The organism is Ferruginivarius sediminum, assembly GCF_003344765.1.
Lineage (GTDB): Bacteria > Pseudomonadota > Alphaproteobacteria > Kiloniellales > Rhodovibrionaceae > Ferruginivarius > Ferruginivarius sediminum.
In genome coordinates this window covers 1-55614 of the sequence record NZ_QPMH01000012.1, presented here as the reverse complement: position 1 = coordinate 55614, position 55614 = coordinate 1, and the positions used below count along the sequence as shown (strand labels likewise).

Annotated in this window: 59 protein-coding genes (1 of these 59 only partly in view); 28 read left to right on the top strand and 31 right to left on the bottom strand. The window is 64.3% G+C overall.

Going from position 1 to position 55614, the window contains the following annotated elements:
- From DRB17_RS13075 to DRB17_RS13065, 3 genes are all read right to left on the bottom strand, one after another.
- Positions 1 to 671, bottom strand: the 5' portion of a protein-coding gene (locus DRB17_RS13075; protein ID WP_114582662.1) for a transporter substrate-binding domain-containing protein. The gene continues 172 nt to the left of window position 1, outside the view; only the first 671 of its 843 coding nucleotides appear in the window; its start codon is at positions 669 to 671; its stop codon lies beyond the left edge, outside the window.
- Positions 672 to 915: 244 nt separating this feature from the next.
- On the bottom strand, positions 916 to 1335 hold the full coding sequence (locus DRB17_RS13070; RefSeq protein WP_114582661.1) for an ArsR/SmtB family transcription factor: 420 nt from the start codon (positions 1333 to 1335) through the stop codon (positions 916 to 918).
- 70 nt (positions 1336 to 1405) lie between these two features.
- Positions 1406 to 2107: a peroxiredoxin gene (locus DRB17_RS13065; protein WP_206607884.1), complete on the bottom strand. Its 702-nt coding sequence runs from the start codon at positions 2105 to 2107 to the stop codon at positions 1406 to 1408.
- A gap of 206 nt (positions 2108 to 2313) precedes the next feature.
- On the opposite strand from DRB17_RS13065, the gene DRB17_RS13060 reads away from it, so the two are divergent.
- The 6 genes from DRB17_RS13060 (at position 2314) to DRB17_RS13035 (ending at position 9099) form a co-directional block, all read left to right on the top strand.
- On the top strand, positions 2314 to 3195 hold the full coding sequence (locus tag DRB17_RS13060) for an MBL fold metallo-hydrolase (protein WP_114582660.1): 882 nt from the start codon (positions 2314 to 2316) through the stop codon (positions 3193 to 3195).
- A 132-nt stretch (positions 3196 to 3327) separates the two neighbouring features.
- Positions 3328 to 5076 carry a bifunctional protein tyrosine phosphatase family protein/NAD(P)/FAD-dependent oxidoreductase gene (locus tag DRB17_RS13055; RefSeq protein ID WP_114582659.1) on the top strand — a complete coding sequence of 583 codons (1749 nt, stop codon included), beginning with the start codon at positions 3328 to 3330 and terminating at the stop codon, positions 5074 to 5076.
- Between the two features lie 33 nt (positions 5077 to 5109).
- Positions 5110 to 6882: a SulP family inorganic anion transporter gene (locus DRB17_RS13050; protein WP_114582658.1), complete on the top strand. Its 1773-nt coding sequence runs from the start codon at positions 5110 to 5112 to the stop codon at positions 6880 to 6882.
- Positions 6883 to 7074: 192 nt separating this feature from the next.
- Positions 7075 to 7845 (top strand): exodeoxyribonuclease III, encoded by a 771-nt coding sequence (locus DRB17_RS13045; RefSeq protein WP_114582657.1) that lies wholly within the window; start codon positions 7075 to 7077, stop codon positions 7843 to 7845.
- The gene (locus DRB17_RS13040) at positions 7842 to 8267 is read left to right on the top strand and encodes a GFA family protein (protein ID WP_114582656.1); all 426 of its coding nucleotides are present in this window, start codon (positions 7842 to 7844) and stop codon (positions 8265 to 8267) included. Before DRB17_RS13045 ends, DRB17_RS13040 begins: the two co-directional genes overlap by 4 nt.
- A 109-nt stretch (positions 8268 to 8376) precedes the next feature.
- Positions 8377 to 9099 (top strand): rhomboid family intramembrane serine protease, encoded by a 723-nt coding sequence (locus DRB17_RS13035; protein ID WP_206607883.1) that lies wholly within the window; start codon positions 8377 to 8379, stop codon positions 9097 to 9099.
- 115 nt (positions 9100 to 9214) lie between these two features.
- Here the strand turns inward: DRB17_RS13035 and DRB17_RS13030 are convergent, their stop codons facing one another.
- The 4 genes from DRB17_RS13030 to ilvD form a co-directional block, all read right to left on the bottom strand.
- On the bottom strand, positions 9215 to 11311 hold the full coding sequence (locus tag DRB17_RS13030; RefSeq protein WP_114582654.1) for a methyl-accepting chemotaxis protein: 2097 nt from the start codon (positions 11309 to 11311) through the stop codon (positions 9215 to 9217).
- A 209-nt stretch (positions 11312 to 11520) separates the two neighbouring features.
- A complete protein-coding gene (locus tag DRB17_RS20860; protein WP_114582653.1) occupies positions 11521 to 12138 on the bottom strand; it encodes a TetR/AcrR family transcriptional regulator in 618 nt (205 codons plus the stop codon).
- 92 nt (positions 12139 to 12230) lie between these two features.
- Positions 12231 to 13754 carry a M81 family metallopeptidase gene (locus tag DRB17_RS13020; protein ID WP_114582652.1) on the bottom strand — a complete coding sequence of 508 codons (1524 nt, stop codon included), beginning with the start codon at positions 13752 to 13754 and terminating at the stop codon, positions 12231 to 12233.
- Positions 13755 to 13864: 110 nt separating this feature from the next.
- Positions 13865 to 15598, bottom strand: a complete 1734-nt coding sequence (gene ilvD / locus DRB17_RS13015; RefSeq protein WP_114582651.1) for a dihydroxy-acid dehydratase — start codon at positions 15596 to 15598, stop codon at positions 13865 to 13867.
- A 221-nt stretch (positions 15599 to 15819) separates the two neighbouring features.
- Here ilvD and DRB17_RS13010 point away from each other — a divergent pair, with 221 nt between their 5' ends.
- The 4 genes from DRB17_RS13010 (at position 15820) to DRB17_RS12995 (ending at position 18349) form a co-directional block, all read left to right on the top strand.
- Positions 15820 to 16599, top strand: a complete 780-nt coding sequence (locus tag DRB17_RS13010; protein WP_114582650.1) for a ferredoxin reductase domain-containing protein — start codon at positions 15820 to 15822, stop codon at positions 16597 to 16599.
- Entirely contained in the window at positions 16596 to 17288 is a 693-nt protein-coding gene (locus DRB17_RS13005) for a fumarylacetoacetate hydrolase family protein (protein WP_114582649.1), read from the top strand. The genes DRB17_RS13010 and DRB17_RS13005 overlap by 4 nt, the downstream gene beginning before the upstream one ends.
- A 172-nt stretch (positions 17289 to 17460) precedes the next feature.
- Positions 17461 to 17856, top strand: coding sequence for a hypothetical protein (locus DRB17_RS13000; protein WP_114582648.1), 396 nt, complete (start codon positions 17461 to 17463; stop codon positions 17854 to 17856).
- A gap of 19 nt (positions 17857 to 17875) precedes the next feature.
- The gene (locus tag DRB17_RS12995; protein ID WP_114582647.1) at positions 17876 to 18349 is read left to right on the top strand and encodes a DUF2231 domain-containing protein; all 474 of its coding nucleotides are present in this window, start codon (positions 17876 to 17878) and stop codon (positions 18347 to 18349) included.
- 500 nt (positions 18350 to 18849) lie between these two features.
- Here DRB17_RS12995 and hemN read toward each other — a convergent pair whose 3' ends face one another.
- From hemN to DRB17_RS12975, 4 genes are all read right to left on the bottom strand, one after another.
- Positions 18850 to 20199, bottom strand: coding sequence for an oxygen-independent coproporphyrinogen III oxidase (gene hemN / locus DRB17_RS12990; RefSeq protein ID WP_114582646.1), 1350 nt, complete (start codon positions 20197 to 20199; stop codon positions 18850 to 18852).
- A 68-nt stretch (positions 20200 to 20267) separates the two neighbouring features.
- Positions 20268 to 21161, bottom strand: coding sequence for an RNA polymerase factor sigma-32 (locus DRB17_RS12985; protein WP_114582719.1), 894 nt, complete (start codon positions 21159 to 21161; stop codon positions 20268 to 20270).
- 68 nt (positions 21162 to 21229) lie between these two features.
- Positions 21230 to 21901, bottom strand: coding sequence for a ChrR family anti-sigma-E factor (locus DRB17_RS12980; protein WP_114582645.1), 672 nt, complete (start codon positions 21899 to 21901; stop codon positions 21230 to 21232).
- Entirely contained in the window at positions 21901 to 22542 is a 642-nt protein-coding gene (locus DRB17_RS12975; protein ID WP_241503834.1) for a sigma-70 family RNA polymerase sigma factor, read from the bottom strand. Before DRB17_RS12975 ends, DRB17_RS12980 begins: the two co-directional genes overlap by 1 nt.
- Positions 22543 to 22720: 178 nt before the next feature.
- On the opposite strand from DRB17_RS12975, the gene DRB17_RS12970 reads away from it, so the two are divergent.
- From DRB17_RS12970 to DRB17_RS12955, 4 genes are read left to right on the top strand one after another with little or no spacing between them, the layout of a single operon-like run.
- On the top strand, positions 22721 to 24055 hold the full coding sequence (locus tag DRB17_RS12970) for an NAD(P)/FAD-dependent oxidoreductase (RefSeq protein ID WP_114582643.1): 1335 nt from the start codon (positions 22721 to 22723) through the stop codon (positions 24053 to 24055).
- Positions 24056 to 24065: 10 nt separating this feature from the next.
- Positions 24066 to 24842, top strand: a complete 777-nt coding sequence (locus DRB17_RS12965; RefSeq protein ID WP_114582642.1) for a DUF1365 domain-containing protein — start codon at positions 24066 to 24068, stop codon at positions 24840 to 24842.
- Positions 24843 to 24853: 11 nt separating this feature from the next.
- On the top strand, positions 24854 to 26119 hold the full coding sequence (locus tag DRB17_RS12960) for an SAM-dependent methyltransferase (protein WP_114582641.1): 1266 nt from the start codon (positions 24854 to 24856) through the stop codon (positions 26117 to 26119).
- Positions 26116 to 26649 (top strand): DUF3833 family protein, encoded by a 534-nt coding sequence (locus tag DRB17_RS12955; RefSeq protein WP_114582640.1) that lies wholly within the window; start codon positions 26116 to 26118, stop codon positions 26647 to 26649. The genes DRB17_RS12960 and DRB17_RS12955 overlap by 4 nt, the downstream gene beginning before the upstream one ends.
- Before the next feature lie 4 nt (positions 26650 to 26653).
- Here DRB17_RS12955 and DRB17_RS12950 read toward each other — a convergent pair whose 3' ends face one another.
- The 4 genes from DRB17_RS12950 to DRB17_RS12935 form a co-directional block, all read right to left on the bottom strand.
- On the bottom strand, positions 26654 to 27082 hold the full coding sequence (locus DRB17_RS12950; protein ID WP_114582639.1) for a nuclear transport factor 2 family protein: 429 nt from the start codon (positions 27080 to 27082) through the stop codon (positions 26654 to 26656).
- On the bottom strand, positions 27079 to 27852 hold the full coding sequence (locus tag DRB17_RS12945; RefSeq protein WP_114582638.1) for an SDR family NAD(P)-dependent oxidoreductase: 774 nt from the start codon (positions 27850 to 27852) through the stop codon (positions 27079 to 27081). Before DRB17_RS12945 ends, DRB17_RS12950 begins: the two co-directional genes overlap by 4 nt.
- A complete protein-coding gene (locus DRB17_RS12940) occupies positions 27846 to 29396 on the bottom strand; it encodes a cryptochrome/photolyase family protein (RefSeq protein WP_114582637.1) in 1551 nt (516 codons plus the stop codon). The genes DRB17_RS12945 and DRB17_RS12940 overlap by 7 nt, the downstream gene beginning before the upstream one ends.
- A 116-nt stretch (positions 29397 to 29512) precedes the next feature.
- Positions 29513 to 30121: a YceI family protein gene (locus DRB17_RS12935; RefSeq protein ID WP_114582636.1), complete on the bottom strand. Its 609-nt coding sequence runs from the start codon at positions 30119 to 30121 to the stop codon at positions 29513 to 29515.
- Positions 30122 to 30254: 133 nt separating this feature from the next.
- Between DRB17_RS12935 and DRB17_RS12930 the strand changes: the two genes are divergently transcribed.
- The 4 genes from DRB17_RS12930 to DRB17_RS12915 are packed head-to-tail and all read left to right on the top strand — an operon-like array spanning position 30255 to position 33572.
- Complete coding sequence (locus DRB17_RS12930) at positions 30255 to 31241, top strand: zinc-dependent alcohol dehydrogenase (protein ID WP_114582635.1); 987 nt, start codon at positions 30255 to 30257, stop codon at positions 31239 to 31241.
- Between the two features lie 3 nt (positions 31242 to 31244).
- Positions 31245 to 31658 carry a 6-pyruvoyl trahydropterin synthase family protein gene (locus DRB17_RS12925; protein ID WP_114582634.1) on the top strand — a complete coding sequence of 138 codons (414 nt, stop codon included), beginning with the start codon at positions 31245 to 31247 and terminating at the stop codon, positions 31656 to 31658.
- A gap of 4 nt (positions 31659 to 31662) precedes the next feature.
- The gene (locus DRB17_RS12920) at positions 31663 to 32712 is read left to right on the top strand and encodes a glycosyltransferase family 4 protein (RefSeq protein WP_241503833.1); all 1050 of its coding nucleotides are present in this window, start codon (positions 31663 to 31665) and stop codon (positions 32710 to 32712) included.
- Positions 32709 to 33572, top strand: coding sequence for a class I SAM-dependent methyltransferase (locus DRB17_RS12915; protein ID WP_114582632.1), 864 nt, complete (start codon positions 32709 to 32711; stop codon positions 33570 to 33572). The genes DRB17_RS12920 and DRB17_RS12915 overlap by 4 nt, the downstream gene beginning before the upstream one ends.
- Here the strand turns inward: DRB17_RS12915 and DRB17_RS12910 are convergent.
- The 4 genes from DRB17_RS12910 to DRB17_RS12895 all read right to left on the bottom strand — a co-directional run bounded on the left by DRB17_RS12910 (position 33569) and on the right by DRB17_RS12895 (position 36340).
- Complete coding sequence (locus DRB17_RS12910; RefSeq protein ID WP_241503832.1) at positions 33569 to 34231, bottom strand: RibD family protein; 663 nt, start codon at positions 34229 to 34231, stop codon at positions 33569 to 33571. The genes DRB17_RS12915 and DRB17_RS12910 overlap by 4 nt on opposite strands.
- A 128-nt stretch (positions 34232 to 34359) precedes the next feature.
- Complete coding sequence (locus tag DRB17_RS12905) at positions 34360 to 35169, bottom strand: creatininase family protein (protein WP_114582630.1); 810 nt, start codon at positions 35167 to 35169, stop codon at positions 34360 to 34362.
- On the bottom strand, positions 35166 to 35987 hold the full coding sequence (locus tag DRB17_RS12900) for a polyphosphate kinase 2 family protein (protein ID WP_161958810.1): 822 nt from the start codon (positions 35985 to 35987) through the stop codon (positions 35166 to 35168). Before DRB17_RS12900 ends, DRB17_RS12905 begins: the two co-directional genes overlap by 4 nt.
- Complete coding sequence (locus tag DRB17_RS12895) at positions 35984 to 36340, bottom strand: TraR/DksA family transcriptional regulator (protein ID WP_114582628.1); 357 nt, start codon at positions 36338 to 36340, stop codon at positions 35984 to 35986. Before DRB17_RS12895 ends, DRB17_RS12900 begins: the two co-directional genes overlap by 4 nt.
- A 151-nt stretch (positions 36341 to 36491) precedes the next feature.
- Here DRB17_RS12895 and DRB17_RS12890 point away from each other — a divergent pair, with 151 nt between their 5' ends.
- Positions 36492 to 38063, top strand: coding sequence for a peptide chain release factor 3 (locus tag DRB17_RS12890; RefSeq protein WP_114582718.1), 1572 nt, complete (start codon positions 36492 to 36494; stop codon positions 38061 to 38063).
- Positions 38064 to 38087: 24 nt separating this feature from the next.
- On the opposite strand, the gene cysE is transcribed toward DRB17_RS12890, so the two are convergent.
- From cysE to DRB17_RS12850, 8 genes are all read right to left on the bottom strand, one after another.
- Complete coding sequence (gene cysE, locus DRB17_RS12885) at positions 38088 to 38924, bottom strand: serine O-acetyltransferase (protein WP_114582627.1); 837 nt, start codon at positions 38922 to 38924, stop codon at positions 38088 to 38090.
- Positions 38925 to 38937: 13 nt separating this feature from the next.
- Positions 38938 to 39246, bottom strand: a complete 309-nt coding sequence (locus DRB17_RS12880) for an AzlD domain-containing protein (protein WP_161958809.1) — start codon at positions 39244 to 39246, stop codon at positions 38938 to 38940.
- Positions 39225 to 39857, bottom strand: a complete 633-nt coding sequence (locus DRB17_RS12875; RefSeq protein WP_161958808.1) for an AzlC family ABC transporter permease — start codon at positions 39855 to 39857, stop codon at positions 39225 to 39227. The genes DRB17_RS12880 and DRB17_RS12875 overlap by 22 nt, the downstream gene beginning before the upstream one ends.
- Positions 39858 to 39931: 74 nt before the next feature.
- Positions 39932 to 40807, bottom strand: a complete 876-nt coding sequence (locus tag DRB17_RS12870) for an aminotransferase class IV (protein ID WP_114582624.1) — start codon at positions 40805 to 40807, stop codon at positions 39932 to 39934.
- 4 nt (positions 40808 to 40811) lie between these two features.
- Positions 40812 to 41135: a cupin domain-containing protein gene (locus DRB17_RS12865; RefSeq protein ID WP_114582623.1), complete on the bottom strand. Its 324-nt coding sequence runs from the start codon at positions 41133 to 41135 to the stop codon at positions 40812 to 40814.
- Positions 41136 to 41155: 20 nt separating this feature from the next.
- The gene (locus DRB17_RS12860) at positions 41156 to 41833 is read right to left on the bottom strand and encodes a 2OG-Fe dioxygenase family protein (RefSeq protein WP_114582622.1); all 678 of its coding nucleotides are present in this window, start codon (positions 41831 to 41833) and stop codon (positions 41156 to 41158) included.
- Positions 41830 to 42525, bottom strand: coding sequence for an RraA family protein (locus DRB17_RS12855; protein WP_161958807.1), 696 nt, complete (start codon positions 42523 to 42525; stop codon positions 41830 to 41832). The genes DRB17_RS12860 and DRB17_RS12855 overlap by 4 nt, the downstream gene beginning before the upstream one ends.
- Positions 42515 to 43123, bottom strand: a complete 609-nt coding sequence (locus DRB17_RS12850; RefSeq protein WP_114582620.1) for a type 2 periplasmic-binding domain-containing protein — start codon at positions 43121 to 43123, stop codon at positions 42515 to 42517. Before DRB17_RS12850 ends, DRB17_RS12855 begins: the two co-directional genes overlap by 11 nt.
- Positions 43124 to 43449: 326 nt before the next feature.
- Between DRB17_RS12850 and DRB17_RS12845 the strand changes: the two genes are divergently transcribed.
- The 4 genes from DRB17_RS12845 (at position 43450) to minE (ending at position 46323) form a co-directional block, all read left to right on the top strand.
- Positions 43450 to 44247: a ZIP family metal transporter gene (locus DRB17_RS12845; RefSeq protein ID WP_241503831.1), complete on the top strand. Its 798-nt coding sequence runs from the start codon at positions 43450 to 43452 to the stop codon at positions 44245 to 44247.
- Between the two features lie 154 nt (positions 44248 to 44401).
- Positions 44402 to 45208, top strand: a complete 807-nt coding sequence (gene minC / locus DRB17_RS12840; protein ID WP_114582619.1) for a septum site-determining protein MinC — start codon at positions 44402 to 44404, stop codon at positions 45206 to 45208.
- 27 nt (positions 45209 to 45235) lie between these two features.
- Positions 45236 to 46051 (top strand): septum site-determining protein MinD, encoded by an 816-nt coding sequence (gene minD / locus DRB17_RS12835; RefSeq protein WP_114582618.1) that lies wholly within the window; start codon positions 45236 to 45238, stop codon positions 46049 to 46051.
- Positions 46048 to 46323: a cell division topological specificity factor MinE gene (gene minE, locus DRB17_RS12830; protein ID WP_114582617.1), complete on the top strand. Its 276-nt coding sequence runs from the start codon at positions 46048 to 46050 to the stop codon at positions 46321 to 46323. Before minD ends, minE begins: the two co-directional genes overlap by 4 nt.
- 48 nt (positions 46324 to 46371) lie before the next feature.
- Here minE and DRB17_RS12825 read toward each other — a convergent pair whose 3' ends face one another.
- A complete protein-coding gene (locus DRB17_RS12825; RefSeq protein ID WP_114582616.1) occupies positions 46372 to 46893 on the bottom strand; it encodes an OsmC family protein in 522 nt (173 codons plus the stop codon).
- 100 nt (positions 46894 to 46993) lie between these two features.
- Positions 46994 to 48391, bottom strand: coding sequence for a hypothetical protein (locus DRB17_RS19965; RefSeq protein ID WP_147274901.1), 1398 nt, complete (start codon positions 48389 to 48391; stop codon positions 46994 to 46996).
- 245 nt (positions 48392 to 48636) lie between these two features.
- On the opposite strand from DRB17_RS19965, the gene DRB17_RS12810 reads away from it, so the two are divergent.
- Genes DRB17_RS12810 through DRB17_RS12800 form a run of 3 tightly spaced genes read left to right on the top strand, consistent with a single transcriptional unit; the run spans position 48637 to position 51705 of the window.
- A complete protein-coding gene (locus DRB17_RS12810; protein ID WP_206607882.1) occupies positions 48637 to 50205 on the top strand; it encodes an ATPase domain-containing protein in 1569 nt (522 codons plus the stop codon).
- Positions 50206 to 50258: 53 nt separating this feature from the next.
- The gene (locus DRB17_RS12805) at positions 50259 to 50576 is read left to right on the top strand and encodes a response regulator transcription factor (RefSeq protein WP_147274900.1); all 318 of its coding nucleotides are present in this window, start codon (positions 50259 to 50261) and stop codon (positions 50574 to 50576) included.
- The gene (locus DRB17_RS12800) at positions 50569 to 51705 is read left to right on the top strand and encodes an HD-GYP domain-containing protein (protein ID WP_161958806.1); all 1137 of its coding nucleotides are present in this window, start codon (positions 50569 to 50571) and stop codon (positions 51703 to 51705) included. Before DRB17_RS12805 ends, DRB17_RS12800 begins: the two co-directional genes overlap by 8 nt.
- Positions 51706 to 51740: 35 nt before the next feature.
- Here the strand turns inward: DRB17_RS12800 and hemB are convergent, their stop codons facing one another.
- A complete protein-coding gene (gene hemB / locus DRB17_RS12795) occupies positions 51741 to 52817 on the bottom strand; it encodes a porphobilinogen synthase (protein ID WP_114582611.1) in 1077 nt (358 codons plus the stop codon).
- Positions 52818 to 53153: 336 nt separating this feature from the next.
- Between hemB and DRB17_RS12790 the strand changes: the two genes are divergently transcribed.
- Together DRB17_RS12790 and DRB17_RS12785 are read left to right on the top strand one after the other, a co-directional pair.
- Positions 53154 to 53957, top strand: coding sequence for a substrate-binding periplasmic protein (locus DRB17_RS12790; protein WP_161958805.1), 804 nt, complete (start codon positions 53154 to 53156; stop codon positions 53955 to 53957).
- Between the two features lie 104 nt (positions 53958 to 54061).
- Positions 54062 to 55420 carry an MmgE/PrpD family protein gene (locus DRB17_RS12785; protein ID WP_114582609.1) on the top strand — a complete coding sequence of 453 codons (1359 nt, stop codon included), beginning with the start codon at positions 54062 to 54064 and terminating at the stop codon, positions 55418 to 55420.
- A 77-nt stretch (positions 55421 to 55497) separates the two neighbouring features.
- Here the strand turns inward: DRB17_RS12785 and DRB17_RS12780 are convergent.
- Positions 55498 to 55614: PLP-dependent transferase (locus DRB17_RS12780; RefSeq protein ID WP_147274899.1), on the bottom strand; the 117-nt coding region annotated here is incomplete at its 5' end.

Below are 55614 nucleotides of genomic sequence, written 5' to 3'. Positions count from 1 at the left end.
GCGAGGCCCCACGGCGCGTCGTCGATGGTCTGGAGCGGCATGTTGTACTCCGACCACTCGGCCTCCTGCAGGCGCGAGGCCAGGAAGCTGTCGTCATAGACGAACGCGGCGCAACGGCCCTGTTGCAGGGCGTTCAAGGCCTCCGACGTACCGGTGAAGCCGACGATCTTGGCCCCGAACTCGCGCTGCGTCTTGCGATTGTAGAAAGCACCCTGAATGCCGCAGACCGGCACGCCTTCGAGGTCTTCCCACTCGTCGAACTCCGCGGACTTGCGGGCGATGATATTGGTGCCGGAGGAGTAGTAGTCCGGGTTCAGGATGTTCACCACCTTCCGCCGGTCGGGCCGGTCGGTCATCGTGGCGATCATCAGGTCGATCTTGCCCTGGTCCAGGAACTGCATGCGATTCGATGCGACGACGGGCACCAGTTCCAGTTCGACGCCCAGGGTGTCGGCGACGTCCTGCGCCAGATCGGGCTCGATTCCGACGATATCGCCGTCGGGATTGAGGAAACCATAGGGTTTGTAGTCGGCCTTCACGCCGACAACGAGCGTGCCGCGCTCCATGACCTTGTCGAGAACGTCGGCCGAGGCGCCCGTGACAGTTCCCGTGGCCAGCACGGCGGCTGTGGCCACGGCGCAACCGAAGCGCTTGAGTGCGGTGTGAATCATCCAACCCTCCCCTTTTTTAATCGGCCGCCCGCGCACCGGCGCACAACAAATGTGCGGCACGTGCGGGACGCTTACCGCCAGCTTGTCGATGGCACGTCGGGCTGGGAGACTAACCGACTATTGCGGCCGGCCCAAATACTGTATTGGGGCCAGGAAACGCCTTTGCGGGCGGAATGAATCCTTTTGCCCTCAAAGCTAGATGCGAATGATGGCGTTGTATTCTTTGGGTTGCGCCCCGCGACCGCTACGAACGTCGGCTCGCCACGGAGAAAACCGCACACTCGGTTGCGGCGATGCTCGTTGAAAGGGTGGCCGGCTTGGCAACACTCGCGACGGACGATGCCCCTGCAATGGAGTCCCGCCCCTCGCCGAACAACGCGCGCAGGGTTTCCAGCAAGCCGGGCACCCGTTCGTCGTCCAGGCGATAGTACACAAGCTTCGCCTCGCGCCGGGTCGCGACCATGCCGGCCTCGCGAAGCTGGCGAAGCTGTTGCGACAGGGCGGGCTGACGCAGGTCCAGCTCATGCTCGATCTCGCCGACCGACTTTTCGCCCTGGAGCAGGTGGAAGGCGATCATCAAGCGCGCCGGGTGGGCAAGCGCCCGCAGCACGCTGCTGGCCTCATCTACGATGGCCCTTCCGTCCGTTGCGGCCCCGCCGTCCATGCCTTCTTCCTTGCCAATTGCTGCAATCGTATATTTTGCCAATTACCTTCGGCGCACGCCCGCGGGTTCGTCAAGTCCCCTTGATCTCCCCGTTCCGCATCCGCACGGTGCGAAAATACCAGTCCCGGTTTCCTGGCGCCTCGGCAAGCCTGTCCATCTCGTCCGCGGAAACTGGTGGCGGGGCCAGGACGTCGTCGCCAAGTTGCCAATCCGCCGGAACGGACACCCCGCCCTTCTCGGCAGTCTGCAAAGCGGCGAGGCAGCGCAGCATCTCCGGAATCGATCGGCCGACAGTCATCGGGTAATAGGTAATTGCACGGACGATTCCGTGGGGGTCGATGAAGAATACGGCCCTGATGGTTGAGGTGTCCCCTGCGCGCGGATGCACCATGCCGTAGGCGCGCGCAATGCCCATCGACATATCCTCGACGATGGGAAAGCCGACACTGACTGCGAATGCTTCGCGGATGCTACGGATCCAGGCAAGATGCGAAAAAACGCTGTCGGCCGACAGGGCGAGCAGCTTGCAGCCCCGCGCCTCGAAATCGGGACGGGCACGCTCCAGTGCGACGAACTCGCTGGTGCACACCGGCGTGAAATCGGCTGGGTGAGAGAACAGGATCAGCCACTCGCCGCGGTAATCCTCCAGCGTTCGCGGCCCATGCGTCGTGCGGGCGGCAAAGTGCGGCGCAGGCTCACCTATCCGCGGCAGGCCCGGTTGCGCTTCCGGCCCGGATGCATCCCACGCATCTTGGTGCTCGCTCATGTCCATTCCCTTCTCGATCCGCCCGACACTTTGATGCAGAATCGGGATTGACTCGTTGCTAATATTCGATTTTTATAATTGCAATAATTTTAAAGCATGAATCCGCAATCGTCCAGCCCTTGCTGAAAGGCCGGCTTGCGGACCCCCGAACGCCCCGGCCCGCCTGTCGAGGCGAACCGGATACGCGAAACCACCGCGCGGAGGTTGTCATCATGAGCGCCGATGTCATCGTGAAACCCGAGGTGACCGCTTTCTTCGACGAGGCGACGAACACCGTCAGCTATGTGGTTACCGACCCGGAAACCCGGAAATGCGCCCTTGTCGACTCCGTGCTCGACTACGACCCGGCGGCCGGCCGCACGAACCGTGAGTCGGCGGATCGCATGATCGCCCATGTCCGCGAGCACGAGCTTCAGCCGGAATGGGTGCTCGAAACCCATGTTCACGCCGACCACCTTTCCGCCGCGCCCTATCTGAAGGAGCAGCTCGGCGGAAACCTGGCCATTGGCGAGCACATCAGGACCGTGCAGGAGGTCTTCGGCAAGATCTTCAACGCCGGCACCGAGTTCCAGCGCGACGGCAGCCAGTTCGACCGGCTGTTCAAGGACGGCGACACTTTCAAGTTGGGCAGCATCTCCTGCCGTGTGATGCACACCCCCGGCCACACGCCGGCGTGCCTGACCTACGTGATCGGCGACGCGGCCTTCGTTGGGGATACGCTGTTCATGCCAGATTTCGGCACCGCGCGCTGCGATTTCCCCGGCGGGGACGCGCGACAGCTCTTCCGCTCGATCCAGAAAATCTTCGCGCTGCCGGACGAGACTCGGCTGTTCATGTGCCACGACTACAAGGCCGAGGGGCGCGATGAGTACAAGTGGGAAACCACAATCGGCGAGGAAAAGCGGAATAACGTCCACGTCCACGAGGGCGTCAGCGAGGAGGACTTCGTGCGCATGCGCACCGGCCGCGATGCGACGCTGGGCATGCCGCGCCTGATCCTGCCGTCCGTGCAGGTGAACATGCGCGCGGGCAAGATGCCGCCGGCGGAGGATAACGGGACCGTCTATCTGAAGATCCCCGTCGACACGCTGTAACCAGTCTGCGGCGCCAGGACACCCGGCGCCGTCATCCCGCGTGTTTCGCACTCCGCCGGCTATGCCGGCAGGGGTCAGGCGTGCCGTGCTGTTGCGGTGCGGCGCTCAAGCATTGCCATCTGGAGAGGCTCCATGAAGGTCGCCAAACTCACTCCCTTCCTATCGGTCTCGCCACAGATCAACGAGGCCGACATGGGAATCCTGGCCGCCCAGGGTTTCCGGGCCATCGTCAATAACCGTCCCGATGGCGAATCCGACGACCAACCGGGCAGCGAGGCCTTGCGCGCGGCCGCGGAGCGGCAGGGGCTGGCGTACCGGCATATTCCGGTCGTCTCGGGCAGAGTCGGCGACGAGGACGTCGGCGCCTTCGCCGATGCCCTTGGCGAGTTGAACGGCCCGGTGCTGGCGTTCTGCCGCACGGGCACGCGCTCGACCACGCTCTGGGCGCTTTCGGAAGCCTATCACCTCGACCCCAACGCCATTCTCCGCACCACGGCCGAGGCCGGATACGATCTGGAGGCCCTGCGTTCGCGGCTGGAAACGCGGGCGCGCACGGATGCGCTGATCCGCGAAACCGTCATCACGCCGGCGGCCAGCTACGACGTCGTCATCGTCGGCGGCGGCTCCGGCGGTATCGCGGCCGCTTCGAGCCTTTTGGGCCGCCGGCCGGACGCCTCCATCGCGGTCGTGGAGCCACGGGAATCGCATTATTACCAGCCGGGATGGACGCTCGTCGGCGGCGGCGTGTTCAAGCGCGGCGACACCGAACGCCCGATGGCCTCGGCCATGCCGAAGCAGGTCAAGTGGGTGAAGGCTGCCGTCGCCAGCTTCGAGCCGGAGCGCAATCGCGTCGTCCTGGAAGATGGCGAGCACCTGGCCTACCGCACGCTCATCGTCTCGCCAGGGATCGAGTTGAACTGGCAGGGCATCGAGGGTCTGCAGGAGACGCTCGGCCGCAATGGCGTGACGTCCAACTACATGTTCGAGATGGCGCCCTACACCTGGGATCTGGTGCAGTCGATGCGCAGCGGACGGGCGATCTTTACCCAGCCGCCGATGCCTATCAAGTGCGCCGGCGCGCCGCAGAAGGCGGCCTATCTCTCGTGCTGCGACTGGGAGAAACGCAAGGTTCTGGGCGACATCGACGTGGAATTCCACACCGCCGGCGGGGTGCTGTTCGGCGTGAAGGAATTCGTGCCCGCCCTGATGACCTATGTCGAACGCTACGGCATCGACCTCAACTTCCAGAGCGACCTCGCGGCGGTCGATGGCCCGGCGCGCAAGGCGTGGTTCAAGGTCACGAAGCCGGACGGCAGCAGCGAAACCGTCGAGAAGGACTTCGACATGCTGCACGTCTGCCCGCCACAGCGCGCGCCCGCCTTCATACGCAATAGCCCGCTGGCCGACGCCAATGGCTGGGTCGAGGTCAGCCCGGAAACGCTTCAGCACAGCCGCTACAGCAATGTCTTCGGCATCGGCGACGCCAGCTCGGCTCCCAACGCGAAAACGGCGGCGGCGGTGCGAAAGCAGGCCCCGGTGGCCGCGATGAACGCGATCTCGGTGCTCGACGGCGAGGCGCCGCGCGCCATCTACGACGGCTATGGGTCCTGCCCCCTGACCGTGGAGCGCGGCAAGATCGTACTGGCGGAGTTCGGCTACGGCGGCAAGCTGTTGCCGACCTTCCCGTGGGACCCGACGAAGCCCCGGCGCATCAACTGGTTCCTGAAGGAGAAGATGCTCCCCTGGATCTACTGGGACCTGATGCTGAAGGGTCGCGAATGGCTGGCCAAGCCCGAGCTTCTGCCGCACGCCCCGGCCGCGCACGAGGCGCCGGAGGCCTGCGACTTCAGTGCCCCGAAGGCCAGGGCCAAGGCATCCTGAACCTCTGCCCCTCCCAGCCGCGTGAGCCCGTAAATGCGACTTCCCGCCCTTAGCAGCGCCGTGCCCGCCATCACCTGGCTCAGCCGGTATCGCGGGCCGGAGTTCTCCGCGGATCTGGTGGCGGCGATCATCGTCACCATCATGCTGATCCCGCAAAGCCTGGCCTACGCATTACTGGCGGGCCTGCCGCCCCAGGTCGGGCTCTACGCCAGCATCCTGCCGCTGGTGGCCTATGCCGTCTTCGGCACAAGCCGGGCGCTGGCGGTCGGGCCGGTGGCAGTGGTCTCACTGATGACGGCGGCCGCCGTCTCCAAGGTGGCCGAGCCCGGTTCGCCCGAATACCTGGGCGCGGCGATCGCCCTGGCGCTGCTCTCGGGGGGCATGCTGATCGCGATGGGCGTCGCCCGGCTCGGGTTCCTCGCGAACTTGCTGAGCCATCCCGTGGTGTCCGGATTCATCACCGCCTCGGGAATTCTGATCGCTTCCAGCCAGCTCAAGCATATCCTGGGCGTGGAGGCGCACGGGCACTCGCTGTTCTCCATCGTCGGATCCCTGGCCCGGCACATCGACGAAACCAACCTCTGGACGCTCGGAATCGGCGCGGCGGCGACAGCGTTCCTGTTCTGGGTGCGTAGCCGGCTGAAGCCGCTCCTGCTTCGGCTGGGCATTCCGGCACAACTGGCCGGGGTTCTCACCAAGGCCGGCCCGGTCGCGGCGGTAATCGTGACGACCTCGTTGGTCTCACTCCTGAACCTGGGCCAGAGCGGCGTCGATATCGTCGGCACCATTCCCCAGGGCCTGCCGCCGGTCAGCGCGCCGCCGATGGACCTCGACCTTTTCGCGACCCTGGCGCCCGCGGCGCTCCTGATCAGCGTTATCGGCTTTGTCGAATCGATGTCGGTGGCGCAGACGCTGGCCGCCAAGAAGCGCCAGCGGGTGGAGGCCAACAACGAACTGATCGGCCTTGGCGCGGCCAACCTGGCAGCCGCATTCTCCGGCGGCTATGCGGTGACCGGTGGCTTCGCCCGCTCGGTCGTGAACTTCGATGCCGGCGCGGAGACCCCGATGGCGGGCGTCTTCACAGCGGTTGGCATCGCGCTGACGGCGCTGTTCCTGACACCGCTGTTCTTCTACCTGCCGAAGGCGACCCTGGCGGCCACGATCATCGTGGCGGTGCTGTCGCTTGTGGATCTGAAAGCCCTGAAGCGCACCTTCGATTATTCCAAGAGCGACTTCGCCGCGATGGCCGCCACCATCCTTGTTGTGCTGACGGTTGGCGTCGAGGCGGGTGTGGCGGCGGGTGTCGGCCTGTCGGTGGCGTTGTACCTTTGGCGCACCAGCCGGCCTCACATGGCTGTGGTCGGCCAGGTTCCCGGGACCGAGCATTTCCGGAACATCCTGCGCCACGAGGTCACGACGAGCGATACCGTCCTGACGCTGCGTGTGGACGAAAGCCTTTACTTCGCCAGCGCCCGGTTCCTGGAAGACAATATCTACGACATGGTCGCCGAGCGGCCGGAACTGAAGCACGTCGTCCTGATGTGCCCGGCCGTGAACCTGATCGACGCCAGCGCCCTGGAAAGCCTGGAAGCCATCGTCGAGCGGCTTTCGTCCGCCGGCGTGACGTTCCATATGTCCGAGGTAAAGGGACCGGTGATGGACCGCTTGAAGCGCTCCCGCTTCCTGGACGGTCTGACCGGACAGGTGTTCCTCTCGCAGTACGAGGCGATGCGCACCCTCGATCCCGAGGCGACCGCTCGCGCCGACAGCGCCTCGCCGGCGCGGGCGCAGGCACACGCCGTATAGTAGGCACGCGTAGGGCACGGGAAGCCGAATCTCGCGTGCATTGGGTTGAACCTGTGGTGCACCTGCCTTGTCGGTCCTTATCGTGAACTCCTTTCGCGAAGGGTCTGGCTAGGTTATGGAGAGCGAGTGAGAGCTGCGGATTCGCATGCTGTTAGCACTTCATCTCACGGTCGACGAATTCAGAGGCCAGCGATGCCTAGGATCGCCACCTGGAACGTGAACTCCATCAAGCAACGCGTCGGACATCTCGTCGAGTGGGCGAAGATAGCGGAGCCCGACGTCATTCTGCTGCAGGAGTTGAAATGCACCGAGGACTCCTTTCCGCGGATGGAGGTTGAGGCTGCCGGCTATAAGTCGGTGGTTGTCGGCCAGAAGAGCTATAACGGCGTCGCCATTCTTTCCCGCCATGAGATTTCGGACGTGCGCACCACCCTGCCTGGCGACGAATCGGACGAGCGGGCGCGATATGTGGAGGCCGAAACCGCCGGCATTCGCGTGGCGTCGATCTACCTGCCGAACGGGAACCCAGTGGATGGTCCCAAATACCCCTACAAGCTGGACTGGATGGACCGCCTCCGCGCGCATGCCACCGGTCTTCTCAAGCAGGAACGGCCCGTCGTGTTCGGCGGCGACTACAACTGCGCGCCGACGGACGACGACGTCTACGACCCCGAGGGTTTCGCCGACGACGCGCTGTGCCGGCTCGACACGCGCAAGCGCTTCCGCGCTCTCACCTATCTGGGGCTGACCGAAGCATGGCGTGCCCTGCATGGCGAGAAGCACGTCTACAGCTACTGGGACTATGGCGCGGCCTTCCGCAATGACGACGGCCTGCGCATCGATCATCTTCTTCTCTCCCCGCAGGCGGCGGACCGGCTGCAAAGCTGCGAGATCGACACCACACCGCGCGGCTGGGACAGGCCCTCGGACCACACCCCCGTCGTTTGCGAGCTGACGGCATGAGCACGGCGACTCATGAAGGCGGCTGCCTTTGCGGCGGCATCCGTTACCGGATCACCGCGCCCATACACAACGTCATGCATTGCCACTGCAGGATGTGCCAGCGTGCCAGCGGCGCTGTCGCCATAAGCTGGTTCACGGTGTCACCGAAACACATGACGCTAAGCCGCGGAACGCTGAAGACGTGGCGTTCGTCCGAAACCCATGAGCGTGGCTTCTGCCCCAACTGCGGCTGCCAGATCACTTTTCGCAATGTGAGTGCGACGGATCGTATAGGTATAACCGTCGCGACACTGGACGACGCCGCGAACGTGCCTGCCCAGTATCACGTCTGGACCTCCAGCCGCCTGCCGTGGCTGCACCTAGACCCCTATCTGCCCGAATGGCCTCGCGACCGCACGTCCGACGTATCCGACGCGCCCTGACCGGCCAGGTCGCCAAGTACCGGGGTTGCACCCATATGGCGGTGACACCAAACGCGGTAGAGGACCGCCTATGCCCTTCATCCCCCTCCGCGACGATAACCCGCGGATATTGATCGAACGACCCTACGTCACGTGGACGATCATTATCGTCTGCGTGGCGCTGTTCCTGCTAGAGCTTGCCGGCGGGCGCGATTTCGCGCGCTTCGTCACCTTCAGCTTCGGTCTGATCCCGTCAGTCCTGCTAGGACTGAAGGAATTGCCGCCGGCACTCGATGCGATTCCGGCCTGGGCGACGCTGTTCACCGCCATGTTCCTGCACGGCGGGCTGATGCACCTGGTTGGCAATATGCTGTTCCTCGGCATCTTCGGCGACAACATCGAGGACTCGATGGGCCATCGCCGTTTCGTCGCGTTCTACCTGCTGTGCGGCGTCGCGGCATCGATGGCCCACGTGCTTGTCGCACCCACCGCGACCCAGCCGATGGTGGGCGCCAGCGGTGCGATCTCGGGCGTGCTGGGCGCCTACCTGATGCTGCACCCGAAGGCGTGGGTCACGATCCTCGTCTTTATTATCCCGATTACACTACCTGCGTGGCTGCTGCTCGGCTTCTGGATCGGGTTCCAGGTCTTTTCGGCACTGACGGGGAGTGGCGGCGGCGTCGCCTGGTGGGCGCACATTGGCGGCTTCGCGGCCGGGTGCATCCTTATCATCCCGTTCCGGCACAAGACCATTCCGCTGGGCGGCGGTGGTGGCAGCAGCTATCCAAAGGGAATCCGCCTGAAACGCCGCCGGCCCGGCGACACCGCCGGGGGGCCGTGGGGACGGACGTAAACATCGCCCGATTCGCTTTGGCCTTCCGGATGCCGACTGTAACGCGTGGCGAATAAGCGAGCGCCGCCCAATCATTTGGACGGCGCCCTAACGAAGCCATTGATGTGCGACGCAGTTAGCCTTGACGCACCTTATGTAGGAAGTCGCCGATTTGCTGGGACAGGTGCTCGGATTGTTGCGATAGCTCGCCAACCGCAGAGGTCACCTGGTTTGACGCGCTACCAGTTTCCTGAGCCGCCTCGCTGACCGCCTCGATGTTGCTGGTCACTTCCTGTGTGCCGGTCGCCGCATCCTGAACATTTCGGGAGATTTCGTTCGTAGCGGCATCCTGCTCTTCGACCGCCGAGGCCACTGCCGAAGCGGTTTCGTCAATCGTCCGGATCCGTTGGACAATGTTGTCGATGGCTGCAACCGCTCCCTTCGTCTCCTGCTGAACGTGAGCGATTCGACCCGAGATGTCACCGGTTGCCTTGGAGGTCTGGTCCGCCAACGATTTGACCTCCTGCGCCACCACGGCAAAGCCCTTGCCGGCATCGCCGGCCCGCGCGGCCTCTATTGTCGCGTTCAGGGCGAGGAGATTCGTCTGCTCCGCAATATCCTCTATAAGGTTCACGACTTCGCCAATCTTGTCCGTTGCTTCGGCAAGGCCGGATATCTGAACATTGGCTTTCTCCGCTTCATCGACCGCCGATTTTGCAAGCTCGCTTGACCGGGTCACCTGGGATCCGATCTCGCTTATGGATTTAGAGAGCTCTTCGGCCGCCGACGCGACAGTCTGGACGTTGCTGGAAGCTTGTCCGGCCGCAGTCGAGACTGCGCCTGCCCGCTCAGAGGTCTGCGTAGCGACGCTATTCATCTGACGGGCCGTGCTATCGAGTTCGGTCGCCGTCGCGCTCACCGTCTTGACGACATTGCCAATCTCCGCCTCGAAACTGTCTGCAAGCGCGCGAAGGGCCCGGCGTTTTTCCTCCTCGGCCCTCCCCTCTGCTTCCTCCTGCTCTTTTTTGAGCCGCTCGGCCTCAATGGCGTTCTGTTTGAATACTTCGACAGCCTGGGCCATCTGACCAGTTTCGTCCTGGCGGTCGAGAGCCGGCACATCGATTGTGTTATCGCCATCGGCAAGACGGCGCATGGCCTGGGTCATCCGGACAATGGGCCGACTTATGCCGTTGCCAAGGAACCACGCAAGAAGAACGGCTACGAGGACTGCCCCACCCGCGATAGCCAGCGCGTTTCGCGTCAACCGATTGGCGGAGGCGAACACCTGTTCGTGCGGAATGGTGACCACGAACGCCCACGGTGTCCCGGTTTTACCAATTTTGACAGGGGCAACAACGCGCATTACCCCATCACCATTCCGGCCAAATGCATTGGTCTGGATAAGTTCATTACCGTCGGAGACGGCTGTCCTAACCTCCTCGCCGAATCCGACTTCCGCCAAGTCCTTGTTTACATAGCTGGGGTCCGGATAGGTCACGATTTTGCCTTCGTGGCTCACAAGCGTCCCGAATCCGGTGCCATAGGGACGAATACCGGAAAGCTGCTCCTGAAGACCCGTCATCGCGACATCGATCCCGGCAACACCGATAAACTCGCCGTCCACAATGATTGGGGCAGTAATCGAGGTGATAAGGATTTCCTCGCCCCCAGCCGCATACATATACGGCTCGATGATGACTTCCTGCCGCCGTTTCTTAGGGAGCTGATAGAAATCCCCCTCACCAGCATTCTCGTAGCCGATCAGAGGCTCAAGGTGAACGTCGCCGCCTGAGCGGTACCAATAAGGAACAAACCGCCCCGATTCATCGTGCCCTTTTGTACCGGCATACACGCTGTCCTTCCCGTCAAAGGCGTCGGGCTCGAATCCCACCCAAACGGCAAGAAGGTCAGGGTGCGCCTTCAAACGTCTCTTCAACAGATCGTTGGCCAAGTCGCGATCAGCTTTGCCGTTTTCGCGCAGTTCCAGCAGGAAATCGCGAACGCTCCTTGAAACCTTCATTCCGTCTTCAAGCTTCTCCGCGACAACCTTGCCAAAGCGTTTAGACAGCTCGTTCGAAACACCTTGTGCGCTCTGGTTTGCCTGCCAGTTCGACATCAAGATCGTCGGGATCATGGCCGCAGCCAGGGCCAGCGCCACAAGACCAACCATTCCGGCAAGGACGCGACCTCTAATCGTCCCACCGCCGAGCAATTTCGATACCTTCGTCCGCATCCGACTCCCCTCTTGGAGTTCATTCTGTGAATGGTTCTTAATTCAAGGGAAATGCGGATAAACAAATGATTAACATAGCGTATGAATCACAAGGAAAACGCTGCCCTGAGGGCGGGATTGACGAGATTGGTCCAAGACTTGAATAGAGTTCGCCGATTGCTAGGAACGCTTTCCGGAATAATCCGAAACGTACTATCTGTAGGGGTGACTCACGTTGTCACACGGCCTGCAATGAGACCGCCAACGATAAGGTCCGTGATTGCCTGACGCGCCTCATCCGTAGGGCCATCGCCTTCGCGCCAAGCCTGCTGCACGCTGCCGAGTATGGCGGCGCGCACGCTGAACGCCGCTTCGTTCGCCGGCCGCGCGGCGAAGTTCCCGGCTGCCATGCCTGCGAGAAGAATATCGCGCAGGATACCCTCGATCTTCGCCTCGGCGGCGGCGAGGGCATGCTGCATCCCGTCGCTCAGCGCCGCCCGCACTTCGCGTGTTTGCGTGTCGAACAGAATGTTGCGCGCCTGTCCCGCCTTTTCGACCTCGTCAAATACGATCTCGATGGCCGACATTAGGCGTTCCGGTGCAGGGTCGGTGGAGTCCAGCAGGTGCAAATGCGCGAGAAGGCCTTGCAGCATATCCACGGCAAGGCGCGCGTAGACATCTTCCTTGCTCGCGAAGTGTTTGTAGACGGCACCTTTCGCGATACCCGCGTGCCCGGCGATCTCCGCAACCGTGGTCCCACGCCAGCCGCGCTCCTCGGCGAGCTGAAGCGCCGCCGAGAGGATGGCATCCTCCCGCCACTGGAGGTCGTTGCGGTTGCGATCCGACATGGCCCCGCTCTTTCCGTTCCTTCTCGCGCGGACAGGGATTGCGGCATCATGACCGCTGGTCACGACTGGATTCAAGCCTTGAAATGTTGCCGCTACGACCGGTGCGTGGGTCCCAGGAAGGTCGGGCCGTTCGGCATCAGTCGCACGCCGGAGCGCAGGTGCCGGTACGCCAGGCACGTATGGTCAACCGGGTTCGGTCCGGGGGCGGCGGCGACCATGACCTTTGCGGCAATCGGCTGGAAATCGGCACGGAAGTGGACGGAAGATTTCAGCGCCAGAATCCCGGCGGCGCGCGGCTCGACGCCGAGATGGCGCAGCACCGCCTGGTCGGCCGCCTGCATCTTGCGCGATGCGATAACGACGCGCACGTCGCTGTCGGCGATCCGCAGCAATGCCATCGGCCCTAACTCTATGTGTGCGCCTTTGTAGAAAGGACCGGTGCCGACGATGCTGCCGTCGCCGAGTGCCTCGACCTTCACCACCGTCCGGAATGGCTGTTGTCCGGCCCAGCCGCTGGCATTGCCAAGTTCCAGGTCAAGGCACTGCCCTCTCCCCGCCGCGTGCGCCGCGCATGCGGCCGCGGGGTCATGGAGCATGGCGACAACCGCTCTCTCGGCATCCTGGCGCACAAGCTCCTCCAGAAGGCCGGTCGTATCTCCCTCGCCGCCGGCGCCTGGGTTGTCCTGTGTGTCGGCCAGGACGACGGGGGCATCCGCGTACCGGGCGATACGCCGCGCCTCGGCCACCGCCGCCTCGGCGGTGAAGATGTCGGCGGCAAACTCCGCTTCGCGCGCCAGAACGAAGTCGGCAAGCGCGTCCGCCGCGTTGCTTGCCGCTGTCTCGCTTGCGCCATAGGCGATAACGCTGGGACCGGCGTTCGGGATATCGGCAGGTGGAAAGCCACAATTGAAGGAGAGTGCCGCGACACCGTTCCGGCCTTCCAACGCTTCCAATTCCGCGTAGACCGCCTTCCCCGGCTCGACCAGGGTGCATCCGCCCGTAAGCGGCAGGAGGAACGGAAGCTGTCTTAGCGCCCGGTGCTGCGCCTTCCCGCCCGCCAGCAGGAAATCCAGGTGCCGCGCGGCCCGCGCGCCGGTTTCGGCCATGTCGACGTGCGGATAGGTGCGGAACGAGATCAGCGCGTCCGCCCGCTTTACCATTTCGGGCGAGACGTTCGCGTGCAGGTCCAGGCTGGCGACCAACGGCAACCCGTTCCCGACCAGCGCGCGCACCTGTTCCAGAATCACCGCCTCGCCGTCGTGCAAATGCTCGGTTACCATGGCGCCGTGGAGGTCCAGGTAGACGCCATCGAGATCCACCTGTGTTGAAAGATCCTCCAATATCTGGTTCAAAATCCTGGCAAAAGCGTCGGACGTGACATGCGCCGATGGTGTCGCCTGCGCCCATGACAGCGGCAGGACCTCGTGCCCCAGCCGCCGAGCCTCTTCGATGAAGCCGGCAATGGGCAGATTGATGCCGCGCACGCCTTCGAGCAGCGCCCGGCCACGCACCAGTCCAGGCCATGCGCCGGCACGCTCGAAATCCGCGAACGTCGCCTTCGCCGGGGCGAAGGTGTTCGTCTCGTGCTGGAAACCGCCGACTGCGATGCGGGCCATGGGCGTAGGTTAAGAGCTTTGCGGCGGCAACGGTAGTGGGGTGGAGGTACCCCTGACCCTGGTCCTCTCCACGCAAGCGGGGCGAGGGCCAGGGTGAGGGCTAGCCGCGTTCAGATATCAGCGTACTGGTGCGTTTCCGCCTTGCCACCCGGATGTGTCACCGCACCCTTTTCCGCGTCGCCCACGGTCTGCGCGTACTTCCAAAGAGCGCCGGACTGGTAATCGTGCTGGCGGGGCTGCCAGGACTTGCGCCGCTCCTCCAACTCGGCCTCGGTAAGGTCAACGTCCAGCTTACCGGTTCCAGCGTCGATGATGATCTTGTCGCCGTCGCGCAGCAGCCCGATCGGGCCGCCGACCGCCGCCTCGGGCCCGACATGACCGATGCAGAAGCCGCGTGTCGCGCCAGAGAAACGCCCGTCCGTGATCAGCGCCACGCTCTTGCCCATGCCCTGGCCATAGATCGCGGCCGTCGTGGCCAGCATCTCCCGCATGCCCGGGCCGCCGCGCGGACCTTCGTAGCGGATGACGATCACATCACCTTCCTTGTAGTCCCGGCGGTTGACGGCCTCGAAGGCCTCCTCCTCGCTGTCGAAGCAGCGGGCGGTGCCGGTGAACTTCAGGTCTTCCAGGCCGGCCACCTTCACGATGGCCCCCTGGGGTGCCAGGTTTCCGCGCAGGCCGACTACCCCACCCCAAGTTGATATGGGATCTGAAGTTGGCCGGATAATATCCTGATCCGTCGGGAATTTTACATCGGCCAGATTCTCGGCGATGGTCTTGCCGGTGACGGTGATGCAGTCCCCGTGCAGATAGCCGCCGTCGTAGAGCGCCTTCATCAGAACCGGGACGCCGCCGATTTCGAAAAGATCCTTGGCGACGTAACGCCCCGCCGGCTTCAGATCGGCGATATACGGCGTGCGGCGGAAGATCTCGGCAACATCGTGAATGTCGAACTCGATGCCACATTCGTGCGCCATCGCCGGCAGGTGCAACGCCGCGTTGGTAGAGCCGCCGGAGGCCGCGACGACGACAGCGCCGTTCTCCAGCGCCTTCCGCGTGACGATATCGCGAGGGCGCAGGTTGCGGGCCAGCAGGTCCATCACCGCCCGGCCCGAGGCCTCGGCATACTGATCCCGCGATTCGTATGGCGCCGGCGCACCGGCCGAGCCGGGCAGCGCGAGACCGATGGCTTCCGAAACGCAGGCCATGGTGTTCGCCGTGAACTGGCCGCCGCAGGACCCGGCCGAGGGACAGGCCACACACTCCAGCGCGTGCAGGTCCTCGCCCGACATCTTGCCGGCGGCATGCGCGCCCACGGCCTCGAAGACCTCCTGCACGGTGACGTCCTTCCCCTTGAACTTACCCGGCAGGATGGAGCCGCCGTACATGAACACACTGGGCACATTGAGGCGCAGCATCGACATCATCATGCCGGGCAACGACTTGTCGCAACCCGCGATGCCGACCAGGGCGTCGTAGCAGTGTCCGCGCATGGTCAGCTCGACCGAATCGACGATGACCTCGCGGCTCACCAGGGACGACTTCATCCCCTGGTGGCCCATCGCGATGCCGTCGGTGACGGTGATCGTCGTGAATTCGCGCGGCGTGCCGCGTGCCTGCTCCACGCCGACCTTGGCCGCTTTGGCTTGGCGCGAGAGCGAGATGTTGCAGGGCGCGGCCTCGTTCCAGCATGTCGCCACGCCGACAAAGGGCTGATTGATCTCCTCTTCCGACAGGCCCATCGCATAGTAGTAAGAGCGTGCCGGCGCCCGGCTGGGGCCGACGGTCACGTGCCGGCTGGGAAGCTTGGACTTGTCGAAGCCGGGCTTGTCGTCGAGCGGCATGGCGGCGTTTCCTCCCTTCGGGCGGTCTACTGCGGATCTGTGAAGCTGGCCGCGAGGATAGCGATGCCGGTTTCGGCGCTCTAGCGCTTTTTTGGCAACCCAAGGGTGCGCGCGGCGGGCGGCTTAGCTTTCGTAAACCCGCGGGCATGTCCAGCTTGATCGCGGATGGCTTCGCGATACATCCTGCGCACGTTTGAAGCAAGTTGACGAAAGCCCTGCCTATGCCCATCGACGCCGATGCTGTCGCGAAACTCCGCGGCCCGGGCCACCCCGTGCGCACCATCACCTGCCGTGTGAGCGCGATCGAGCAGGCCACGCACGACATCCGCGCCCTCTATCTTGAACCGGATGACGGCGGGCCTTTCGTCTACTCGGCCGGACAGTATGTCCGCGCGGCCTTCGAGGGCCAGGAAGAGCGCGACTATTCCCTGGCCAGCCGCCCGAACGAGCCGTTCCTTGCCCTGCACATCCGCAACGCCGGGAGTGGTCCCAGCCTCTATGCCAGCACGCGCGTGGGCGTGGGCGACAAAGTGACCCTGCGCGGGCCGTTCGGCGACACTTATCTGCGGCCGGAGCATCCGGGTCCTATCGTTGCCGTGGCCGGCGGTTCCGGCCTTGCGCCGATCAAGGCGATCGTCGAGGAGGCGCTGGAGCTCGGCTTGAAGCAGCCGATCCACCTCTACTTCGGCGTCCGCGACGAGCGGGATATCTACATGGAGGACTGTTTCAACGGCCTGTGCCGACGCCATCCGAACCTGCGCTTCACGCCCGTGCTGTCCGAGGCCTCGGGCAAGACCACGCGACGCGCGGGCTTGGTGACGGACGCTATCGCCTTGGATTTCCAGAACCTCTCCGGCGCTATTGCCTACCTTGCCGGGCCACCGCCGATGGTGGAGGTGGCCGGCAAGCTGCTTCGCGGCCTTGGCGTCGCGGCCGAAGACATCCATGCTGATGCCTTCATCGGCGAGGCGGAGCGTCGGCGCCTGGAAGGCGACAAATGAGCGAGGGCAGCTTCGTTTTCGACTGGCCGTGCCCTGCCCTGCCCGTCCAGGGCGAGCAGCGGCGGTTCAAGGTCCGTCGCATCTTCTGTGTCGGCCGCAACTACGCCGCTCACGCGCGCGAGATGGGACACAACCCGGATCGCGAGCCACCGTTCTTCTTCATGAAGCCCGCCGACGCCATCGTCGTGGAACCCCAATCGGTCCCCTACCCGCCCGCCACGGCGGACCTCCATCACGAGGTCGAACTTGCCGTCGCCTTGGGCGCCGAACTGAGGGACGCCGGCCCGAAGGCCGCGGCGGAGGCGATCTATGGCCACGCCGTCGCCATCGACCTGACCCGCCGCGACCTGCAGGGCGAAGCGAAGAAGCTTGGCCGCCCGTGGGAAGTCGGCAAAGCCTTCGAAGCCTCGTGCCCCTGCGGTGCCATTCACCGGGGACAACCGCCCGCGCACGGCCGGATAAGGCTGAGCGTCAACGGCGAGCCGCGCCAGGACGGCGATCTCGCACAACTCATCTGGTCGGTGCCGGAGGTTCTTGCGCGAGCAAGCAAGGTCTTCACCCTGAAGCCGGGCGACATCGTTTTGACCGGCACACCGGCCGGCGTCGGCCCCCTGCAAGCGGGGGACGATGTCGACGCGGACATCGAGGGCGTGGGCAGCCTGCGTTTTCAGATTCGAAAAACAGGGTAGGCCTGCCCGTTTCTAAACTCCATTCTCGTCTCTTCCTCCCCGCGCCGGACAAGAAAGTGGCAAGTCCGGTGCATCCAATTGGGTAAACGATCACTAATCAGACATAGGTGAACGCGGGCCCGTGGCTTTGCCGCGTGTCCGGAAAGCGTCGTGATCGTACAGGAGGGACTGAATGCTGGGCTGGTCTGTCGTTATCTTTGCCGTTGCCGCCCTCGGCGGCCTCGCACTGGCCGTGATGCACTTCCGCTCTGGGGGCAAGGAACGCCCCTCGACCGGACTTGCCGTCGTTCACGGTCTTGCCGCGGCGCTCGCCGTGGTCTTGCTGATCGCCGGCATCGCCAATTCGGCGGCCGGGTTTTCCGCCGGCCTCTCGTCGCTGGCCGTCGTGGCGCTGGTGCTCTTCGTGGTTGCGGCGCTGGGCGGCGCGTACCTGTTCCTCGGCAAGCACCTGCGTGGCGAGTCGCTGCCAAGCGCGGTCGTGGTGATTCACGGCGGCGTCGCGGCGCTGGCTTTCGTGCTGCTGCTGGTCTTCGTGTTCAGCACGCCGGCGGCGGCTGCGATCCTCTAAGGCCGGAGTGACGGGACCGATGCGCCACCCGCTTCATCCGATGTTCGTGCACTTTCCCGTCGCACTGTGGACGGTGTCGCTGGCATGGGATGCTACCGCGCTAACGCTTGGGGACGCGTTCTGGTGGCGCATCAGCTTCTGGTGCCTGGTTGCAGGGCTCGTCATGGCGGTTCCCGCCGTCGTGACCGGATTTATCGAATACGCCCGGATCGAGCGTGGACATCCCGCCGCCCGCATCGCGGAATGGCATATGTCCGCGATGTCGGCGGCAGCCGTTATGTTCCTCCTCAGCCTTCTGATGCGCGAAGGCACAGGGGAACCTTCGGCGGCGGTCGCCGCCATCGCCTGCTCGGCCGCCGGTATGGTCGGACTTGCGGGCGGCGGCTGGCTGGCCTCGCGGCTCGTCTATGGTTACGGCATCGGCGCCGGTAAATCGGCGAGCGAGGACGACACGGACTCTCAGTCAGAGCCGCACATGACATCGACATCCTGACGTAACTTACAGGTGTGGGGAAACAACCTGTCTGTTCTGTAAACGCTATCAAGGCACGCAACCGCTTTCTTGGCCCACGTGCCAACTTGATGCCGGGAGATACGAACGCCGAAAGCCTCGGTGCCGCATCTCCCGGCATTTTCTTTTCGCGCCGCCTATAGTGCGTGCGTCGCTTGATCGTGGCGGAAATCAGGCGACTCCCATTCATCAATTCGAATTCGAAATAATATCGCCGAGCCACAGTTGTTTGTTGCATTTTCGAAATAATCACGCCTATCTGGTATTGTTTATGGTCCAACCTGGAAGTCAGCCCCGGTGCCGGGTTGGCGAAATTCCGAGAAAGACCGCGCCCACCTGCATTGTCAGCCGCAATCGCATTTCATTCCGGCGGCGCAACGCAATCCCAGGTGCCAAGGGAACATATGCCCGTGAAACTAACCAACACGACCACTGCACCGTGGTTGCAGCGGATTCGTCAATATGTCGCGCGCCAGGGCGCTTTAGATGGCCTTGGCATGCCGCGCCTCGCCGCGCGTCAGATAGTTGTCGAACGCCGCGGCAACGGCTCGCAGCAACGGCCGCGCCTCTTCGTGTACCGTAATCCGGCATCCGTCGATTCGCAGGACTCCGTCGGCCTGCATCTCGCGAAGGCGATCCAGCACCGGATAGAGGCAGGCCAGATCGAAGCCGTGTTCGCTTGCCACCTCGCCGAGATCGACCGTCATCTCGCACATCAGGCGTTCGATCAGATCGGCGCGAAGCCTGTCCTCCTCATCAAAGGCCGCGCCACGCGCCGTGGCTAGCCGCCCTTCGCGGATCGCGGCAGCGTAATCGCGGACAGCCGTGTGATTCTGCACGTAGCCCTGCGGCAAACGCCCGATAGCCGAGGCGCCGAGACCAAGGAGCGCCGGCGAGTTGTCCACCGTGTACCCCTGGAAGTTGCGATGCAGCCGCCGCTCCCTCAACGCTACCGCCATGGAGTCCCCGGGCCTTGCGAAATGGTCGAGGCCGATGCGGATATAGCCGGCGTCCACCATTTGCGCGGCGGCCGCGTCGAACTGCGCCAGACGCTCGGCAGCATCGGGAAGCGCGCTCTCGGGGATCAGCTTCTGGTGCCGCTTCATCCAGGGAACATGCGCATAGCCGAACAGCGCGATGCGATCCGGGCTCAGTTCCAGGATGCGGGATACCGTCTCGCGTGTGCCATCCACCGTCTGATGCGGCAGTCCATACATCAGATCGATGTTGAGTCCGCGAATCCCGTGCGCCCGCAGCCGTTCAACGGCGCTCCGCGTAACATCGAACGGTTGGACGCGGTTGACGGCCCGCTGCACGCGCGGGTCCAGGTCCTGCACGCCGATGCTGGCGCGCGTCAGCCCCGCATCGGCATATGCGGCGACGACGTCATCGCCAAGGCCGCGCGGGTCCACCTCGACAGCTATTTCCGCGTCGGGGATCAGATGGAACCGCGCGCCAAGCCGACCGAAAAGGCGGGAGACCTGCGAGGCGGACAGGATGGTGGGACTACCGCCACCCAAATGGATGTGGCCCAGCCTGCGAGGCGCGTTCCAGACATCGGCAACAAGGTCGATTTCGTCCAGAAGCACGTCCAGGTAGCCCGCGACTGGCCCGGGCTTGTTCACGACGGTGGTGTGGCAACCACAGAACCAGCAGAGCGTGTCGCAGAACGGCACGTGAATGTACAGCGATAGATCGGCCGGGCGCGGCAGTTCCGCCAGCCAACCCCGATATGCGTCGGGCCCGACGCCATTATGGAAATGCGGCGCCGTTGGATAGCTCGTGTAACGAGGCACGCGGCCGTCGTACTTGGTGACGAGATCGACTTTCATGTCGACCGATACAGCACGGCGGCGGCCAATTCTCTTTGATCCACCTCAATCGCACATGCGGCTGCGGTCTAGCGCGACGCGTCGATGTGGTTCCCGTTCGGCGACAACGCCGCGCTGTCCAGCACGCGCCGCTTCAAGTGTTCCAACGCGCGATGCTCGATCTGCCGCACGCGCTCCTTGCTGATGCCCAACTCCTCGCCAAGCTCGGCCAGGGTGGTTCCCTCCTCCTTCAGGTGCCGCTCGCGGATGATATGCTGCTCGCGCGCCGGCAGCGTGGTGAGAGCCGTTTTGAGCCAGCGGGCACGCAGGGCGTTGTCACGGCTGCGCTGAACGCTGTCCTCGGGCGACGGGGCGTCGTCGACCAACAGATCTTGCCATTCCGATGCGCCGTCCTCGCCAAGTGGTGCATTGGCCGACTGATCGGGTCCCGATAGCCTGGCTTCCATACGCTCCACCTGTCCCAATTGCACCTTCAGCTCTTCCGCGATTTGCAAGCGTGCCTCGCTATCGCTCTTCCCCGCATCGGAGCCGGCGATCTTGGCGCGCAGCCGACGCAGGTTGAAGAACAGCGCCTTTTCCTGCGTCGTGGAGCCGAGCCGTACCATGGACCAGTTACGCAGCACGAAGTCCTGGATGGCCGCCCTGATCCACCAGACCGCATACGTTGAAAAACGCACCTCCCGCGTCGGGTCGAAGCGCGCCGCCGCCTGCAACAGACCGACGTTTCCTTCCTGAAGGAGATCCTGCATCGGCAACCCGTAACCGCGATACGCAGTGGCCTGGCTGACGACGAGGCGCGCGTGGGAGGCAACAAGTTCGCTCAATGCCGCTTCATCGCGCTCCTCATGCCATCGGTGCGTGAGTTCGCATTCCCGTTCGCGGGAGAGCAATGGCGCGCGCATGGCATCGCGCACATAGCGGTTAAAGGCAGTCTGGCTGTCGAAGGCGTGGGTGGCGGCCATGACGGGCATCCTGCGTTGCGCGTATCGTTCCTACCCATAAATACGCGCGAAGCCCGGTTTCGGATCACTCACATATCGATGAAGTAGTTGAGAAGCCGGCCAATCGGGCCGGTCATCCGCAGCGGCGCATCCGTCACAGCAAGACAGATGCAATCGCACTCGCTGCCGGCCACCGGCCTGTGCGTGACCTCGGCGTCGGCAACCTCAACGTCGCCCCGGCCGAAGCGCCCGGACTCGTCAGAGAAGCTGCCCTGAAGGACCAGCGTGTATTCGCGCCCACCGTGGGTGTGTGTGGGCACCTTCGCTCCGGCCTTGATCCACAGCAGCCGGGTGCGATAGCCGGGCGCGTCGCGCAGGATATCGCACTCCGCAACGCTTCCGCCGCGCTCTCTCCATGGCAGGGACGATAGATCGGACCCGACGAGCGCGCGCAAGGGCGCGGGAATCTTCGCCGCGTCTCCGCTCGGCGGCCCCGCTGGCACACCCGGCTCACCCGCTTCAAACGATTCCGGTACATGCTCACCCAGGCGCGCGAGGACGCTGTCCAGCGCATCTTCCGACATGCTGGCCGGCTCCATCTCCTCCAGCAACGCACCGCCGATCGCTTCCAGATCACGCACCTCCCGGCGGCTCTCCGGCGCCAGGGTGAGATGCGAGGCCACAAGCAGCGCAACCGGCTCCGCGAGGTTGCCGGTCGCGTAATCCAACAGCAATTCGTCAGGTGCGGGGTGCTGCACCATCACTGCACGTCCTCCAGCATCGTTCGCAGGCGGGCCAGCGCCAGCCGCAAACGTGACTTCACGGTTCCCAAGGGCAGGTTAAGCTCCTCGGCGATTGCACTGTGCGACTTATCCTCGAAGTACGACAGACGGAGCAGTGTGGATTGCTCCACCGGCAATGTCGTCACGGCTTTGCGCAAAAGCGCTTCGCGCTGCCCTGCCTCGACAGTCTTGTCGGCTGCCTGGAGCGGTTCCGGTATCAGCGCCGGGTCCTCGGGATCGATGTCCGGCCACCTATCGCGGCGGATCGCATCGATGCGCTTGTTCCGCGCTATTGTGAAAATCCAGGTGCTCGCCCCGGCCTGCCGTCGGTCGAACTGCGCGGCGCGGCGCCAGACCGTCAACATCACCTCCTGCGCCAGCTCCTCGGCAAGTGTGTCGCCAGCGCCCAACCTGCGGAGATACGCTTTGAGGCGCGGCGCGAAGTGGCGGAACAGCAACGCGAACGCTTGCCGGTTCCCGCTAGTCGCGATTTCCTCGATCAGGTTCGAGGAGTCTTCCGCCGTGAGGTCGGTACATTCACCCATCCCGCTATTTAAGGCGTGCGACGCATGAGCCACAACACAATCGTAAGGCGTCGAAACCATACGGCGATCGCTCATCGCGTACCTCCCTGGTTTCTTTTACGCCGGGGGCTCCGCTTCGGATCATCCACGAATCTTAGGCAATATCGGATTGCGCCGGAACAGGGTGCCTACATTAGCGTTTGATCCAAAAGGCCGCATTGTTCGTAGGAATAGCGTTCCACGAATGTCGCCAGCAGGAGTGTGAGTAAACCGAATGCGGATTGCGATCGTCGGGACCGGCATTGCCGGCATGGGTGCAGCCTGGGCCCTGAACCAGCGCCACGACATAAAAGTATTCGAGGCCGATAGCCGGCCCGGCGGTCATGCCAACACTGTCGACATCGAGGTGGAGGGGCGGCAAATCTCTGTCGATACCGGCTTCATAGTTTACAACGACCGCAACTATCCGCACTTGAAGCAGCTTTTCCGGGCGCTTGGCGTGATGACGGAGCCGAGCGACATGTCATTCGCCGTGTCGCTGCAAGACGGCCGGAGAGAGTACGCAGGCAGCCTCCCCGGGCTGTTCGCGCAGCCGGCCAACGCGCTCCGACTGTCGCACTGGGAAATGATCCGCGATCTCTTGCGCTTCTACCGCGAGGCGCCATCGCTTCTTGAGGGCAATGATACCTTCGACGGTAGCCTTGGTGACTACCTGCGAAGGCATGATTACGGCCGAGCCTTCGTCGCCGACCACTTGCTTCCCATGGCGGCGGCCATCTGGTCCTGTCCGGCGGGACGTATGCTCGACTTCCCGGCCAAGAGCTTCGTGAAGTTCCTATACAACCACGGCCTGATGCTGGTGAAGGGCCGGCCGCAATGGCGTACCGTCACAGGCGGCAGCCGGGCCTACGTGCGTCGTCTGACGCAAAGCTTCCGGCATCGTTTGCGCCTATCCACGCCGGTGGTGTCCGCGCGGCGCGATGCGGCCGGAGTCTGGATCACCACCGCGCAGGGCGAGATGGAGCGCTTCGACCATGTCGTGCTTGCCTCGCACGGGGATCAGGCGCTGCAAATCCTGGGCGCCGACGCCGACGTGGCGGAACGCGAAATCCTGGGCACGTTCGCCTATTCCCGCAACCGCGCCATCCTGCACCGCGACCCGGCACTGATGCCGCGGCGCCGGGCGGTGTGGTCAAGCTGGAACTACCTGTCAAACCCTCACGGCGGCATGGAAAGCAACGTCTCGGTCACCTACTGGATGAACCGACTGCAGAACATCAAGGCACCGGATATATTCCTGTCCCTGAACCCGCTGCGAGACCCGGACCCCTCCCTGGTCCACGCCGAGTTCGCCTACGATCATCCGATGTTCGACAGCCGCGCCGTGGCCGCGCAGGCCCGGCTGCCGGAGGTTCAGGGCGCGCGCCGGACGTGGTTCTGCGGCAGCTATTGTGGGTACGGATTCCATGAGGATGCGCTGGAGGCCGGTCTTGCGGTCGCGGAAGCCCTGGACGCACCTGTTCCGTGGCGGGACACGGTTGTACCGGCTAGCCCGGCCGCGCTGACCGCGGCCCCCCTGCCCGAAACAACCGCAATGGCGGCGGAGTAGACAACCCACGATGCAAAGCGCGCTTTACATCGGCAACGTGATGCACAGGCGGCTGCAGCCATTCCGCCACCGCTTCAGCTACGGCGTTGTGTCGCTCTTCATCGACCTTGACGAGCTGGCGGAGCTGGACAAGCGATTGCGCCTGTTCTCCGTCAACCGGGCCAACGTATTTTCGTTCCACGAGCGCGACCATGGCCCACGCGACGGCAGTTCACTGCGGACATGGATAGATGCACGCCTGGTCGAGGCCGGCATCGACCTTCAGGGCGGGGCCGTGCGGCTTCTGTGCTTTCCGCGCATGTGGGGCTACGTGTTCAACCCACTCACCATGTGGTTCTGTCATCACCGGGACGGCGGCCTCCGGGCCGTCCTTTACGAGGTGCGCAACACCTTTGGCGAGCAGCATTGCTACCTGCTTCCGGTCGAAGCGGGACACGACCACAACACGCCGATCCGTCAGAGCTGTGACAAGGCCTTCTATGTCTCGCCCTTCATCACGATGGAGGCACGCTATCGCTTCCGATTGCTGCCGCCGGGCGAACGACTGTCAGTTTCGATCCGGGAGGAAACCGCCGCCGGCGAAACGCTCGTCGCCACACAGACCGGCCGGCGTCGTGCCTTGAGCGATCGGAGCCTTCTGCGGGCGCTGGCGACGCACCCGGCGATGACCTTCAAGGTGATCGCGGCGATACATTGGCAAGCCCTGCACCTTTGGCGAAAGGGTGCGCGCTTCCACCGCCGCCCGGCCCCACCCGCCGAAACCGTTACACACTCCAAGTGCCCCTAGGAGGTGAGTCCATGACAACCACTGGTGGCAGCGAATTCACGGACGCGCGCCCGTGCCGAAAGGACCGCGCGGGCACCCGGCTGCTGCTGACGCTGGTCCGCCGCATCCGGGCCGGCCGCTTGACGCTGATCCTGCCCGACGGAGAGCAGCACACCGTTATTGGTTCCGCCCCCGGCCCCCACGCGGAACTGTCCGTGCACCGCATGCGCATGCTGCGGCGCCTTCTCACCGGCGGCGCGCTGGGCTTCGCCGAAGCCTATATGGACGGTGACTCCGACAGCGAGGACATTACCGCCCTGCTCGCCCTCGCCGCACAGAACCAAACAACCCTCGCAGGCGTCCTTCGCGGCAAATTCGTCAGCCGCGCCTGTGCGCGGCTATTCCACCTGCTACGCCCGAACACAAGGCGCGGGGCGCGGCGCAACATTGCCGCCCACTACGATCTGGGCAACGATTTCTACCAAGCTTGGCTCGATCCGACGATGACCTATTCGGCGGCCGTTTTCGCGCATCCCGGCCAGGACCTTGCGCGGGCGCAGGAGGAGAAATATCGCCGGATGGCCGGTATCGCCGACATTCGCCCGGAACACCACGTCCTTGAGATCGGCTGTGGCTGGGGCGGTTTCGCCGAGTTCGCGGCGCGGGAGATCGGCTGCCGGGTGACCGGCGTCACCATATCCGAAGCCCAGCACGACTACGCGCGCCGTCGTCTGGCCGACGCGGGACTGGACGGCCGGACCGAAGTCGCGCTTCGCGACTACCGTAACCTGGAGGGCCGTTATGACCGCATCGTCTCCATCGAGATGGTTGAGGCGGTTGGCGAAGCGTGGTGGCCGACATTCTTCCAGCGCCTGCACGACCTGCTGAAGCCGGGCGGGCGCGTGGCGTTACAGGCGATTACGATTGCCGACGAGGTGTTCCCGAGCTACCGCCGCAACACGGATTTTATTCAGCGCTATATCTTCCCCGGCGGCATGCTGCCATGCCCGACCGCGCTTCACGATCACGCCGGCGCGGCGGGACTGCGGATGGAGGGCGCGGCCGCCTACGGCCTGGATTACGCGGAGACGCTGCACCGCTGGCAACAGGCTTTCGAGCGGGCGTGGCCGGGAATCGCCAAAATGGGATTCGATGAGCGGTTCCGGCGGATGTGGCGGTACTACCTTGCGTATTGCGAAACCGGCTTTCGCGAAGGGCGTATCGATCTCTACCAGATCGCCTTTTCGCGTCACTCGACGACGACGGGCACCCAACCCCAACGGGATACGGGTGAATGAGAGTGGAAGATTTCGCGGGCACGAGCCCGCCAATGGCTTTGGAGGACTTCTTCGCCGGACAAAGCCGGGCCTGGGGCATCTTCCAGGACCGCTTCGGGCGCCTGCGTCAGCAGTTCGCGGTCAACATCGACGGCGAATGGAATGCCCGCAGCCGCACGCTGACGCTCAGGGAGGATTTCACCTACCACGGCGGCGAACAGGAACGGCGGGTCTGGACGATCGAGAAGCTGGACGAGCACCACTACAGTGGTTGTGCCGACGATATCGTCGGAACCGCCTTCGGGGCGGCCTTCGGCAACGCTCTCAGGCTCTCCTACCGCATGCGCGTGAAGATCGGCGGCAAGGATTGGACGCTCGACTTCGACGACTGGATGTTCCGGCAAGGTCGCGATGTGGTCATCAACCGGGCCACGGTGCGGAAGTGGGGCCTCGTGCTGGGGACCGCAACGATCTTTTTTCGAAAGGCAATCGAGCGGGACGACGACCTCGGGTGGATGAACCCGGAATTCCAAGTGGCCGCCGCCGAATAGCCGTCTAAACCGCCAACCGGCGACGCACGGCGCGCATCACGCGGCCCAATACCGGGATTCGCTCGTAGACCTGCGAAGCCGCGTCCCAATGGTCGATGTGCGCCGTGACTCGGCCCGTCTCGTCGAAACGGACTTCGCTCATGCCCACGATGGTCCAGGGTTCCCGGCCGCGCGGCGGACGGCACGTGAAAGTCCAGCGCAGATAGGCCGTCCGCCCGCTGATCGCCCAGTCGTCCACCGTGAAGCGCGGGTCGCGCACATCATGGAACATTCGTTCCAGCACGGCCTGAAAGCGCTCGACTCCCGTCACGTCGTTGAAGGGGTCCCTGAAGTGGACATCCCGCGCGCAAAGCCGGGACAATCCAACAAGTGTCTCCGGCGTCAGCGCCTCGAAGAATGCGGCATAGGCGCGGATATTCGGCTCGATGGTCATACCTTGCCGCGCGGGATCATCCGGCGCATCAGCGGCAGTGCAAAAACGTATGGCATGGCCCGGAAAAGCTTCATGAACCAACAGAAAAGGCGCGGGAAGACGATCTCGAAGCGCCCGGAGCGCAGGCCCTTGTAAAGCGCCTCGGCGGCATCATTCACATCCATCAGCATCGGCATCCGGAAGCGGTTCCGATCCGTCAAAGGTGTGCGGACGAAGCCGGGATTGACGAGCTGCAGGACGATACCTTCCTCTTCCAGCTCGGGCCGCAGGGATTCCGCCATGTTGATGAGCGCAGCCTTGCTGGCGCCATAGGCTGACGCGCTCGGCAGGCCGCGATAGCCGGCGACCGAGGCTACGACGGCAATCCGCCCCCGCCCTCGCTGCCGCATGCCGGGCAGTAGCGCCTCCAGACACTCGGCGACGCTCAGGACGTTCAGATCGATCAACTTCCGCACGGTTTCGGCGCTGAAGTCCTTGGCCCGCATGGGCTGATGCGTTCCGGCGTTGAGCACCGCAAGCGCGATGCCACCCTGCTCCGCTTCGATCCGGCCAACGGTCTCGCGAACGGCTTCGCGATCCGTGACGTCGAGCGGATAGGAGTGCATGCGGCCCCCGTGGTTGCGCGCGATAGCCTCCAGTTCCTCCCCGCGCCGGGCGGAGATCGCGACAGTCCAGCCGGCCCGCGCCATACGTTCGGCCAGCGCCCGGCCGATACCGCTGCTGGCCCCTGTGATCCAGACGCAGCCATCGTTCGGTGTCGGCCTTACCATGCGCCAGGCTCCGTGTACTTGAGGCTATCGAGGAAATTCCGTGCCCTGGACCGGAGGCTGGCAACCTTCTCCGGGCTCATCCGGTCCAGGCTGCGCAGCGGCATCGCCATGCGCGGGTTGCCGGCCAAGGCCTCGCGGTTCTTGGCGATGAAGTGCCAGTATAACGCGTTGAACGGACAGGCCTCCGCCTCCGTCTGTTTGCGCACATCGTAGCGGCAATTCCCGCAGTAGTTCGACATGCGGTCGATATACTTCCCGCTTGCCGCATAGGGCTTCGAGGCCAGCACGCCGCCGTCGGCGAACAACGCCATGCCCTGGACATTCGGCAGTTCGACCCACTCGTAGGCGTCGGCGTAAACGGCCAGATACCAGTAATTCACGGCGACCGGGTCGACACCGGCCAGCAGCGCGAAGTTGCCCGTCACCATCAGGCGCTGGATATGATGTGCGTATGCTTGCTTGCGGGTCTGGCTGACGCAGTCCCGCAGGCAGGCCATGTCCGTCTCGCCCGTCCAATAAAACTCGGGCAGCGGGCGCGTCGCGCTCAGAGCATTGGTTGCGGCGTAGTCGGGCATCTTCAGCCAATAGATCCCTCGGATGAACTCACGCCAGCCCAGTATCTGCCGTATGAACCCTTCGACCGCGTTCAACGGGGCGTCGCCGTCGCGCCAAGCTTGCTCCACCCGGCCGCAGACCGCCTCCGGGTCCAGGAGGCCCGCGTTGAGGTAGGCTCCGATGCGCGCATGATAGAGTACCGGCTCGCCAAGGCGCATCGCGTCCTGATAGTCGCCGAAGCTTGGCAGCGCGTGAGTGACGAAATGCTCGAAGGCGGCCCAGGCGTCCGCCGCCGTCACAGCCAAGTCGAAACCGTCGAGGTCGCCGAAATGATGGCCGAAACGCTCGGCAACCAAATGGAGTACCTGCTGTGTCGTCGCATCCGGCGCGAATCCCAGGTGGGACGGCACGGACAGGTCTTCCGGCAGCGCATTGCGGTTCTCGGTGTCGTAGTTCCACTTGCCGCCCGCGGGCGTGCCGTCGGGTTCCATCAGGAAGCCCGTGCATCGGCGCATCTCGCGATAGAAATGCTCCATGCGCAGCGTCTTCCGGCCATTGGCCCAACGGGTAAAGGTCGCCGGCCGGCAGAGAAACCGGTCGTCGTCCAGGATTTTCACCGGCACGCCCATCGCTTCACGCCAGCCGTCCATCATGCGGCGGACGCGCCATTCCCCGGGCTCCGTCACCACGATGCGCTCGGGCTTGTGCCGCGACACCGCACGTTCCAGTTCATCGGTGAATGAACCTATATTGTCGGAATCATCAAGCGTGACGTAATCGACCGTGATGCCCTCCGCGCGAAGTTCCTCGGCAAAGTGACGCATGGCGGAGAAAACAAACGCGATCTTCTTCGGGTGATGGCGGACGTAGGTCGCCTCTTCCATCACCTCGACCATCAGCACGACATCGGACTTCGGATCGAGACCGCAAAGTGTCGGTATATTTCGCGACAACTGATCGCCAAGAAGGAAACGGAGCGCGGCAGTCATTCCGATCGTCGCGACTGGTTTGGCGGCGGAGCCGGTTGCAAAGGCCCCGCCGAGGTGGAATTTTGTTTGTGTCATCACCCCGTTTACGAAACTCGGGGGCGGACGGATTTTTCGTGCTATTCCTCTTCCTGGCGCTTCGCCTCGAACTCGATGATCAAGTGGATCTCGTCGCCGACCCAGCCGTTGGCGGCGGCGTAGGTCATGCCGTAATCGGTGCGCTTCACCGTGCCGCGCGCGGAGATGCCGACCGCATAGTGGCCGTCGCCGAAGGGATAAAAGGTGCCGCCCTTGTACGTGACGTCCAGCGTCAGGGGTTTGGTGACGCCCAGCATGGTAAGCTCGCCCTTCAGTTTCGCCTTGCTCTCCCCAGTCTTGACGGCCTCGTCGGCGGTGAAGGTCATCGTCGGGTATTCCTTCACATTCAGGAAATCCGGACCGCGCAGGTGCTCGTCGCGCCGCTCGTGGTTGGTGAACACGCTCGCCGTCTGGATCGTTATCTCGACGTCGGAGACGGTGTTCGCCTCCTCGTCATAGACGAATGAGCCGCTGGCCTCGCGGAACATACCCAGGACATCCGCCAGTCCCAGGTGATGGACCAGGAAGCCGATGGAGATGTGCTCCGGGTCGAGTGTGAATTCGCGTGGCTCGGCCTTCGCCGGCGATGCGGAAACGCCAATGGCGATAAGGGCGGCCGCGGCCAGCGGCGCAAGGCGGAATGACGGCATGACGTAAGCTCCCTGTGGATTTTGCATGGGTTGTGCCGCGCCGCATTAGATCGCGCGAAATAGGCCCTCGACAACCCCTCGCCGCGGCGCCTGTGCTTCGCTACCTTCAGCAACATCATTCGCAGGAGTCGCAATGACCGCGCCGAACGCCCGCGCGTTCTGGGTCACGGAACCCGGACACGCCGAAATCCGCGAAAGCCAGTTGCCGCCGCCGCAGCCCGGCGAAGTGCGGGTTCGCACACTCTATTCCGGCATCAGCCGGGGCACCGAAAGCCTTGTCTTCCATGGCGAGGTGCCGGAAAGCGAGTGGAATCGCATGCGAGCGCCCTTCCAGGAGGGCGGCTTTCCCGGACCGGTGAAGTACGGCTATGCCAGCGTCGGCGTCGTGGAAGACGGCACCCCTGCCCTGCGCGGACAGGCGGTGTTCTGCCTCTATCCGCATCAGACGGCATACAATGTCCCTGCAGAGGCTGTTGTCCCCCTCCCCGACGGCGTGCCCGCCGAGCGTGCGGTTCTGGCCGCGAACGCGGAGACGGCGGTGAACGCGCTTTGGGATGCAGGGCCACGTGTGGGGGACCGCATCGCCGTGGTGGGCGCCGGCACCGTGGGCTGCCTTGTCGCCGGCCTCGCCGCCGCGATCCCCGCCACAAGGGTGCAGTTGATCGATGTGAATCCCGAGAAAGCGGGGGCGGCCAATGCGCTTGGCATTCCCTTCGCGAGCCCGGACAAGGCCGAAGGCGAAGCGGATCTGGTTATCCACACCAGCGGGCACGCCGACGGCCTGCGCGACGCCCTGGCGCTGGCCGGGTTCGAGGCCACGGTGCTGGAGCTTTCCTGGTACGGTACGCGGGATGTCCCCCTGCCGCTGGGCCGCGAGTTCCACGCCAAGCGCCTGACCCTGGCGTCATCCCAGGTCGGCAGCGTCAGCCCGGTGCGCCGCGCGCGCTGGACCCACCGCCGGCGACTGGAACTGGCGCTTGAAGTGCTGCGAGACGCGCGCTTCGATGCGCTCATCACCGGGGAGAGCCGCTTCGAGGATCTGCCGAACGCCATCGCGCGGCTCGCCCGCGAGCCCGGCGGCACGCTCTGCCATCGCATTGTCTACGCTCAGGAACCGTAAAGCATGTTCACAGTCATCGTCCGCGACCGCTTCATGATCGCGCACAGCTTCTCGGGCGAGGCCTTCGGCCCGGCCCAGCGGTTGCACGGCGCCACCTATGTCGTCGATGCCGCATTCCAGCGTCCGGACCTGAACCTCGATGGCGTGGTCGTCGATATCGCCGCCGCCGGAAACCTGCTGAGCGCTGTCCTGGGCGAGTTCAATTTTCACAACCTTGACGACCTTCCCGCCCTCAAGGGCGCCAACACCACCACCGAGTTCATGGCGAAGGCCGTCTTCGACCGGCTTGCCGCCCGCATCGGCGAAGGGGCGTTGGGCGACGATGGCCATGCGCTTACTGGACTGAAGGTGACGCTGGCCGAGTCCGATGTCGCCTGGGCGGCTTACGAAGGCCAGTTGCCGCCACGGACGGCGTAAGCGCTTGGCCGATCTGCACTTCATCGTCCCCGGCGACCCCGAGACGCGCACCGGCGGCTTCATTTACGACCGTCGGATGGCGGAGGCGCTGCAGAATCAGGGCCTGGAGGTGACCGTGCATGCCCTACCCTCCGGTTGGCCGTTTCCCGGCGAGGAGGCACTGCAAGCCGCCGAGGCGCTGTTCGCCGGCCTACCGAGCGGCGCGCTCGTGCTGGTGGACGGGCTGGCCTATGGCGTCCTGCCCGAACTGGCGGCGGGGCATGGCGACCGGCTGCGCCTCGTCGCGCTGGTACATCATCCTCTGGCAGAGGAAACCGGCCTGTCGGTCCAGGACCGCGAAGCACTGTCGGAGAGCGAGTGCACCGCCCTCACCCATGCCCGGTACGTCGTCGCCACCAGCGGCTTCACGGCCAATGCCCTGCTCGACTATGGCGTGACGCAGGATCGCATCGGTATCGTGCCGCCCGGCGTCGAGCCGGCCTCGCTTGCCGCCGGCTCGGGCGGAGAAACCCCACATCTGCTGTGCGTCGCCACGCTGACGCCGCGCAAGGGGCATGACGTCCTGCTGAACGCCCTGGCGGGCCTGGCCGACCGTGCCTGGGCGCTGGATCTGGCCGGCAGCGAGGTGCTGAACGTCCGGCACGCCACGCAGATGCGCCGCCTGTGCAGCGGCCTGAACCTCGACCAGCGGGTGCGGTTTCATGGCGAGCTTGCGGGCGAAGGGCTGGAGGCGCTCTATCGTCACGCCGACATCTTTGTCCTGGCTTCGCACTACGAAGGCTATGGCATGGTGTTGACGGAGGCCGTGGCTCACGGCCTGCCTGTCGTGGCGACGGCGGGTGGCGCCGTACCATACACGCTGCCGGAGGGCGCCGGCCTGCTGGCGCCGCCGGGCGACATCGCCGGACTGCGTGCGGCCCTGGCGCGGGTTCTGGACAGCGCCGAACTGCGCGAACGCATGGCCGCCGGGGCGCGGGCCGCGCGCGACCGCCTGCCGACGTGGGGCGATTCCGCGATGAAACTGGCGAATGCACTGGAGCAGGTGGGGCCATGACGGGCTTCGACCGCGACTGGCTGGCACTACGGGAGCCGGCCGACCATGCCGCGCGGGCCGGAGTGCTGGAGCGGCTGCTGGCGGGTCGTCTGGAAGGGCCTGGCGAGCTACGCATCGCCGACCTTGGCTGCGGCACTGGCAGCAACCTGCGGCACTTGGCGCCGCGCCTGCGCGGCCGGCAGCACTGGACGCTGCTGGACGCCGATGCGGCACTGCTGGCCACGGTGCCGGGCGAGCTTCGGGGCTGGGCCGAGGCGCGCGGCGACCTATTGCAGGAGGCGCCGGACGGCCTGCACTTGGCCGGCGACGGCCTGGAAGCGCGTGTCGAAGTGCGGCAGGCTGACCTCGCGTCCCGGCCGCTGCCGATTGGCGACACGCACCTTGTCACCGCCTCGGCGCTTCTCGACCTGGTCTCGCGCGACTGGCTTGCTGGCCTAGCGGCCCACTGTGCGGAGCTGCGCGCTGCCGTCCTCTTCACTCTCACCTACGACGGCACCATCGCGTGGCAACCTCCGATGCCGCTGGACTGCGACATCGCGGCCTTGGTGAACCGGCATCAGCGCGGCGACAAGGGTTTCGGCCCCGCCCTCGGCCCCGATGCCCACAAGGTTGCGGCGGAGCTGTTCCGCGCGCATGGCTACACGGTGGAGGAAGCTAGAAGCGACTGGCACCTCACACCTGGCGAAACCCTGCTGCAGCAACACCTCCACGCCGGCTGGACCGCCGCCGCAAGCGAAATGGCACCACAGGCGACCGAGGCAATCCACGAATGGCTGGCCCAGCGCATGGACGCGCTGGAAGCCGGTGCGGGATATGTGAACGTCGGCCACATGGATTTGCTTGCAGTGCCGGGAAACTAGGGCGTACGCAGGTCGCAGTCGAACAGGGTGTCCGCACCCATCGGATGGATCCGCACCTTGGGGCGCAACGCTTCGGCCATCGTACCGATCGGCGGTAGCGTTATGCCCGGTCGGCCCGAACCCAGGATCACCGGCGCCACACCGATGTGCAGACGGTCCAGAAGGCCAGCCGCCAGGAATCGGGACACCGTCACGCCGCCGCCTTCCACAAGCACACGTCGCAATCCGCGCGCGTGCAGCGTCCGCAGGATCTCAGCGGGATCCAGGCCGCCATCCTCCGAAGGCACCCCGATAACCTCCGCCAGACCGTGCGTCGCGGCCACGCCACGCTCGTCCGCGCACATCAGCAAGGTATGCGCCGCGCCATCCTGGAACATCTGCCGCTCCGCCGGCAGCCGCCGACGCGGATCAAGCACGACCCGAACCGGGTTCGGGCCCTTGACCCGGCGGACCGTCAGTTGCGGGTCGTCCGCCGCCACGGTCCCGGCGCCGACGACCACGGCGTCGACCAGTGCGCGCAGGCGATGCAGATGGTCGCGGTTCGTCTCGCCGGTGACGTAGTGGGAGTGACCGCTTTCGGTGGCGATCCGGCCGTCAAGCGTCTGCCCGAGCTGCGCGATAGTGAAGAGGGCGTTCGAACCGTCCCTCAATATCGGCAAATAGAGTTCGCAGAAGCTCGCCGCGTCAGCTTCGCAAGCGTCTGGGAGAAGATCCGCCGGCACTGGGCTGTCTGTCCGCCGGCATTCCAGCAGCTGCCGCCATACCTGCGCCGCCGTCAGTGCCGGCATCAGGTCTCGGGACCCGGACGCAGGTTCGACAGTGGGAAGGCCGCCGTTTCCTCGACAAGCTCGGCAAGACACCGCGCAGCATGCTCCACCACGCCGCGGCCCTTCGCCGCGTCCGCCTTGGTGGCGTCGCCCGCCACGCCAGCCGGGTGCAGATCCTGCGCCATCCAGCCGAAACCGACCGCGCCTTCCGGGCGCAGCCGGCGGTACTCGCTCGCCATGGTAAGCGACAGCGGCTCAAAATTCTCCGCCGCTTCCATGCGCACGAGGTCGGGGCGCAGGTGCAGCATGATGGAGGTTTCGACCGCACCGCCATGGATGCCGTGGTCCACCTCCTCGTCGTCGAACAACTCTGCCGGCACGCCGAAGCCGAAATAGTTTGCCTTCACTGCCAGCATGCCGCGCCGGCGGCGCAGCTCCAGGGCAACGGCATCTGCGATGTGCGTCTGGCCGCCGTGGGTGTTAAACAGCACCAGCTTGAACACTCCGGCGTCCGCCACGCTCTCGCCGATCTCGGTCCATAGGCGGATCAGGGTTTCCGGCGTGCTCGACAGCGTCCCCGGAAAGGCCTGGTGCTCGATGCTGCATCCCAGCCCCATCACCGGCAGCACCAACAGCGACAGGTTTTCCGGCACCATTTCCAGGGCGTGGGCGACAATGCCCTCGGCGATGCAGGTATCGGTATAGAGCGGCAGGTGCGGTCCGTGCTGCTCGATCGCGGCGACCGGCAGCAGGGCGACCGTCCGCTCGGCGTCGATGGCGGCGAAATCCTCCGTCGTCAGGTCGCGCCAGAAGCCACTCGGCAAGGTCATAAGCCCTCCGGAATGTTGAGGCCCAGCCGTTCGCGCGCCGCCCTTGCCACGTCGCGGGCCAGCGGCGCCGGGGCCAGGTCCAGCCCCTCCCCCAGCCCCTCGGCGATCAGGCCCAAAGTATGGACCCGCGCGTACTTCTTGCAGTCGCCTGGAATGACGTGCCACGGCGCGCGCACGGTCGAGGTCCGCTGCACCATCTCCTCCACCGCCTTCTCGTAGGCGTGGCGCATTTCCCGGTTGCGGATGTCGGCCATCGTCATCTTCCACCGCTTCAGTGGTTCGTCGATGCGAGATTGGAAGCGGCGAAGCTGCTCTTTCGGGCTCACATGCATGAAAATCTTGACGATGCGCACCCCATCGTCGAGGAGCATTCGCTCGAACTCGTTGATCTCGTCATAGGCGCGGCGCCACGCCGCTTGGCCGGTCAGGCCCTCCACCCGCTCCACCAGTACGCGCCCATACCAGGAGCGGTCGAAGACGCTGATCCGCCCCGGCTCCGGCAGCAGCGGCCAAAAGCGCGCCAGATAGTGCCGGCCCTGCCATTCCGGCTGCGGCGGGCCGATGGCCCAGAAGCTGCACGCGCGGGGCTCCATGACGGCCGCCATACGGCGGATGACGCCACCCTTGCCGCTGGCGTCCCAGCCTTCCATCACCACAACGCCGCGGGTGCGATGGTGCAGGTAGCTAAGCTGCACCGCCCGCAGTCGTTCCTGGCAGGCGTGGAGCTGCTTCTCGTAGGTCTTGCCGTCCAGTTGGCGCAGCGTTTCGCTGCCACGGAGCGTGAAGTCGGGCGCGGCCAGGGCTGGCGACTCCGTCACCGCCCCGCGTCCTCGGCACAGTCGATGCAAAGCGGCGTGGTCGGGTCGGCTTCCAGCCGCTTCAGTGCAATCTCGTCGCCGCACGAGACGCAGTAGCCGTACTCGCCCTCCTCCATCCGCTGGAACGCGCTTTCGATCCGCTTCAGCTCAAGCTGGCGCCGCCGCTCCGCGGCCTTGGACATTTCCTGGCCCTGCAAGGCGTCCATGCGCGACAGGCGGCCCTGGCGCGTCTGATCCAGTTCGACCGGACGGCGCGCCTCGTCGGCGGATTCGCTGACGTTCTCCAGCTCCGCCTTACGCTCTTGCAGCCGGCGCTTGAAAGCTTCCAGGTCTATATCGGTGCGATCGGTCATGGTTCGATCCTAGACCCGAGGGGCCGGTTGCGACAATTTCTTGATGCAAAATCACCCCTTATTCCCATATCAGGGGCACAGCCTGAACATTCCGTATCGACCAAGCTGAAGGAGTTTCGCGTTGACCACCGCGGCCAGCGAGGCCACGCCGATGACCCCCGTCGCTGAGCAGGCGGCACGGCGGCGGACCTTCGCCATCATCTCGCACCCGGACGCGGGTAAGACCACGCTGACCGAGAAGCTGCTGCTGCTGGGCGGTGCAATCCATCTTGCGGGCCAGGTGAAGGCACGCGGCGAGCGGCGGCGCACCCGCTCGGACTGGATGCAGATCGAGCAGCAGCGCGGAATCTCCGTCTCGACTTCGGTGATGACGTTCGAGTACGGCGGCAACATCTTCAATCTGCTCGATACGCCGGGTCACGAGGACTTCAGCGAGGACACTTACCGCACGCTGACGGCGGTCGATTCCGCAATCATGGTGATCGACGCCGCCCGCGGCATCGAAAGCCAGACCCGCAAGCTGTTCGAGGTCTGCCGCTTGCGCGACGTGCCGATCGTGACATTCGTCAACAAGATCGATCGCGAGGGCCTCGACCCCTTCGCACTTCTCGACGAGATCCAGGAAACGCTGGCACTCGACACCGTGCCGATGAGTTGGCCTGTGGGCATGGGCGTCACCCTTCAGGGCGTCTACGACCTGGTCGGCCGGCGCCTCCTGCCCTACGCCAAACAGGGCGAGCACCCCGAAGCCATCGCCGCCGAACCGGACGGGCTGGACGGCAAGGTGCCGGCGGAACACGCGGAAAAGCTGGCAGAGGATGCTGAACTGATTGAGGCGGCATGCCCCGCCTTCGACCTGGAATCCTATCGCGAGGGGCACCTGACGCCGGTGTTCTTCGGCAGCGCCTTGAAGGAGTTCGGGGTGGAGGAGCTGCTATGGAACCTGGGCCGCGTTGCCCCGCCGCCGCGCCCGCAGCCGGCCCAGCCGCGGGAAATCAAGCCGGAAGAAGAGAAGGTCAGCGGCTTCGTCTTCAAGGTCCAGGCCAATATGGACAAGAACCACCGGGACCGCATCGCCTATCTGCGGCTCGTCTCCGGCCGGTTCAAGCGGGGCATGAAGCTGAAGCAGGCGCGCACCGGCAAGACGATGGCGGTGCACAACCCCATCATGTTCTTCGCCCAGGACCGCGAGCTGGCGGAGGAAGCCTGGCCCGGCGACATCCTGGGCATTCCCAACCACGGTCAGCTTCGCGTCGGCGACACCCTGGTGGAGGCCGGCGAGACCCGCTTCACCGGCATCCCGAACTTCGCGCCGGAAATCCTACGCCGGGTCCGCCTGGACGACCCGATGCGCGCCAAGCACCTGAAGCGCGCGTTGGAGGATTTGGCCGAGGAAGGCGTGACCCAAGTCTTCCGCCCGGTAATCGACAGCTCCTACGTCGTCGGCGTGGTCGGGCAGCTTCAGCTCGACGTGCTGGCCCAGCGGATCGAGACGGAATACAACGTCCGCGCCGCCTTCGAGGCCGCGCCGTTCGAGACCGCCCGGTGGGTCGATGCCGACGACCCGCAGATGCTGAAGAAATTCATCGACCGTAACCGCTCGGCTGTCGCCGAGGATCGGGACGGCGCGCCGGTCTACATGGCCCGCAACTTCTGGGATATGGGCCGCATCCAGGAGGACTGGCCCGACATCCGCTTCTCCGCGACGCGCGAGCGGTGGTAGCGCGGCCGCACGCGCGCTTCCGGCTCAGTCGAAGACCTGGTCCATCGTCTCCGCAGGGCTTTCCGGGCAGCTCCGCCGCACCACACGGGCCGGAACCCCGGCGACGGTGACGTGCGGCGGTACGGCGTGCAGCACCACACTACCAGCACCGATGCGCGAGCCCTCGCCCACCTGTATCGCGCCCAACACGACCGCACCCGCGCCGATCAGGACATCGTCGCCGACTTTCGGATGGCGGTCGCCCGACTCCTTGCCCGTGCCGCCCAGCGTCACGCCGTGCAGCAGGGAGACGTTGTTGCCGATTGTCGCGGTTTCGCCAACGACGACGCCGGTCGCGTGGTCGATGAAGACGCCGTGTCCGATCTTCGCGGCGGGGTGGATATCCACCGCATAGGTGTCGGTGGCGCGCCCGTGGACGAAGTAGGCCAGCTCCTTGCGGCCGCGCTGCCATAGCACGTGCGCAACGCGGTGGGTTTGCAGCGCGTGGAAGCCCTTGGCATAGAGAAACGCCACCAGTGCGTCGGGAAACGCCGGGTTGCGCTCCACGCTCGCCGCCAGGTCGCAGGCGGAACACGCGGCAATACGCGCGTCGCCCGACATCGCCTCAAGCACCAGTTCATAAACCACCTCGGCGCCGGCATCCGGAGTCGCCAGCTTGTCCGCAATCAGCGCCGCAAGGGCCGAGGTGTAGGATTCGTGGCGCAGGACGGTACGCTCGTAGAAGGCCGACAGCATGGGTTCCGCCGTCTTCGCGGCCTGAGCTTCCCGACGCAGCGTGGCCCAGGTTTCCTGCAGGGCCTCCTGGTGCGAGACCGCCTCGCACAGGTTGCGCGGACGGATCACTTCAGCGGTCGCGGCCATCTCTATTCCTTCGCTAGATCGCGGACAGCAGGTATCGCGCCACCGCTGCCGAACCGGCGCCGCCGAAGACGGCCGCCAGCATGTTGCGGGACACGAGTGCAATCAGAACCGTCGCGAAGGCCGCGGTCAATCCCACGGAGCCCATTTCGATGATGTCGGGCACGATCAACGCGGTCAGCATGGTGCCGGGCGTGTGCTCCAGGCAACGCTCGACATAAGGCGGCAGGTTGAGTCGCCCGACAAGGACCAGGCCCAGAAGGCGCGTGGCAATGATGGCTGCGGCGGCAACCAGGATGCCGATCAGGATGATATCTTGGTCCACGGCTGCGCCCCTCCGATCAGCGCACCGGCCAAGCCGCCGGTGACGACATACCATTTGCCGGGAAGAACCTGCGCGGTCGCCACGGCGATACCGGCGGCGACGAGCCACGGCAGCGCCGACGTCCGTGTGTTCCACATCGATGCCAGGATGAACAGGAAGACAGCGTAATAGACGAAGTCCGCGCCCACGCGTTCCGGCGCCACGATCAATCCGCCCAGCACCGCGCCCGCCGCCGTGCCCGCGACCCAGCCGGCCATTGCCACCAGGCCGCTGCCGACAAGGACGTGAAGCCGCGAGCTCTCGGCATCCGGCGACATGGCGATGGCCCAGGTCTCGTCGATCATGAACAGCGTACCCAGAAGCTGCACCGGGTATGGCGCCCCGCGCATGTGCGGAACCAGCGCCGCCCCCATCATCAGATGGCGGATATTCAGCAGGAACACCGTGATCGCGATCCCGGCCAGTTCCGCCGGCGAGCCCAGCATGTCCAAAATCAGGAACTGCGAGGACCCGGAGAATACGGCCAGGCTGGCCAGGGTGGCGTTGGCGGGCGACACGCCCTTCTCGACCGCCGCCACACCGAACGTCAGGCCGAAGATCAAGAAGCTCACGCAGACCGGAAATCCCAGCTTTGCCCCGAGAAACAGGCCGCTCGACGGACGCGCTGCTATCGAGTGGCGCATCGCTAGGTCGTCTCGCCGCTGTGCGTCAGTTCGCGGAACCTCTGGCGCAGCTTCAGGAAAATCTCGTTCCGCGAGGAGGCCATCTCGTGCCCGTGCAATTCATCGATGGGCCGTATCTCCAGCAGCGTCGAGGTGATGAACGCGGCGTCCGCGGCAATGACGTCGCAGGGATAGAGCGCGACCTCCTCCACCTCGACTTCCAGGCCCTTCAGCAGATCGATCACGATCCGCCGCGTCACGCCGGGGAACACATCGGGCGAAAGTATCGGCGTCACCACCTTACCGGCGATCACAAAGAAGACATTGGCGGCCGAGGCCTCGCAGATACGGCCTTCCCGATCCAGCATGATGCCGTCGTGATACCCTCGGGCCGCCGCGGCCTCGCGCGAGAGATAGCTGTTGACGTAAGTGCCGGAGACCTTCCAGCTCACCGGGATGGCCTGACTGGACACCCGCTGGACCGGCGAGATGTGGCAGCGCAGGCCCGCGTCCACATCGCGGCTTGCCGGCAACGCCATGATCGACACGTCGACCGGAATCTCCTCGATCCCCGTCAACCAGAGGTGGTTGGCCCCGCGATAGGCGATGGGCCGGATGTAGTAGTCGGCTTCGGGGATGGCGTCCAGCAGCTCCTCGATGCCCGCGTAAAGCTGTTCCACGCTCCACGGAGAGGGAAATCCCATCCGCGCCGAGCCGTTGTGCAGGCGTTCGAGATGCGGCCGCGCGTAGTGCAGCCGGTAACGCTGGCCGTTCCTGTAGGCCATCAGCCCGTCGAAGACGGCGAGCCCCATGTGCAGCGACATGCTGCCGATCGAGGGACCAGCCTCCTCGATCGGCGCAAGGGAGCCGTTACGCCAGGTGTAGCGCGGCAACGACATCCGATCAGACCTTGTAGGGTTCGCGCACGGGCGAGAAAACGTCGATGCAGCGGCAGTCGGTGATCGCCCGTGCCTTGTGGCGCGCGAACGACGGTACGATGGCCACGTCGCCCGGCCCCAGCACCTTCGTTTCGTCGTCCACCGTCACCTCGAACTGGCCCTCGACGACGTTGATGACCATCTCGTTCTCGTGCGTGTGCTCGGGCACCTCGTAGCCCGCCTTGATGTCCCAGTGGGCGACGGTCATCCGGTCCGAGTGGACGAAGCGGCCCTGATACCCCTCGATCAGCTCGTGCGGCTTCAGGTCTTTTCGATAGTGGAAATTCATGGCTGCTGCGCTCCCTGTCTTCAGGACACTTCGTACTCGGGCGAGATCTGCCCGTGATCCGGGACGGTGAAAATCAGAACGTCGCGGACCGCCGTGGCCTCGCCCGCGCCGGCACCGTTCTTCTGCTCCGCCGTCACCTCGCTCGTGTAGTGCAGGTGGTCGCGGTCGTCGAAAATGGCGAAGTCGCCTTCGCCAAGGACGCCTTCGAAAATCAGCTCGTCGCTCTCGCGGTTCCAGAACTGCGTGAGGCCGCTCTTCGGGTCGACTCCATCGCGCTGCAGGATGCACAACCCGACGAATTCGTAGCCGTCGCGGTGCCGCCCCTCCGGCACCGGCGACCCCGGCGCCTTGGTTCGGATGTGATGCACGGAAAACGTCTCGCAGCCCTCCGGTAGCGTGCGCAGCCAGACGTCGACGAGCTGCTTGAACGCCGGCGCGGCGACAAGGCTCTCCGGCAACTCCGCGTAATCCCGGTAGATGCCGCCATAGCCCTCCAGCGGATTGATGTCGTTGCTTTGATAAAGAGGCATCGCCGGAAGCTGCTCGACGCTCCCGTCGTCGGTCACCCGGAAGCGGGACATCGAGCGATGGCGATAAACCTCGCCGAAGTGGCTGTCGTGCGGGGTTTCATTCAGGGCGGTTTGGATGGCGTCCGGTCCGATACCGGTCGTTACCACCTTGAAAAGCTGCGTGTTCATATCCGACCAGTCTCCTCGTCGACGAGTTCGTGGAGGGGCTTGCCGGCACGGATCTGCTCGACGATGCCCGTCTCGACCTGCTCGATCTCCAGCGCCTGCGCGATCACCGTTGGGGCAATGGCCTGCGGCACGACCACCACGCCCGTCTCGTCGCCGAAGATCAGGTCGCCGGTCTGCACGGTGACGCTGCCGATGGTGCACGCGCCGCCGGTTTCCGAGACGCGGTAGCCGCCCTGCGTATCCGCCGGCGTGAAGTTGGAAACGAAGACCGGCATGCCGGAGCGCTTGATGACGTGGGCGTCGCGGATCGCGCCGCCGAGGACCATCCCCTCGAAACCGCGGCCCTCCAACGCCTCGCAGCTCAGCCCGCCGGCCAGCGCCATCGTCTCCAGGATCGGCCCGGCCCCGGCGACATAGACCTTGCCGGAGCCTTCGGCGACATCCGGCGCGAGGAAGTCCCTGACCTCGGTCCAGGTCGACGGCCCGGCCTCCTTGATATCGGCCGTCTTGCGCACGGGCGCCCAGGCAATGGTATAGGCCTCGCCGAAAATCGGGCCTCGTCCCGCGCTGGCGCAGGTTATGCGCGGGTCCAGGCAGCCCCACACGCCGTGAGCGTCCAGCACATCGGCGATGGTGCCGGCGTGCAGGCTCTCGACCACCTGCTGCTGATTGCCGGGGCCCCTAAACGACATCGAACGAGGCCTCCCGCTGCTCGGCCGGCTTGGACGCAGCCGCCGGTGCGGCATCCATTCGCGGCACATGGATCGAGAAGCCCATCGGAACCGGGCCATAGTTCTTGACGATCGCCAGATCGTGCTGCTCGGCGGCTATCAGGGTGGTGATGCAGCCGTCGCTCAACCCTCGCACGCAATCCAGGGCCGCCTGCGCGTTGCTGTTCACCAGCCGCCGCTGCACCCCGCCGGGGACAAGTTCGTCGGGAATCAGGCGCTGCGGCGCCGGATGGGTCGAAACCACCGCGGGCGCCTCGCCGGTGCGACTTGCCAGAACCATGTCGTGCGTTGGCATGATGAACAGATCGGCAAGGCTGAACTGCTCCAGGTTGGAAAAGACCAGCGTGTGCAGATCGGGGTACACCACGCACCCCAGCAGCGCGGCATGGGGCGCGCGGCCCATGACCGTCGCGGCCTCCTCAAGGGTCGGGTGAAGCACGACCTCGCCGTCGATGCCGCGATTGTCGAACCACAGCTTCGCGGCCGCCTCGCAGTTGGTTCCGGTCGGACCCAGCGTGTGCAGAACCCTGATATCGCTGAGCGGAACAGTATGCGTCATGGGTGTCCCTTTCCTTCGACAAAGAAGGCTCGAACGGAGTCGGCCTTACGCGCCTCGCTCCGCCTCTCGTAGAGGGGATAAAATTTAACCGGCCTGTCGTGTTAGTTGTGAATCTGGCAACTTAATACCGCACAGAAGGTACGTTTATCAAGTCAAAGTAGAATGACATATCGGTGAGCATCGTTCAGATGGCAAACGACGGTCATCGCCTTGTCACTGTTCCCGGCCAGTGGATAACCTCCACGCCAACAAGGGGCAGTCCGTCCATTGCTCATCCAATGGTGTACTGTATAGCTGGACAGGCTCGCCGCTCAGAGAGATGGGAAATGCTCGGCAGCGCGCTGCAGGAGACCTCGCCGGTCGTGCTGGGGGCGGTGGCCAGCCTGCTGGCCGGTCTTGCCACGGGTCTGGGCGCGATACCGATCCTCATGACGGTGCGCGTTTCCGCGAAGATGCAGGATGCGCTGCTAGGTTTCGGTGCCGGGGTGATGCTGAGCGCCTCCTTCTTCTCGTTGATCCTGCCTGCCCTCGAGGCCGCTCAAGCCGAGGGGGCCGGGCGGTCGCTTGCAGCAACCATTGTCGTTCTAGGCATCCTGATCGGCGCCGGCACCCTGGCGATTCTCAACCGTGTCATCCCGCACGAGCATTTCTTCACCGGGCGCGAGGGACGGGACACGCGCGTCCTGGCGCGGATCTGGCTGTTCGTCATCGCCATCACATTGCACAATTTCCCCGAAGGTCTTGCCGTTGGCGTCGGTTTCGGTGGCGGCAACGTGGAAAACGGCACCGCGCTTGCGATCGGGATCGGCCTGCAGAACCTACCCGAAGGTCTCGCCGTTGCCGTCGCCCTGCTGACCCAGCACTATTCGCGCGGCTACGCCTTCGCGGTGGCGTTCGCCACAGGCCTCGTGGAACCTGTCGGAGGGTTGCTCGGCGCCGGCGTCGTGACGCTGGCACGCGATCTACTGCCCTGGGGTATGGCCTTCGCGGCGGGCGCGATGATCTTCGTCATATCGAGCGAGATTATTCCCGAGACGCACCGGCGCGGCTTCCAGCACGCAGGCACCACCGGTCTGATGATCGGAATGGTGCTGATGCTCTACCTTGACGTGATTCTAGGTTGAGCGTGAACACGCATTTAGTGCGAACGGCGGTTCCGCCGCCGTGCGCCGTGAAGTGCACGTGAAATCGCCCTGAAAAAGTCACTTCCGCGACTCGCACCTATGTCTCTAGCGTGACAATGCGCAGCGGAAAAATGCACCCAGGCAGGGGACACCTTTGCACGAGTCGTCTACCAAGACCGCCGACGCGCCGGCACGGCTGCGCGGCGGAACTTTTACTATGATGATCGTCGACATCCCGGCCGAGGGGGACCCCCTGGCCGGTGTCGAGACGAAGCTTCGCCAGGCACCCAGCTTCTTCGACGGGGCGCCCGTGGTTCTCGACCTGCTGGCCGTGGCCGACGACGCGCGCGTCGACCTGATCGATATCGTGGCCAGGCTGCGCGAAATGGGCCTGATCCCCATCGGCGTGCAGAACGGCGGCGACCGTCAGAACGCGACCGCCCTGGCTGCGGGCCTGTGTCCCTTCCCCATCTGGCGCTCGGGACGTCAGCGGCCTGAACGCGAATCCGATTCGAACGGTGAGCATGATGACCAGGAGCTCGCCGAGCCACAGCCCGCGTCGGGCGCGAAAAGCCAAGATGGCCAGCGCGAGGCTACAGCACCGCCAAAACGCGATGGCACGCCCGCACTGCTGGTCACCCGGCCGGTGCGCTCTGGCAAGCGACTTTACGCACGTGACGGAGATCTGGTGGCGGCGGCGCCGGTTTCCGCAGGCGCGGAATTGATCGCCGACGGCCACATCCATGTCTATGGGCCGCTGCGCGGCCGGGCGCTTGCTGGTGTGCGCGGCGACGAGACGGCACGTATCTTCTGCCAGAGCCTGGAGGCGGAACTGGTGTCCATTGCCGGGGCCTACCGCGTGCGCGAGGATATCGACGAGGCGCTCATCGGTAAGCCGGTTCAGATTTTTCTAAAGGGCGAGCAGCTCGTGATCGACCCGCTCGTCCGCACGCCGAAGTGATTTGGGAGCCCGTGGAAGGGGGTGCACGTGAGTAAGATCGTCGTCATGACCTCGGGCAAGGGCGGCGTCGGCAAGACGACCTCTGCCGCCGCCTTTGCCGCTGGACTGGCCCAGCGCGGCCACAAGACCGTCGTCGTGGACTTTGACGTCGGGCTGCGCAACCTGGACCTGGTGATGGGATGCGAACGTCGGGTCGTTTTCGACTTCGTCAACGTCATCAACGGCGAAGCCCGGCTGAACCAAGCGTTGATCAAGGACAAGCGCATCGACAACCTGTTTATCCTGCCCACCAGCCAGACCCGCGACAAGGACGCACTCAGCCGCGAGGGTGTGGGTGAGGCGCTGGAGAAGCTCAAGGACGAGTTCGAATACGTGATCTGCGACAGTCCCGCCGGCATTGAGAAAGGCGCGGTAATGGCGCTTTACTATGCCGACGAGGCCGTCATCGTGACCAACCCCGAGGTATCGTCGGTGCGCGACAGCGACCGCATCCTGGGCGTGCTGCAGTCGAAGTCGAAGCGCGCCGAGGAGAACCGCGAGCCGGTGAAGGAGCATCTGCTGCTGACTCGCTACGACCTGGACCGGGTCGAGCGCGGCGAGATGATGGCGGTCGACGACGTTCTCGACATCCTCGCCATCCGCCTGCTCGGCGTGGTACCGGAGGACCAGGCGGTGTTGCGGGCCTCGAACCTGGGCCAACCGGTGATCCTGGACGGCACCTCGACGCCGGGCCAGTCCTATCGTGACGCTGTCAGCAGGTTCCTTGGCGAGGAGATCCCCCATCGCTTCACACGGCGCGAAAAGCGTGGCGTGTTCCAGCGCCTCTTCCGGAGGACGGCATGAAGCTGCTCGACTTTTTCAAGCGGCAACCGGCCTCGGCGCCGCAGGCGCGCGAGCGGCTGCAAATCCTTCTGGCGCACGAGCGTGCCGGACGCGACGGCGCCGACTACCTGCCGCAGTTGCAGCGGGACCTGCTTGAGGTCGTGAAGAAGTACGTCGCCATCGACGACGACAAGGTCCAGGTGGCGCTCGACCGGGGCAGTGACGTGGCGACGCTGGAAGTCAACATCGAGCTGCCCGAAACCGCCCCTCGGGAGCAGCGGCGCAGCGCCTGACGGAACGCGCCGCGCCGCCGGACCGCCCGCAGGTATTTGCGGCTGGAATCAACCAGCCGCCCGCGTAGCCTGCGTTTCCGTCGTGACGCGCGGCGGATTCTTGAGCGTCTGATAGATCACGCAGAACCGCTCGGTAAGCTGGATGAGCTTGGTCACCGTCGCATCGTCGGCGTCCGTGTCCAGCGTGAAGGTCAGGCGTACGTCGCTCAATCCGACCGGCGCCTGCTTGTCGATTCCCAACGTCCCGCGCGCGTCCCAGTCGCCCTCGGCGACCACGCGCGCGTCGCGCAGATTGACACCCATGGCCGTCGCCACGCTTTTCAGCGTGACACCTGCACAGGCGACGAGCGCACGCAGCAGGATGTCGGCCGAGCACGCCTGGCTTCCGTCGCCGCCCGTCGAGGGATGCAGGCCCGCCACAACCTGGCCACGCCAACCATCGACGGCGCAGGCAATGTCATCGTCGGCCAGCCTGCCTTCGGCACGCGAGGTTACAATCGCGCTTCCGGGGTTTTCCTTGTAGCGGTCCTTGAGCGGCTTCTGCCTTGCGCGTAGTTCGGCGGCGTCCATGGGTCGGCTCCTCTTGCTTGCCCAATCGTGTCAAAGCCACGGACATGTCAGCCTATATGCACGAACGGAAGCCCGCTCGCACAACCTTAATCAGCCGTGACTAACTGGCGAGGTAAAGTTCCTTCAGGGTCAGGCGCCTCGCCGTGTCCACGTCGCCAAGCAGTCTATCCAGCAAATTGCCGCTCAGGTACCCGAAGTCCGCCGCCAAGCTCGCAGCCGCCGTCAGCTTTGTGTCGACGCCCCATATGTACGGCGTCAGACTGGTGGCTCGCGCCTTGAACGAAAATGCATCCAGCCGGCGCACAAGATCGCGGGTTGGCGCCAGTTCGGCCGGCAGTTCGACGCCCACCGCCCTGATTCCGACGTTGCGCCAGCCGCGAAGGTTGGCCGTTGAAAGCCTCAGTTGAGCCATAGCGGAGCGGCACAAGGATTGGATTCGCGTGAATGGCTCTTGCAGCCGCTGGACGCTCGCATCGGGCGGCAGCTCGACGATCTCGCAAACGATCAGCCGACGGACCTCTTCGGGCGCCGAGCGGAGCACGCCCATGACCTTGAGCCGATGCGGGTCCCGCTCGATACTTCGAAACGATACTGGGACAACGTGTATAACCTGCCGCCCCTGTTCGATCATTCCGGCAACGTGCGATATGGTTGTAGCCAACAGGTAACTATCGAGTTGGGCCCGGCGCACATCCGTCACGTCTCCACGAAATCGGTCGTCGGCGTCGACCTCCATCTCCCCCAGACTCACCCGGCAGAGGCGGCCCGTGACCATCTCGACCTTGACGCGCCAGACCGCGCTGAATCGGACGGCGGCATTCTGGGGAATCTCGTGTTCCTGGTTTTCCAGAACCCGGCGCCAGTACGGCAGTTCCTCCAAAGGGTGGTCAGCAACGTTCTGCCGCGTGCTCCCCATGGCGGTCACCGCGCGGTTCCCTGCTTCAAGACGGCGTTTTTCCGCCTGAATTGCGCTGGCATCGGAAAGCCGCCGGTCTCTCGACGAGATGTGTTGCACGAAGGATTGCCGGTCAATTCCTACTGTTTTCGCGCTATGCCGAAGATCGGCAAGTTTTGGCTGATCTGCGCGAATTCGGTCCACGATCGCGTCTGCCAACGCCGCTAGCTTCAATTGGCCGGCCTCGCGGGTCAGTGTGGGAAAGTAGAGTGTCGCATTAGTCTGTTCATCCAGTTGGAACTCATCATGTGGACCAGCGAAATCTCGTATGACGCTTTCGGCGATCTCTCGCAAACGCTTCAGCGTTTCTTCTCTATTCGTGATTTTTCTGACAACAAGGTCTTCGAGATTCAATAAATGAACTCGACCAAGCGCAACCTTCTGATGCGATTGAAACAAGCGGTCAAGTCTTGAAAATGCCTCTTGTGCATCAGCTTCGCCAGCAATAATGGACTTCGAATACTCCGTCGTATTCGAGTCTGGATACGTGCCGAACAACTGGGCAAATTTCTCCCAGAGAGTCTTGGACTTGTTAGAGCTCATAGCCTCTCCGTCCAATTCGAGTCCTCAACAACCAAACGAAGGTGACGCAAGGGAAAAACATTCGGGAATCATCCGAGAGCAATTTGCAATCATGCCAAATATACACTGCGAAACTTTAGAAATTGCCCTCTCACAACTCCTCAGTTTAACACCTTAAATACTGATAATTTTCATGATTATGTTCATCGAATCAGATTAATATTCATTTAACTTTATGCGTGTTTTTCTCGCGGGGCGCGATACCAATGGATGCCACGGAGGCCAGCAAGGAAATCCTCATGCCTGATAGTAGCCCACGCACCGCGGATCGTCTATCGAGTGGGATCGCGGGTCTCGATCATATACTTCAAGGCGGGTTCATCCCCGGGAAGGCTTATCTCGTCCGCGGCGGCCCAGGCGCCGGAAAGACCACGCTCGGATTTCACTTTCTGACGGCATCCCCAGGAGACAAGACACTTTTTATCAGTTTGGGTGAAGCTGCTTCGCAACTTAAAGAGAATGCAATAAAACAGAACTTGGCAGTCGATAACGTCGAATTCCTGGACGTCTCCCCCGACAAGGAATTCTTCACGGACAACGAAAGTTACGACATTTTCAATCCGGCGGAGGTTGAGCGTGCGCCGCTCGTGGAAGAGATCACAGCCAAGGTCGAGGAGTGCAAGCCGAAGCGGGTCGTCGTCGACTCGATCACACAGCTCCGGTATCTCAGCCCCGACGCCTTTCAGTTCCGCAAGCAGGTCCTGGGTTTCGTACGTTACCTCGATTCTCAGGAGGCGACCGTACTGCTGACGTCTGAGAGCAGTCCCGAGGCTCCGGATAACGATGTCCGCTTCCTGGTGGATGGTATCCTGGAAATCGAACACGACGAGTCACGCCGGTGCGTCACTGTCGCCAAGTTTCGCGGCTCGGGCTTCAAGAAGGGTAGACACGATATGGAGCTTGGCCCGACGGGTGCCGTGATCTACCCCCGGCTTATGCCAGGCGAGTATCACTGCGATTTCGCCGGCGAGCCGATCAGCTCAGGTATCCCGGACCTCGATCAGATGCTTCATGGCGGGCTGGAAAGGGGTACCACGACGATCGTCTCCGGGCCAAGCGGTGTCGGCAAGACAACCTTCGGTCTGCAGTTCATGAAGGAAGCCGCTGGGCGCGGCGAGCGCTCGGTCGTGTTCGCCTTCGAGGAACAGCGCAATATTCTGATAGAACGCTGTCGCGCCATAAACATCCCGGTCGACCGGATGATCGAGCAGGGAACTCTTGTCATCAAGGAGATGGAAGCCCTGACCTCCACGGCCGATCAGTTCGCCGAAGAAGTCCGCCACGAGGTCGAGCGGAACGGCACGCGGATTGTCATGCTCGATAGTATTTCCGGCTACCAACTTACCATCCGCAGCGACCGGCTGACACAGCACATGCACGCGCTGTGCCGTTATCTGATGAATATGGGGGTCACGGTCATACTCCCGAACGAAATTGATACCGTCGCCAGCGCCGACCTGAGGGTCACGAATACCGGCATCAGCTATCTCGCCGATACTATCGTCCTGCTCCGGTATTTCGAGATCGGCGGCACGATGCAAAAAAGCGTCGGCATCCTGAAAAAGCGGACGAGCAACTTCGAGAAGTCCATCAGGCAGTTCGATATCACCCGCTATGGCTTGAAGGTGGGACCGCCGTTGCGGGGCTTGCAGGGCATCCTTTCCGGAACGCCGCAAATATCGGAAACCGCCGGGGAAGTGGAGCCTCCCGTGCAGGGTAACGGCGCCACATCTGCACCGAACGGCGGCAACGGCGCGCACACGCCCTTTGCCTGATGTCCGGCCCGAACGTCTACATCGTGAGCAAGGGTCGGCGGAATGCGCAATTGATGCTGGAGGTGCTCGCGCGCCAAGGCGCGGCCGCACAGGCGTTCCAGTCCCTTGACGATCTGGAGTCCGCCATCGCCTCGAATCCTGCACCGGACCTTGTTTTCATCGACGTCGTCGGATTCGGCAAGGACCTCTGGCGGACATGCGAATGGCTCCACGAGCATGGCACTGCGTTCTTCGTCATCTATCCGCCCAATCAAGAGCGGCTCGAAGCGCTGGGTAGCGCTCACGGCGCCCGGGGAACGTTGAAAAAACCTGTTTCCGTGGCGGTCCTGTCAAAGCTCATCCAAGATGTTTCGAGCGGTAGCCATGCCTGACATCCTGTTGATGATTAACAGCGACGCCAACCGCCGGCTTCTGGAGAATCATCTGGCGGACGATCACGATACCGACCGTCTGGCACCGGATAAGCGTGTCGCAGGCCGTTACGACATTGTTGTCACGGACCTGCGCAACCTCAAGGAACGCCAGGACGAGCTGGCAAGTTGGAGGGAGGATCAATCGCCGCTGGTCGCCCCTGTCCTTCTCCTCGTGTCCATGAAAGAGCGCGAACGGCTACCCGTCCAAGTCTGGGAGCAGGTCGACGATGTCGCGACCATGCCGATCGGCAAGGATGTCCTCACGGCCCGTCTGGGGAATCTGTTGCAGCGTCGCCGGCTTTCGGAGATGCAGCAGCGCTATGCCCACTCGATTGAGATTTTCAACGAGTCCCTGCAGGAACAGGTCGAAACGAAAACCCGGCAACTGAACGACAATCTGACCGAGACGGTGCTGATCCTGACCCGTGCCGGGGAATCGAGGGACCACGAGACCGGCGAGCACATCAATCGGATCAGCGAATATACGAAGCATCTGGCCAACGCACTGGGCATGGGCGAAGACTTCGTCGACACGATCGCCCATGCCAGCCCGATGCACGATATCGGTAAGATCGGCATTCCCGACCACATTCTCCTCAAGGCGGGCCCCCTCAGCCCGGAGGAATGGGCGGTTATGAAGCGGCACACTATTATCGGCGAACAGATACTCAGCGGCGGCCAGTCCAACTATCTTGTAATGGGTGCAAAAATCGCCCGCAGTCATCACGAGCGATGGGACGGCAGCGGCTATCCAGACGGTCTTTCAGGCAGCGACATCCCCCTCCCCGCCCGCATCATGAGCCTGTGCGACGTCTACGATGCCTTGCGTAGCCGCCGCCCCTACAAGGACGGCTTCGATCACGCCACGGCCGTCGAACTGATAACCAAGGGTGACGGCCGAACGCGGCCCGAGCATTTCGATCCGGCGATCCTCGGTGCGTTCGAGAGGATCGCCGACGACTTCGCGGACATCTTCGACGGCTACAAACATAATGGTCCGAGCCGCACCGGCCTGGACGCGGAGCAACAGGCTCACGCGTTTCAAAGCCGCTTTTCGTCACATATCGACGGACGCGAGCCCGACTGACCACCCGCGATACGCCTACCCCGCTCCCCGAAGATTCAACCGGCCTTGAGTCGTTCGGCCGCTTCCACCGCGAAATAGGTCAGCACCCCGTCCGCGCCGGCCCGCTTGAAGGACAGCAGGCTTTCCAGCATCACCTTGTCGTTGTCGAGCCAGCCCCGCTCCACGGCCGCCTTCAACATCGCGTATTCGCCGCTGACCTGATAGGCGAAGGTGGGAACGCGGAACGCCTCCTTCACGCGGTGCACGATATCCAGGTACGGCATGCCAGGCTTCACCATCACCATGTCGGCCCCTTCGCGAAGGTCGAGCATTACCTCGCGCAGGGCCTCGTCGCTGTTGGCGGGATCCATCTGGTAGGTCTTCTTGTCGCCCGCCAGGAAGCCACCGGAGCCGACGGCATCCCGGAACGGGCCGTAGAAGCCGCTAGCGTATTTGGCGGCATACGACATGATCTTGACTTCCTGATAGCCTGCCGCGTCAAGCGCCTCGCGGATCGCGCCGACACGACCATCCATCATGTCAGAAGGTGCGATGATGTCGCAGCCGGCCTCCGCCTGTGCCAGCGACTGGCGTATCAGGGCGTGCAGCGTCTCGTCGTTCAGGACACGGCCATCCGCCACAAGGCCGTCATGCCCCAGCGCGTTGTAGGGATCCAAGGCCACATCGCAGATGACGCCGATATCGGAGACCTGCCGCTTGACTTCCCGCACCGCCTTGCACACCAGGTTTTCGGGGTTCCATGCCTCGGCGCAGTCCGCCGTCTTCCGTTCGGCCGGGACGTGCGGGAACAAGGCGATAGCGGGGATTCCAAGCTCTGCGGCACGGCCCGCCGCCTCGACCAGCCGGTCGACGGAAAGCCGCTCCACGCCCGGCATTGAGCCGACCGGATCCGCGGCATCGGTGCCCTCCTGCACGAACACCGGCCACAGCAGGTCAGCCGGCGCGAGGTGGTTCTCGGCCACCATGCGGCGCGTCCAGTCATCGGTCCGGTTGCGGCGCAGACGAACCGTTGGATAGTCGCCGCGCTTCCCGGCCGCGGCAGGCCGGGCAGGCGCTTCGCCGGTCACCGCACGCACATGGGCGGCGGCGTTCGTGCGTTTGGGCTGTGTCATATCTCTCCTGCGCGCGTGGCGCGTTCTTGACGCTTCTTTTCCCGAAGGCTTCAAACGGCGGACGCGATATTAGGAACTGACCGGGAACGGGACAAGCTTTCCGATACGCTCTGCGCCGCTAGGTCGCGCCCCGCTCGTGCGCCAGCCGTCGTAACATGCCCGGATGATACCCTATTGCTATGAAGTCAAAGCGCATACGATACGTTCGTTACGAAACACATTCGAATTTCAATATTTGGCGTCCGGTTACAGACCGCGTTGGCACAGACCATGATGCACGTCTCTCGAAGTAGAAGCAGTCCAGGCTATCGCCGAACAAGAACGATGACTTCGAGGATGTCGCGGTCAAAGCGTCTTGCCCATCGGGTTTCGCCGCATGTCTACGCATTGTTTCTTGCAACCGCCTCGGCGGTTATGGCCGCTTGTGGTCTTGCGTATGCTGACGAACGCTATAGCGGCCACGCAACGGTCCGGCTGGTAACAGGCAATGACTACGCCCCCTTCACCGGCTCGGATCTACCGGGTGGTGGGATGATCACGGACATCGTCCGGGAGGTCTTCCAGCTTCTTGGCCGCGAGGTCGATGTCAGCTTCCGCCCATGGAAACGCGGCTATCGGGAAACACTCGCCGGCAAGTATGTGGCGACATTCCCCTACGTTCGCACGGCCGAGAGAACGGCGGACTTTCTCTATTCAGAACCGGTGCTGCGGACCGCGATGCGCCCCTTCGTCAAGGCAGGCAGCGCACTGGATGCCGACAGCCTCAAGGATCCCGCAGGACTGCGCTACTGCTATCCGCTGGGATACGAACTAACGGACACTGCCGCGGCCAAAACGCTGATCGGCTCACTGGAGCGGGAAACCCCGGCCACGATGACTCGCTGCTTCGAGCTGCTTGCACACGGTCGCGTGGACTTCGTCCTGACCGAGCCGATCCAGGCGCGGATCACGAAAAAGCGGCTCCAGACCCCGATCGACCTCAAAGCGATTGACCTGGTCGTCGACAAGACGACCTTGCACGTCATCTTCCCCCGTCGGCATCAGGAAAGCGCCGCTGCGTTGCGCCGTTTCAACAAGGCGCTGCGCCGGTTGAAGGCAACGCCGCGCTACAACGCGATCATGGAGCGGCACCTGCCCTGATCCACGGCAATCGACACGACAATCAACGGACGGAAGGCATTGCGTCCGCACCGTCCGTGTGCCTAGGAAGGTACGAGGTTGAAACAGCGCCTGGGGTTCAAGGGATGGCCGGCCAGGTTCAGGATTTCATTCACGGCCTTCGGGCGAAGGACGTTCCAGAAACCGCCTTTCACGCCACGCGTCGGTGCCTGTTGGACACCATCGCTGTCATGTTGGCCGGTACACACACCGAGACGGGCCGGCTGCTTCGCGACCACGTGGCCGCGGTCTACCCGGCTGGTGCATCGGGCGCCCGCTTGCCGCTGGATGGCAGACGCGTCGCCGCTCCTGTCGCCGCAATGGCCGGCGCGGGCGCGACCGACAGTCTGGACGGGCACGACGGCCACCGCCTATGCAAGGGCCACGTCGGCGCAGCAACGGCGCCCGGGTTGCTTGCCTTCACCGACACCGATGGCACCTGCGATCTGGGCGAATTGATCCTGCGTTTGCTCGTCGGCTACGAGATCGCCACCCGCGCGGGCATCGCGCTGCACAGGATATCGCCGCAGTACCACACATCCGGTGCCTGGAACGCGCTTGGCGTCGCCGCCCTTGGTGCACGGACACTTGGCCTCGATGGCGAACACAGTGCCTCGGCGCTCGGCGCGGCGGAGTTCTATGCCCCGCGCGGGCTGATGATGCGGGTCATCGACCAGCCCAGCATGCTGAAGGACGGCTCGCAGATGGGTGCGTTCGCCGGCGTCGCAGCGACGTTGATGGCGCGGGACGGCTTCCGCGCCGGCTCCTCGGAGCTGATCGAAAGCAATGATGTCTCGGACCTCTGGGCCGACCTCGGGACATGCTGGCGGGTCGAGGAGCAGTACTTCAAGCCCTACCCCGTTTGCCGCTGGGCCCAGCCGGCGCTGGAAGCTGCGGCGAAGCTGCAAGGCGAGGTGCTGGCGGACAGTATCGCCCGTATCCGTATCAGGACATTTACCGAAGGTGTCCGCCTTGCGGGGCATGCACCGGCAAACGGTGACGAGGCACAGTATGCCATCGCGTTTCCGGTTGCCGCGCTGCTGCGCTATGGGCGGCTGGGCGCGGACGAAATCGCCGGCTCCGCCCTCACCGACCGGCGCACGCTGGACCTGGCCGCGCGCGTTGAACTGATCCCCGACGACCGCTTCAACGCGCGCTTCCCGGCCGAGCGCTGGTGCGAGATGGAGATCGCAACGACCGATGGTCAAGTTCTGAATTCGGGCGAGACGACCACGCGCGGAGACCCGGAAACGGCGCTGTCGGACGCAGAGATCGTGGAGAAAACGCGCACTCTGATCGCGCCGCTCCTCGACAGCGAACGCACCGACCGCCTGGTCACCGCGACCCTGCACGGCGAATTGGACACTGGAATCGGGCGGCTGCTCGACGATGTCCTGAACCCGCCCGATACGTCGGTGCGCGCGCGGCCCGCCGCAACTGGCTAATCAAGACAGGTAAGGCGGAACACGCCATAGGCGCATTCCGCCGTCCCCTGCCCTGTGACTTATTCCTGTTACGCGGCCTAGCTTCCCGTCGCGGCGGCGAGGCCGCGTTCGACGTCGGCGAGGATGTCGTCGATGTGCTCCAGGCCGACGGCGAGGCGGACGTAGCCGGGGGAGACGCCGGCGGCCTGCTGCTC

Coding starts and splice junctions, on each gene's coding strand:
- DRB17_RS13070 (WP_114582661.1), bottom strand. CDS start 1,335: ATGGACGGCGGGGCCGCAACGGACGGAAGGGCCATCGTAGATGAGGCC.
- DRB17_RS13065 (WP_206607884.1), bottom strand. CDS start 2,107: ATGGACATGAGCGAGCACCAAGATGCGTGGGATGCATCCGGGCCGGAA.
- DRB17_RS13060 (WP_114582660.1), top strand. CDS start 2,314: ATGAGCGCCGATGTCATCGTGAAACCCGAGGTGACCGCTTTCTTCGAC.
- DRB17_RS13055 (WP_114582659.1), top strand. CDS start 3,328: ATGAAGGTCGCCAAACTCACTCCCTTCCTATCGGTCTCGCCACAGATC.
- DRB17_RS13050 (WP_114582658.1), top strand. CDS start 5,110: ATGCGACTTCCCGCCCTTAGCAGCGCCGTGCCCGCCATCACCTGGCTC.
- DRB17_RS13045 (WP_114582657.1), top strand. CDS start 7,075: ATGCCTAGGATCGCCACCTGGAACGTGAACTCCATCAAGCAACGCGTC.
- DRB17_RS13040 (WP_114582656.1), top strand. CDS start 7,842: ATGAGCACGGCGACTCATGAAGGCGGCTGCCTTTGCGGCGGCATCCGT.
- DRB17_RS13030 (WP_114582654.1), bottom strand. CDS start 11,311: ATGCGGACGAAGGTATCGAAATTGCTCGGCGGTGGGACGATTAGAGGT.
- DRB17_RS20860 (WP_114582653.1), bottom strand. CDS start 12,138: ATGTCGGATCGCAACCGCAACGACCTCCAGTGGCGGGAGGATGCCATC.
- DRB17_RS13020 (WP_114582652.1), bottom strand. CDS start 13,754: ATGGCCCGCATCGCAGTCGGCGGTTTCCAGCACGAGACGAACACCTTC.
- ilvD (WP_114582651.1), bottom strand. CDS start 15,598: ATGCCGCTCGACGACAAGCCCGGCTTCGACAAGTCCAAGCTTCCCAGC.
- DRB17_RS13010 (WP_114582650.1), top strand. CDS start 15,820: ATGCCCATCGACGCCGATGCTGTCGCGAAACTCCGCGGCCCGGGCCAC.
- DRB17_RS13005 (WP_114582649.1), top strand. CDS start 16,596: ATGAGCGAGGGCAGCTTCGTTTTCGACTGGCCGTGCCCTGCCCTGCCC.
- DRB17_RS13000 (WP_114582648.1), top strand. CDS start 17,461: ATGCTGGGCTGGTCTGTCGTTATCTTTGCCGTTGCCGCCCTCGGCGGC.
- DRB17_RS12995 (WP_114582647.1), top strand. CDS start 17,876: ATGCGCCACCCGCTTCATCCGATGTTCGTGCACTTTCCCGTCGCACTG.
- hemN (WP_114582646.1), bottom strand. CDS start 20,199: ATGAAAGTCGATCTCGTCACCAAGTACGACGGCCGCGTGCCTCGTTAC.
- DRB17_RS12985 (WP_114582719.1), bottom strand. CDS start 21,161: ATGGCCGCCACCCACGCCTTCGACAGCCAGACTGCCTTTAACCGCTAT.
- DRB17_RS12980 (WP_114582645.1), bottom strand. CDS start 21,901: ATGGTGCAGCACCCCGCACCTGACGAATTGCTGTTGGATTACGCGACC.
- DRB17_RS12975 (WP_241503834.1), bottom strand. CDS start 22,542: ATGAGCGATCGCCGTATGGTTTCGACGCCTTACGATTGTGTTGTGGCT.
- DRB17_RS12970 (WP_114582643.1), top strand. CDS start 22,721: ATGCGGATTGCGATCGTCGGGACCGGCATTGCCGGCATGGGTGCAGCC.
- DRB17_RS12965 (WP_114582642.1), top strand. CDS start 24,066: ATGCAAAGCGCGCTTTACATCGGCAACGTGATGCACAGGCGGCTGCAG.
- DRB17_RS12960 (WP_114582641.1), top strand. CDS start 24,854: ATGACAACCACTGGTGGCAGCGAATTCACGGACGCGCGCCCGTGCCGA.
- DRB17_RS12955 (WP_114582640.1), top strand. CDS start 26,116: ATGAGAGTGGAAGATTTCGCGGGCACGAGCCCGCCAATGGCTTTGGAG.
- DRB17_RS12950 (WP_114582639.1), bottom strand. CDS start 27,082: ATGACCATCGAGCCGAATATCCGCGCCTATGCCGCATTCTTCGAGGCG.
- DRB17_RS12945 (WP_114582638.1), bottom strand. CDS start 27,852: ATGGTAAGGCCGACACCGAACGATGGCTGCGTCTGGATCACAGGGGCC.
- DRB17_RS12940 (WP_114582637.1), bottom strand. CDS start 29,396: ATGACTGCCGCGCTCCGTTTCCTTCTTGGCGATCAGTTGTCGCGAAAT.
- DRB17_RS12935 (WP_114582636.1), bottom strand. CDS start 30,121: ATGCCGTCATTCCGCCTTGCGCCGCTGGCCGCGGCCGCCCTTATCGCC.
- DRB17_RS12930 (WP_114582635.1), top strand. CDS start 30,255: ATGACCGCGCCGAACGCCCGCGCGTTCTGGGTCACGGAACCCGGACAC.
- DRB17_RS12925 (WP_114582634.1), top strand. CDS start 31,245: ATGTTCACAGTCATCGTCCGCGACCGCTTCATGATCGCGCACAGCTTC.
- DRB17_RS12915 (WP_114582632.1), top strand. CDS start 32,709: ATGACGGGCTTCGACCGCGACTGGCTGGCACTACGGGAGCCGGCCGAC.
- DRB17_RS12905 (WP_114582630.1), bottom strand. CDS start 35,169: ATGACCTTGCCGAGTGGCTTCTGGCGCGACCTGACGACGGAGGATTTC.
- DRB17_RS12895 (WP_114582628.1), bottom strand. CDS start 36,340: ATGACCGATCGCACCGATATAGACCTGGAAGCTTTCAAGCGCCGGCTG.
- DRB17_RS12890 (WP_114582718.1), top strand. CDS start 36,492: ATGACCCCCGTCGCTGAGCAGGCGGCACGGCGGCGGACCTTCGCCATC.
- cysE (WP_114582627.1), bottom strand. CDS start 38,924: ATGGCCGCGACCGCTGAAGTGATCCGTCCGCGCAACCTGTGCGAGGCG.
- DRB17_RS12870 (WP_114582624.1), bottom strand. CDS start 40,807: ATGTCGTTGCCGCGCTACACCTGGCGTAACGGCTCCCTTGCGCCGATC.
- DRB17_RS12865 (WP_114582623.1), bottom strand. CDS start 41,135: ATGAATTTCCACTATCGAAAAGACCTGAAGCCGCACGAGCTGATCGAG.
- DRB17_RS12860 (WP_114582622.1), bottom strand. CDS start 41,833: ATGAACACGCAGCTTTTCAAGGTGGTAACGACCGGTATCGGACCGGAC.
- DRB17_RS12855 (WP_161958807.1), bottom strand. CDS start 42,525: ATGTCGTTTAGGGGCCCCGGCAATCAGCAGCAGGTGGTCGAGAGCCTG.
- DRB17_RS12850 (WP_114582620.1), bottom strand. CDS start 43,123: ATGACGCATACTGTTCCGCTCAGCGATATCAGGGTTCTGCACACGCTG.
- DRB17_RS12845 (WP_241503831.1), top strand. CDS start 43,450: ATGCTCGGCAGCGCGCTGCAGGAGACCTCGCCGGTCGTGCTGGGGGCG.
- minE (WP_114582617.1), top strand. CDS start 46,048: ATGAAGCTGCTCGACTTTTTCAAGCGGCAACCGGCCTCGGCGCCGCAG.
- DRB17_RS12825 (WP_114582616.1), bottom strand. CDS start 46,893: ATGGACGCCGCCGAACTACGCGCAAGGCAGAAGCCGCTCAAGGACCGC.
- DRB17_RS19965 (WP_147274901.1), bottom strand. CDS start 48,391: ATGAGCTCTAACAAGTCCAAGACTCTCTGGGAGAAATTTGCCCAGTTG.
- DRB17_RS12810 (WP_206607882.1), top strand. CDS start 48,637: ATGGATGCCACGGAGGCCAGCAAGGAAATCCTCATGCCTGATAGTAGC.
- DRB17_RS12805 (WP_147274900.1), top strand. CDS start 50,259: ATGCTGGAGGTGCTCGCGCGCCAAGGCGCGGCCGCACAGGCGTTCCAG.
- DRB17_RS12800 (WP_161958806.1), top strand. CDS start 50,569: ATGCCTGACATCCTGTTGATGATTAACAGCGACGCCAACCGCCGGCTT.
- hemB (WP_114582611.1), bottom strand. CDS start 52,817: ATGACACAGCCCAAACGCACGAACGCCGCCGCCCATGTGCGTGCGGTG.
- DRB17_RS12790 (WP_161958805.1), top strand. CDS start 53,154: ATGTCGCGGTCAAAGCGTCTTGCCCATCGGGTTTCGCCGCATGTCTAC.
- DRB17_RS12785 (WP_114582609.1), top strand. CDS start 54,062: ATGGCCGGCCAGGTTCAGGATTTCATTCACGGCCTTCGGGCGAAGGAC.